A 57,671-nucleotide genomic window follows, 5' to 3' on the forward strand; every position below is an offset into this window, starting at 1 on the left:
CCCGGACGACATCGCCAACGCGATCGCCTTCTTCACCGGTGAGCAGGCCGGCTTCGTCTCCGGCCAGGTCCTGTACGTGGCCGGCGGCCCGCTCAACTGACGCGCATCGGAGATCTGAGCACCATGACACGTGAGATTCGCACCGACAGCGGCAAGGTCGCCCTCGTCACCGGCGCCAGCCGCGGCATCGGCTACGGCATCGCCGAGGCCCTCGTGGCCCGCGGCGACCGCGTCTGCATCACCGGCCGCAACGAGGACGCGCTCAAGGAGGCCGTCGAGAAGCTCGGCGCCGACCGGGTGATCGGCGTGGCCGGCAAGGCGCACGACGAGGCCCACCAGGCCGTCGCCGTCGAACGCACCATGGAGGCGTTCGGCCGCGTCGACTTCCTGGCGAACAACGCCGGTACGAACCCGGTCTTCGGCCCGATCGCCGAACTCGACCTGAACGTCGCGCGCAAGGTCTTCGAGACCAATGTGATCTCCGCGCTCGGCTTCGCCCAGCAGACCTGGAAGGCCTGGCAGAAGGAGAACGGCGGGGCGATCGTCAACATCGCCTCGGTCGCCGGTCTCGCCCCGTCGCCCTTCATCGGCGCCTACGGCATCAGCAAGGCCGCCATGGTCAACCTGACGATCCAGCTCGCCGCCGAGATGGCGCCGGGCGTGCGGGTGAACGCCATCGCCCCGGCGGTGGTCAAGACGAAGTTCGCCGCGGCGCTCTACGAGGGCCGCGAGGAGGAGGCCGCCGCGGGCTACCCGCTCAAGCGGCTGGGCGTCCCGGAGGACATCGGCGGCGCCGCCGCCTTCCTCCTCTCCGACCAGGCCGGGTGGATCACCGGCCAGACCCTCGTCGTGGACGGCGGGTTGTTCCTGCACGCGGGCGTCGCCTGAGCCTCGCGAGCGAGCCGGGTCCGGGCTTCGGCCCGGGCCCGGCTCAGCCGTTTCCGCTCGCGTCACCGGCGGTCGCGTCGAGCACCCGGGGAGGGCGTTGTCAGTGGCTCCCGGTACGTTCTGAGTCCAGTAACGGATCGCGTACCGGAGGTTCCTGACGTGCCCAGCATGCTGCCCGACTCCTGGCAGGACGTCCTCGGCGAGGAGTTGGACAAGCCGTACTTCAAGCAGCTCACCGACTTCGTGGAGGCCGAGCGGGCCACGCACAGGATCTTCCCGCCCCGGGACGAGGTCTTCGCGGCTCTGGAGGCCACGCCCTTCGACAAGGTGAAGGTGCTGATCCTCGGCCAGGACCCGTACCACGGCGAGGGGCAGGGGCACGGGCTGTGCTTCTCGGTGCGGCCGGGCGTCAGGACGCCGCCGTCGCTGCGGAACATCTTCAAGGAGATGCAGGAGGAACTCGGCCACCCGGTACCGGACAACGGCTACTTGATGCCGTGGGCCGAGCAGGGCGTCCTGCTGCTCAACGCGGTGCTGACAGTGCGCGAGGGCGAGGCGAACTCGCACAAGAGCAAGGGCTGGGAGAAGGTCACCGACGCGGTCATCAAGGCCGTCTCCGACCGGTCGGATCCGGCGGTCTTCGTGCTGTGGGGCAACTACGCCAAGAAGAAGCTCCCGCTGATCGACACGGAGCGGCACACGGTCATCCAGGGCGCGCATCCCTCACCGCTCTCCGCGAAGCTCTTCCTCGGCAGCCGGCCCTTCACGCAGATCGACGAGGCGGTCAAGGCACAGGGCCACGAGCCGATCGACTGGCGCGTCCCCGACCTCGGTGTCCGCGCCTGACCGGGTTTGCGGGACCCTGCGGCTAGCGTCATCAGGATCAGCGGGAATGGGGCGCAGGAGGCGGCAGTGACGGATCAGGAACAGGGTTGGGGCGTCGGCCAAGACGCGGTCATGACGCGGATCGGCCAGGTCATGATGCTGCTGCACGGCGGCGACCGTGAAGAGGCGAGGACCCGGTTCGGTGACCTGTGGGAGGAGATCGGCGAGGACGGCGATCCCCTCCACCGCTGCACGCTCGCGCACTTCATGGCCGACACCCAGGACGATCCCGAGGACGAACTGGAGTGGGACCTGCGGGCCCTGCGAGCGGCGGAGGGTCTCTCCGACGAACGCACGGGCCGCCCTCACCAATCCCTCGCCGTACGGGGCATCTATCCGTCGCTGCACCTGAACCTCGCCGCCGACTACCTGAAGGTGGGAGAGCAGGAGCTGGCCCGCAACCACCTCGTCCGGGCCAGAAGCGCCTCGGGGGCGCTGGGTGACGACGACTACGGCGACGGCCTGCGGGCCGCCATCGGCCGGATGGAGCTGAGGCTGCAAGGCTCCGGTCACCGATGGAGCTGAAGGTCGGCGCCTGCGGTCACCGGCCGTAGGACTCGTGACAGATACGGGAGGCGTCGCTGTCCTTGGCCCAGCCGCCGTAGGTCTCGCCCAGCGCGCAGACCCCCGCCCCGCCGGGCAGTGACGCGGCCGGGCGGGGGTGCGCAGCGGCCTTGCCGACGGGCCCGGGATCGCGCCGGGCCGCCGCCGGGTGGTGCGCCCGGTGGTGGCGCCGAACGGGCTCCGGCGGCGCCGTCGCGGCGGAGGTCTCCGGGTCGGAGGCCGGTTCCGCCGGTACGGTCGCGAGCGACTGATGGTCCGGCTGCCGGACGACCGTCCGGTCCTGCGGGAGCGGGAGCGGGAAGACCGGCAGGGCCGGCGCCGACGAGGGAGTGGGGGCGGGCTGCTGGGCCACCGTCGTACACCCGGTGACGGCCGAGGCCGCCGCAATGAGCACTACTGCTGCTAAATGACGCATTCGGGCAACTCTGCCGGTCGGCGGCACCGTTGGGTATTCCCCGCAGGAGTGACGCGGAGTGACACCGCCGGCCGACGGCTCCGGCAGGCCCCGTATGCTGCCAGAACACGTCAGACCTGTCGCCGCGGCGACGCGGGCCCCACGGGCGCGGCAGCGGCGACAGGCGCGGTAGGAGCGGTAGCAGCAGAACGGGAGAGGTTCATGGGATCCGGCAACGCCCCCCTGAAAATCGGGGTGATCGGCCTCGGCGACATCGCCCAGAAGGCGTACCTGCCGGTGCTCGCCGCCCAGCCGGGGCTCGAAGTGCACCTGCACACCCGGACCCCCGCCACCCTGGACCGGGTCGGTGACACCCACCGGCTGCCGCACCGGCACACCAGCCTGGACGCCCTGATCGGACAGGGGCTCGACGCCGCCTTCGTGCACGCGCCCACCGACCGGCACGTCGAGATCACCGAAGCGCTGATCGAAGCCGGCGTCCCGGCCTATGTCGACAAGCCGTTCGCTCCCGACCTCGCCGGCGCGCGGCACCTCGTGAACCTCGCCGAGCAGCGCCGCGTCAGCCTGATGGCCGGCTTCAACCGCCGTTACGCGCCGGGCTACGCCCAGTGCGCGGACCACCCGCGCGACCTGATCCTGATGCAGAAGAACCGGGTCGGGCTCGCCGAGGAACCCCGCTCCGTGGTGTTCGACGACTTCATCCACGTCGTCGACACGCTGCGCTATCTCGCGCCCGGCCCCATCCAGCACACCGACGTCCGCGCCAAGGTCGTCGACGGGCTGCTGCACCACATCGTCCTGCAGCTGTCCGGCGCCGGATTCAGCGCCATCGGCACGATGAACCGCATGAGCGGCTCCACCGAGGAGATCCTCGAAGTGAGCGGCGACGACACCAAGCGCCAGGTCGTCAACCTCGCCGAAGTCATCGACCACAAGGGCCAGCCGACCGTGCGCCGCCGCGGCGACTGGGTTCCGGTCGCCCGCCAGCGCGGCATCGAGCAGATCATCCTGGCCTTCCTGGACGCGGTGCGCAGCGGCAAGCTGCTCGACGCCCAGGACGCGCTGCGCACTCACGAACTGTGCGAGCAGATCGTCACCGCGGTGGCCGAGCAGTCCGCCTGACGCGCAACGTGACCTCGTACCCCAGGGCCAGCAGGACGAACACCAGCGCGAGGTGCGGCACCCAGTCGCCGAACCGGGCGTACGGGCTGCTGCCCTCCGACAGAGGCACCTGGTAGACCGCCGCCGTGCCGGCGCTGGTGCCCAGCCAGGAGCCCACCGGCCGCCCCTGGGCGTCGTAGACCGCGCTCACCCCGGTCAGGGTGGCGTGCACCATCGGACGCCAGGTCTCCGCGGCCCGCAGCGCGGCGAGCGAGGCGTGCTGCGGCGGCGCCCAACTGCCCTGGAACGACGAGGTGGACGACTGCGCCACCAGCAACTGGGCCCCGGCGTCCGCCAGATGCCGGCTCATGTCGGGGAAGGCGGACTCGAAGCACACCAGCGGCCCGAGGCGCAGCTGCCCGGCCGTCATGACCACCTGGTGGTCGCCGCGCCGGCGGTCCTCGCCGGCCGCCTTGCCGACGGATGTGGCCCAGCCCAGTACCGAGCGGAACGGGATGTACTCGCCGAACGGCACCAGACGCATCTTGTCGTAGCTCTCGCCGGTGACGCCGTCCGCTCCGACCAGCACCGACGTCTTGGAGATACCGCGCCCGTCGGCCCGGACCGCGTCCACGTTCACCAGGACGTCCGCGTCGACCTCGCGGGCGAGTGCGGCGAGCCGGTTGGCGAGGTCGGGACGGGACGACAGGTCGAAGCCGACGCTGCTCTCGCCCCACACCACCAGGTCCACCCGCTGCCCGGCCAGCGTGCGGGTCAGCTCCTCCTCGCGGTCGAACCGCGCCTGCGCCCCCTCGATCACCCCCGGCTGCACCACCGCGATCCGTACCGTCCCGTCCCGGTCCGGTACCGGCGCGACCAGCCACACGGCGGTCGCGCCGACCGCCGTGGCGGCCAGCGCGGCGACGGCCGGGGCGCGTGCGGCGGGCACCGCGATCAGCGCCGCCACCGCCGTGTTCACCGTCACGACCAGCACGGTGATCAGCCAGACGCCGCCGACCGACGCCAGCCGCAGCGCCGGAGCGACCTGCCACTGGCTGGCTCCCAACAGCCCCCACGGTCCGCCCAGGTACTGCCAGGAGCGCACCAGCTCGACCATCAGCCATCCGCACGGGGCCAGCACCAGGGCGGCGGCCAGCCGCCGCGGGCCGGGCTGCCCGCCCAGCGTCCGCCGCAGCAGCCACCCCCACGGCGCCCACAGGGCCCCGAGCAGCAGGGCCAGCACGACGAGGAAGACGTTGAGGCTGGGCAACAGCCAGTTGTGCACGGCCAGCATGAAGCCGGCGCCGCCGAGCCAGCCGTCGAGCGCGGCGCGGCGGCCGGTCGGCGCGGAGCGCGCGAGCAGGATCCACGGCACCAGGGCCACGTACGCCAGCCACCACAGCGAAGGCGCGGGGAAGGCCAGCGCGGGCAGCGCGCCCGCCGCGGCCGCGGCGACGCCGCGTACCCACGGCGAGGTGAGGCGGGATACCTGCCGGTCGGCTGTCACCGTCATACCCGCTCCCTAGTGAGTGCTTCGCCTCAGTGTCGGGGGTGCGGGTCCTCGTGCACAGAGGGCGACATGCCGATGACCCGGCGTGTCCCGGTGCCGTCCGGCCCACCGGGGATGGTTGCCCGGCGGCGGTCAGGGCATGCGGTTCCACGATACGAGAACCGGATGGCCGTGCTCGGTGCCGATCCGGCTGGTGGTCCCGGTGGCCAGCTGGAACAGGGCGCCGGCCGCCGGGGGGAGTCCCAGCCGACGGGCGGTCAGGACCCGCAGGAAGTGGGCGTGGGCCACCAGGACGATGTCGCCGTCGTCCCCGAAGTCGCGGAATGCCTCGTCCACCCGGGCGAGCACCCGGTCGGCGCGCGCGCCGACCTCCTCCGGCAGCTCGCCGGGGTGCCCGGGAGCGCCGGGGGGCACGCCGTCGGTCCACAGGTTCCACTCCGGCCGCGTCCGGTGGATCTCGTTCGTGCTGATGCCCTCGTAGCCGCCGTAGTCCCACTCGTGCATGTCGGGATCCTGCTCGGCGTTGCCGAGGCCCGCGAGCTCGGCGGTGTGCACCGCGCGCGTCAGCGGGCTGGTGAGGGCGAGCGAGATCCTGAACTTCGCCAGCAGGGGTGCCAGACCGCGCGCCTGCTCCTCGCCCCGGGCCGTGAGCGGCAGGTCGGTGTAGCTGGTGTGCTGCCCCGACGCGCTCCACTCGGTCTCGCCGTGCCGGACCAGGATCAGTTCACCCATGGCGGGTCCCTCTTCTCTTTCCGTGCTCAACCCACGCGACGCTACGCCCAGCCGACGCGCGCCCGCGCATCCCCCTCCGCTGTCGTGTCAGCTTCCGGTGGGGGTGAGCGCGGCCGCCGGCTCCGCTGCTTCGGCGCCCTCCGGCTGTCCGTACCAGGCGACCGCCACCGCGCCCGCCACGGCCAGGACGAAGCCGACGCCCGCCATCCAGCCGAACCCCTCACGGGAGGTGTCGCCGAGCCAGACCACGCCGAGGATGCCCGGGACCACGGTCTCGCCGACCACCAACGCGGCGGTGGCGCCGTTGATCGAGCCGATCTGCAGGGCCACCGTGTGCAGGTACATGCCGCCGATGCCGGCGACCAGGATCGCGTACAGGGCGGGGTCCGCCAGCAGCGTCGGGAGGTCGAACGGGTCCACGCCGTCCAGTACCCGCACGCCGACGCCGAGGGCGCCGAAGCCCAGCCCGGACAGCAGACCGGCCAGGATGGCGCCGCGTGCGCCGAGGCGGCGCACCAGCAGGCTGCCGGCCCCGATGATCGTCACGGCGGCCACCAGCAGCCACCAGTGGGTGGCGCGCGGGGTGTGGCCGCTGCCCTCGGGGCCCGCGGCCGTGGCCAGCAGCACCAGGGCCGAGCAGACGACGCCGATGGAGAGCCACTCGGGACGGCTCAGCCGGATGCCGAGCATCTTGATGCTCAGCACCGCGGTGATCACCAGGTTGGCGCTGATCACCGTCTGCGAGAGGAACAGCGGCAGCAGCCGCGCCGCCAGCGCCCCGAGCGCGAAGCCGATGAAGTCGAGCACCGTGCCGAGCATGAACTCCCATGTCACGGCGGCCTTGGCGGTGGAGGACAGGCTCGGTCCGCCGTGCTGGGTGGTGCCCGTGGTGGAGGCGGCCGCCGCCTCGCGCCGGGCGGACCTGCGTGATCCCACGGCCTGCAGGACCGACCCCGTGCCGTAGCAGGCCGATGCCGCGACGGCTGTCAGAAGGCCGATGTACACCAAGAGCTCCGTTCCCGTACCGCTTCGTACCACCGTGTCGTGCCGCGGAGATCATCTCCTCCGGTCTACTGGACGCGCTCCGGGGGGCGAAAGTTCCGTAAACCGGGCGCCAGGTGTCCAGTCGCCGCGCCGACACTCCGGCTCCGGGATCTTCCGCCGCCACAGCGCCGGTCACATCGTATGGTCATCAGAATTGGCTGGCAGTGGCCGGACAAGCGCGTTGTGGATCATGTGCGGGGGAACGGATGTCGCTGGGTCGCCGGGTGGTCTTCACAGCCGTGGCGGGCGGATTTCTGGCGGGCTGCGCCTCCTCGCCGGCCCCCGCCCAGCTGTCGCCGGACCCGCCGTCCACGCCGCCTCCGCCGGGCCCGGGTCCCGGTGCGGCCCGAACGCCGCCCCCCGTGACGCCCTCGCCCACGGCGGCGGGCCACCGGGCGACCCGGGCCGCGACCGTCGCCCGCTACGGCCGGCTGGCCCCCACCTGCTGGGGTTTCACCGCTCCCGGGGTGGTCACCAAGCTGCCGTCCTCCGCCGGACGGGCGATTGCGCTGACCTTCGACGCGTGCGGGGGACCGGGTGGCGGCGGCTACGACCGGGAGCTGATCGACCTGCTGCGGGTGCGCAAGATGCCCGCGACGCTCTTCCTCAACGCGCGCTGGATCGACGCCAACCGCGGCCACTTCGAACAGCTCGCGAGCGATCCGCTCTTCGAGATCGCCAATCACGGCACGCGCCACCGGCCGCTGTCGGTGTCCGGCCGGTCCGCGTACGGCATCGCCGGGACGCGCGACGCGGGGGAGGTCTTCGACGAGGTCGCCGGGAACCGGGACAAGCTCACCGCCCTGCTCGGACATCCGCCGCGGTTCTTCCGCTCCGGCACCGCGTACTGCGACGACGTCGCGGCGCGCATCGTCGCCGAACTGGGGGAGCGGTTCGCCGGTTTCGGCGTCAACGCCGACGCCGGGGCGACGTTCACCCCCGCCCAGGTGCACCGCGCCGCGCTCACGGCGACCGCCGGGTCGATCGTCATCGGCCATATGAACCACCCCGTGGGCGGCACGGCCGAGGGCCTGGCCCGCGCCCTTCCCGAGCTGCTCGCGGCCGGTCACCGGTTCGTCCGGCTCTCGGACGCCGTGCACTGAGGACGCGGTGCACTGAGGGCGGCGTGCGCGGCGCGAGAGGTAGGCTCCGGAGTGCGGTACTTGAACTTTCAAGGCAGATTGCTTGAAGTTTCAACTTGGCGGGCGTACGGTCGAAGGAGTCCCGCCGACCACGGGGCCGACCGATGTCCGACCGGGAGCGCCACCATGCCTGTACGCCGTCTCAACCACGCAGTGCTCTACATCCGCGATGTCGCGCGCGCCGTCGAGTTCTACACCGATGTCTTCGGCTTCAAGATCGATGTGGAGATCCCCGGGCGGGCCGCCTTCCTCAGCGCCCAGGACACCCTCAACGACCATGACCTCGGCCTCTTCGCGATCGGCGCCGACGCCCCGGGCCCCGAGCAGGGCCGGGTCGGCCTGTACCACCTGGCCTGGGAGGTCGGCACGCTCGGCGAGCTCGCCGAGACCGCCGCCAAGCTGACCGAACGCGGCTCGCTGGTCGGCGCGACCAACCACGGGGTGTCGAAGTCCCTGTACGCCAAGGACCCCGACGGCAACGAGTTCGAGATCATGTGGCGGGTGCCGCGTGAGGACTGGCCGGCCGGGGACGAGCCGAAGCTGCGGGCGCTGGATCTCCAGGAGTCGCTCGACCGCTGGGGTCCGGACCTGAAGACCGGCGCCGCCGCGGGCTCGGCCACCTGACCCGTCCCGTCCTGCGCCTCCTGGCGTAGGCGGGCACCTCTTTCGAACGTCGAAAACGGTGGTTTCAGGTCGAGCATGGTGGGCCGGGAAAGTTCAGGGCGCGACGTTCTCCCAGCTCACGGACGTGTCAACTTCCGCGCCACGCGCGAGTGTCCGCATGCTGGACGGTCTTCCCGATGGCTCCGGAGCCACGGCTGAGCTGCCCGTATCGAACAATGAGCCATCGTCCGATCACACACCGCGACCGGAAGTGATCGTTCGAAGTGCACCCGCGAAACGCCTCCGTAATACTCCTGTCCGTTATCCGCAACCAACGGAGAAGGAGTGTTCGGAATGCGATACACCCTAGGTGCGATCGGAGTGGGGGCCGCCCTGGCTCTCAGCTGCGTGGCGGGCACCAGTGGGACCGCCCGAGCCGAATCCGCCCAGCCGCAGAGTTTGTATGCGCCCTCGTCGATGGTGCTGACCATCGGCAAGGGGGAGGATGCAGCGACCGCCACGATTCAGCGGGCCGTACTGCTGCGCTGTCGCCCCACCGCGGGCGGCGACCACCCGGCCCCGCAGGCCGCGTGCACGGAACTCGCCCTCGCGGGTGGGAACTTCGACGCGCTGTTAGCTTCCGACCCCAACCGGATCTGCCCCAAGATCTGGGATCCGGTGGTGGTCACCGCGGACGGAGTGTGGCAGGGGCAGCGGGTCTCGTACACCCACACCTACGCGAACTCCTGTATCAAAGCGGGTGGTACCGGGTCGGTTTTCGCCTTCTGAGCCGGCGGTGAACGCCTGCACCGAGGTGTGTCCCGGCTGTTGTGATACCGGCCACTCGGGTCAAACCCGACAGGCTGTGTTCATCTTGCGCCGGTAACGTGCCCTTCAGCCCCACTGCTGTGGCGCGGATGTCGCGGAGCCCAGAGCGCCCGCGGCCCCGGCGGAAAGCCCGGATCCGGCGCACGCCCGGCCGTTCGGGTGGGCCGGGACAGTCCGTCCCCGGAGCCCGCCCGCGGCCCCCGGCAAGCAGTCCACGTACCTCGGAGGGTAAGACATGCGTCCGTTCCTGGCCGGCACTGATCGGATCGACGCGCGCTGTGCGCCGCCGTCCCTCACACCGGCCGGGAACGGGAGCGCTGCATGACGCTGGCCGAGGCACCCGAGCTGACGCTCGACCCACTGATCGACCCGGCGCAGCTCCTCGCGCCGCCGCGCGCGGTCTTCTCCGGGAAGGGTCCCGCTCCCGAGCGGACCCTGCTCGACATCCTGGCGGAGACCGCCCGCAGACACCCGAACGGCCCAGCCGTCGACGACGGTTCCACGGCGCTGAACTACCGCGCGCTGGTCGCGGAGACCGAGGCGATGCGGCTGCGGCTCGCGGCGGCGGGCATCGGCGCCGGCGACCGGGTCGGCATCCGGGTGCCGTCCGGCACCAACGACCTGTACATCTCGATCCTCGCGGTGCTTGCGGCAGGCGCCGCCTACGTGCCGGTGGACACCGAAGACCCCGACGAACGCGCCGAGTTGGTCTTCTCCGAAGCGGGAGTGAGCGCCGTCGTCGGCGCGCACCGCGAGATCCGCCCCTGCGGTACCCCGCACGGCGTCGTGGGCCGGCGGCCAGCACCCGACGACGACGCCTGGATCATCTTCACCTCGGGCTCGACGGGCAAACCCAAGGGCGTTGCCGTCACCCACCGCAGCGCCGCCGCGTTCGTGGACGCCGAGGCCGGGCTCTTCCTCACCGAGGAGCCCATCGGCCCCGGGGACCGGGTGCTGGCCGGGCTGTCGGTCGCCTTCGACGCCTCCTGCGAGGAGATGTGGCTGGCCTGGCGGTACGGCGCCTGCCTGGTCGCCGCGCCGCGGTCACTGGTCCGTACCGGGCTCGACCTGGGCCCGTGGCTGGTCGAGCAGCGCATCACCGTCGTGTCGACGGTCCCAACCCTGGCGGCGCTGTGGCCGTCGGAAGCGCTCGACGACGTCCGGCTGCTGATCTTCGGCGGCGAGGCCTGCCCGCCCGAACTCGCCGAGCGGATGGCCGTCGAGGGCCGCGAGGTGTGGAACACCTACGGTCCGACCGAGGCCACCGTCGTCGCCTGCGCCGCCCAGCTCACCGGCGAGGGCCCGGTCAGGATCGGGCTGCCGCTCGACGGCTGGGACCTGGCGGTCGTGGACGCGCGGGGCGACATCGTGCCCATGGGCGAGGTCGGCGAGCTCGTCATCGGCGGGGTCGGGCTGGCCCGCTACCTCGACGCGGACAAGGACGCCGAGAAGTACGCACCGCTGCCCTCGCTGGGCTGGTCGCGCGCCTACCGCAGCGGTGACCTGGTCCGCGCCGACGCCGAAGGGCTGCTCTTCGTCGGCAGGGCGGACGAGCAGATCAAACTGGGCGGCCGCCGGATCGAACTCGGCGAGGTCGACGCGGCGCTGCAGGCGCTGCCGAACGTCGCGGGCGCCGCGGCCGCCGTCCGCACCACCCGGGGCGGCAACCAGATCCTCGTCGGCTACGTGGTGAGCGCGGAGAAGGACGGCGGCGAGCAGAGCGGTGCAACCGCGCTCGACGAACCGCGCGACGAGGCCGAAGTGGCCGCCGGCAGTGGCGCGTTCGACCCCGTCGACGCGCTGCGCCGGCTGCGCGAGGCGTTGCCGGCCTCCCTCGTGCCGCTCATCGCGGTGGTCGACACCCTGCCCACCCGCACCTCGGGCAAGGTCGACCGGGCCGCGCTGCCGTGGCCGCTGCCCTCGGTCGACACCTCCGGGCAGGAGAGCCCGCTGGAAGGCACCGAGGCCTGGCTCGCCGAGCAGTGGGCGGAGATCCTGGGCACCTCCGTCGGCACCGCCGACGCCGAGTTCTTCGCCATCGGCGGCAGCAGCCTCGGCGCCGCCCGCCTGGTCGCCCTCATCCGCGCGCGCTTCCCGAACGTCTCCGTCAGCGACATCTACCAGAATCCGGCGCTGGGCGCGCTGGCCCACGTCCTGGACGCGTCGGACGCCCGCGAGAGCGCCGTGCGGACCGTACGGCCCACCCCGCGGCGCGCCGCCGCCGCGCAACTGGCGCTGATGCTCCCGCTGCTGACGATCGCCGGGCTGCGCTGGGCCGTGGGGGTCGCGGCACTGAACAACGTGCTCGGCCGGTACGGGGACTTCCCGTGGGCGCCCGCCGTGTCCTGGTGGTGGGTGGCGCTGGGCTGGCTGCTCTGCGTCAGCTCCGCCGGCCGGGTCGCCGTCGCGGCCGGCGGCGCACGGCTGCTGCTGCGCGGTGTCCGGCCCGGCACCTATCCGCGCGGTGGCAGCGTCCACCTGCGGCTGTGGACCGCGGAACGCCTCGCCGAACGTGTCGGTGCGAACCGGCTGACCGGCACCTGGATCACCCACTACGCCCGCGCGCTCGGCGCGCGGATCGGTGCGGACGCCGATCTGCACTCGCTGCCGCCCGTCACCGGAATGCTGCGGCTCGGCAAGGGCTGCGCCGTCGAGCCGGAAGTGGACCTGTCGGGCCACTGGCTCGACGGCGACCTGCTGCACATCGGCAAGATCCGGATCGGCGCGGGGGCAACGGTCGGCGCGCGCAGCACCCTGTTCCCCGGCGCCCGCGTCGGCAAGCGCGCCGAGATCGCGCCGGGCTCCGGCGTGACCGGCGCGGTGCCGGCCGGTCAGCGCTGGTCGGGCGTTCCGGCGGCCCGCTCCGGCAAGGCCGCCCACCGCTGGCCGGGCAGCCGCCCGCCGCGCACCCGGGGCTGGTCGCTGGTCTACGGGCTGACCTCCACCGCGCTGGGTCTGCTGCCCGCGCTGGCCGCCCTTCCCGGGCTGCTGACGCTGCTGCTGATCGTCCGCGGCGAGTCCGCGCCCGGTGCCGTGCTCGGCGCCGCTCTGATCGCCGTACCGGCGGCCACCGTGGTCTCCCTGGTCACCTACGCGCTGCTCGTCCTGGTCCTGGTCCGGGCGCTGGGCACCGGACTGCGCGAGGGGTACCACGCCGTGCACAGCGCCGTCGCCTGGCGGGCCTGGGCGACCGAGCGGCTGATGAACACCGCGCGCGTCGTGCTCTTCCCGCTGTACGCGAGCCTGTTCACCCCGGTGTGGCTGCGCGCCCTGGGCATGAAGGTCGGGCGACGCGTCGAGGCGTCGACCGTCCTGGCGCTGCCCGCGATGACCACGGTCGGCGACGGCGCGTTCCTCGCCGACGACACGATGGTCGCCACGTACGAGCTGGGCGGCGGGTGGATGCGCATCGCCGCCGCCCGGGTCGGCAAGCGGGCGTTCCTGGGCAACTCCGGGATGACCGCGCCCGGCCGCTCGGTACCGAAGAACGGTCTGGTCGGTGTGTTGTCCTCGACGCCGAAGGGCGCCAAGGCGGGCAGTTCCTGGCTGGGCATGCCGCCGATGAAGCTGCCCCGGGCCACCGAGGCCGGCGACCAGAGCCGCACCTACGATCCGCCCCGCTCCCTGATGGTGGCCCGCGCCGCCGTCGAACTGTGCCGGGTCGTGCCGGTCATGTGCACCGTCGCCCTCGCGGTCCTGGTCGTGGGCGCGTTCGAGGCCCTGGCCAGTACGGCGGGACTCGCCGTCGCGGCCCTGTGCGGCGGCCTGCTGATGGCGGCCGCCGGTCTGCTGGCGTGCGGCGTCGCCGCCGCGGCCAAATGGGCACTGGTCGGCAGGTTCCGGACGGTCGAGCATCCGCTGTGGAGCTCGTTCGTGTGGCGCAACGAGCTCGCGGACACCTTCGTCGAGGTGCTCGCCGTGCCGTGGCTGGTGGGCTCGGTCCCCGGCACCCCGCTGATGAACCTGTGGCTGCGGTCGCTCGGCGCGCGGATCGGACGCGGCGCCTGGTGCGAGACGTACTGGCTGCCGGAGGCCGACCTCGTGCGGGTCGGCGCCGGGGCCACCGTCAACCGGGGCTGCGTGGTGCAGACCCATCTCTTCCACGACCGGATCATGCGCATGGACACGGTGACGCTGGGGGATGGTTCAACCCTGGGGCCGCATGGCATCGTGCTCCCCGGCGCGACCGTCGGGCCGCGCACCACCATCGGTCCGGCCTCGCTCGTCATGCGGGGCGAGTCGGTGCCCGAGGGCACCCGCTGGCTCGGCAATCCGATCGCCGCCTGGCACACCGACCGGCACGCAGAGGGGACCCGCGGTCAGTGAACAAGGCACAGGGGGGCGGCCGTGCGGCCGCCCCCGCCAGGCCCGGGACGGCCGTCTCCACCGACTCGTACCTGCCCGAGCACGGCAACGGCGGCTACCGCACGCTGCGCTACGACCTGGACCTGGACTTCCGGCCCAGCGCCGACCGGCTGTCCGGCCGGGCACGGATCTCCGCGGTCACCGATCACGCCCTCTCCGAGTTCAGCCTCGACCTCGGAGCGTTCCGTATCGACCGGGTCCTGGTCGACGGCAAGCGGCCCGCCCGCTACACCCACCGCGCCGGGAAGCTGCGGGTCCGCCCGGCCCGTGAACTGCCCGCGGGGACGGCCTTCACCGTCGAGGTGCGCTACGTCGGCACCCCCCGGCCGGTCCGCAGCCGCTACTGGGGCGATCTGGGCTGGGAACCCCTGGAGTACGGCGCGCTGGTGGCCAGCCAACCGATCGGCGCGCCCTCCTGGTTCCCCTGCAACGACCACCCCTCCGACAAGGCCGTCTACCGCATCGCGGTGACCGCGCCGTCGGTGTGCACGGTGCTCGCCAACGGCACCCTGGAGTCGTGCACCATCGGCGGTTCCACCACGACCTGGGTCTACGAGCAGCGGGCGCCGATGGCCAGCTATCTCGCCAGCGTCCAGATCGGCCCCTACGAACTCGTCGAACACCTCGGCGGACCGGTCACGCAACCGGCGGCCGTCCCGCCCGCGCTGATCGCCGCGTTCACCCACGACTTCGGCCGCCAGCCGCTGATGATGGAGGTCTTCCAGGACCTCTTCGGCCCGTACCCCTTCGACGACTATGCGGTGGTCGTGGTCGACGAGGAGCTGGAGGTGCCGGTCGAGGCGCAGGCCCTGTCGGTCTTCGGCGCCAACCACATCGACGGGCGGCGCGGCTTCGAACGTCTGGTCGCCCACGAGCTGGCCCACCAGTGGTTCGGCAACAGCCTCACCCTCGCCGACTGGCGCCACATCTGGCTGAACGAGGGCTTCGCCTGCTACGCCGAATGGCTCTGGTCGGAGGCCGCGGGCGGCGCCCCCGCCACCGTCCTGGCCGCCCGGGCGCACACCCGGCTCGCCGGGCTGCCGCAGGATCTGCGCGTCGCCGACCCGGGCGTACGGCGGATGTTCGACGACCGCATCTACAAGCGCGGCGCGCTCACGCTGCACGCGCTGCGTACGGTCATGGGTGACACGGCCTTCTTCGCGCTGCTGCGCACCTGGACGTCGCAGCACCGGCACCGCACCGTCACCACCGAGCAGTTCACCGCCCTCGCGCAGCAGTACACCCCGCGTCCGCTGGAGGCGCTGTTCACCGCGTGGCTGCGCGAGCCCCATCTCCCGGAGCTGCCGCGGGCCGGCGACTGAGCGACTGAGCCACTGAGCCACCGGGCATCCGCGATTCGGCATCCGCCATCCGGCATTCCGACACACCCGGGACGGCCCTTAATACCGGGATGTGTCATACAAGCTACATAGGCTCGGCGTCGCAATATGGGCTAAATCGGTCAATTCCCATCACTGTCCAGGCCTTGCAGGCCAAGAAGTGAAGGGCCGTCACCGATTCGCCCTCTCACAGCTTCGGTGATCACCGATGAGGAGACGCCATGTCCGGCAGTCCCCGGTTCTCCGTACGGCGTGGCGCTCCCCGCCGCGGAAACCCTCCCCGAACCCGCCGAGGACGCCCGCGGACCCTCGTCGTCCTGCTCGCGGCGGCCCTGTCGGCGAGTGTGACGCCCGCGATGGCCGGTTCGGCCGCACAGGCCGCACCCGGCGACTCCGTCCCCTGCGGCATCACGACAGCGGCACTGAACCGGCCCGCCACCGCCTCGTCCACCGAGAAGGCCGGCACCCCGGCCGAGGCGGCGTTCGACGGCAACGCCGGCACCCGCTGGTCCAGCACCGCCTCCGACCCGCAGTGGCTGCAGGTCGACCTCGGCTCCAGCCGGCCGGTCTGCGGCGTCCAACTGGCCTGGGAGAACGCGTACGCGAGGGCGTACCAGGTCCAGATCTCCGACGACGCCAGCAACTGGACGACCGTCTACTCCACCACCGCCGGCGCCGGCGGTATCGAGACGCTGGCGCTGCACGGTACCGGCCGCTACGTGCGGCTGGCCGGCATCCAGCGGGCCACCGCATGGGGCTACTCGCTCTGGGAGTTCACCGTCCTCACCCCCGGCGGCACCGGCGGGCCGCCCGGCGGCGGCGACGGCAGCTGCCCCTGGGTGGGCTCCGGCGCGCCCGTGGCCGACCGCGTCACGCAGCTCCTGGCGCAGATGACGCAGGCCCAGCGGATCCAGATGGTGCACGGCACCGGCAACACCTCGCCGTACATCGGCAACCTCGCCGCGATCCCGTCGCTGTGCATTCCCTCGGTGGGCTTCCACGACGGCCCCGGCGGGGTGGGTGACGGCTTCGCCGGCGTGACCCAGCTGCCCGCGCCCGTGTCGTCCGCAGCCACCTGGGACACCGCTCTGCAGCGCCAGTACGGCGCAGTGGCCGGGAACGAGTTCGCGGGCAAGGGCGCCGACGTGGCTCTCGGGCCGACACTCAACATCGTGCGCGATCCGCGCTGGGGCCGGGCCTTCGAGACCTACAGCGAGGACCCGTACCTGTCCGGGGAGATGGCCGTCGCCAACATCCGGGGCATCCAGAGCCAGGGCGTCATGGCGCAGGCCAAGCATGTGGCGGTCTACAACCAGGAGACCAACCGCAACGGGCCGAAGGACAACGCGGTCGTCGACACCCGCGCCCTGCAGGAGATCTACCTGCCCGGGTTCCAGACCGCGGTCAGCAGGGGCGCGGCGGCCTCGGTGATGTGCGGCTACAGCACCGTCAACGGCGCCTACGACTGCCAGCACCCGTACCTGCTGAACACCGCGCTCTACCAGCAAGCGGACTTCGGCGGCTTCGTCACCAGCGACTGGGGCGCCGCGCACTCCACCGTGGAGTCCGCGAACAGCGGCATGACGATGGAGATGCCCGGCGGGTACTTCTACTCCAACTACCTCGCCCAGGCGCTCGCCAACGGCCAGGTCACCCAGGCCACCCTGGACACCATGGTGAGCCGGGTGCTCACCCAGATGTTCGCCTTCGGCCTCTTCGACCGGAAGCACACCGGGTCGACGGCGGCCGTGGTGACCTCCGCCGCCCACCAGGCGACCGCCCGTCAGATCGCCGAGCAGGGCAGCGTCCTGCTGAAGAACACCGGCGTGCTGCCCCTGTCGACGGCGACCACGCACTCGATCGCGCTGCTCGGTCCCGACGCCGGCGCCGGGGTGCGCAGCGTGGGCGGCGGCAGCGCCGTCGTCACCAGCTCCGGCACCGTCTCGCCGCTTGCCGGCATCCAGAACCGGATCGCGGGCACCGGCACCACCGTCCAGTACGCCGACGGTACGGACATCGCGGCCGCGGTCGCGCTGGCCCGTGCCTCCGACGTGGCGGTCGTCTGCGTCGGGTACGGGGAGAAGGAGGGCACCGACCTGGCCGGGATCGGTCTGTCGGCCCAGCAGAACCAGCTGGTGGCGGAGGTCGCCGCCGCCAACCCGAGAACTGTCGTGGTCCTCGACACCGGGTCCGCGGTCACCATGCCGTGGCTGGGCCAGGTGCAGGCCGTACTGGAGGAGTGGTACGCCGGGCAGGAGGTCGGCAACGCCGTCGCCCGGCTGCTGTTCGGCGACGCCAACCCGTCGGGCAAGCTGCCCGTCACCTTCCCGGCGAGCCTGGCCGACGTGCCCGCGCACACCGCCGCCCAGTGGCCGGGCATCGACGGCACGGTGCGGTACTCCGAGGGTCTGAAGGTCGGCTACCGGTGGTACGACGCCGGCGATGTCGCCCCGCTCTTCCCGTTCGGATTCGGCCTGTCGTACACGACGTTCGCCTTCTCCGGTCTCCAGGTCGGCACACCGGACGCGAGCGGCAACACCACCGTCTCCGCGACCGTCACCAACACCGGCAGCCGCGCCGGGGCGGAGATCGCCCAGCTCTACGTCGGCGCTCCCGCCGCGACAGGTGAACCGGTCCGGCAGCTCAAGGGGTTCCAGCGGGTCGAACTGCAGCCGGGGAAGAGCCGCCGGGTGCGGTTCACCGTCACCGCACACGATCTGGCGCACTGGTCGGACACCTCGGCCGGCTGGACGACCACAGCGGGCGAGTACCGGATCCTGGTCGGCGACTCGTCCCGCAACCTGCCGCTGACCGGAACCCTGACGGTCGGCACGCCGCTTTCGGCCAGGACCGTGACCAGCACGGTCACCAGTACCGGCAGCGTCACCGTGGTCAACCCGCACGGCATGAGCAGCCGGGCCGGCGTCGCGGCGGCGTTGCGGATCGGGGCCCGCACCACCGGCTCCACCGGGTCCGGCCCGGTGTTCACCGCGACCGGGCTGCCCGCGGGGCTGTCGATCAGCCCGGACGGAATGATCTCCGGTACCGCGACAACCCCGGGCACCAGCACGGTCTCCGTCACCGCGACCGGCCCCACCGGAGCGACCGACACGGCCGGCTTCGTGTGGACCGTCAGCCGGTCCTGACCCCACCGACGTGACCGGTCCGCGTCGTGCCGCCGTGCTGTCGCGGTGTCACGCGCGACCGGTCACGTTGACGCCGGTCCACGCGGCGGCGACCGCCGCGTACTGGGTACTGGTCGCCCCGTACAGATCACGCGCCGCGCTGAGCGTCGCGGTCCGCGCCGAGTGGTAGTTGGCGGTGGACGTCAGATACACGGTCAGCGCCCGGTACCAGATCGCCGCCGCACTGCTCTGCCCGATCCCGGTCAGCACCGAGCCGTTGACGGTCGGGCTGTTGTAGGCGATCCCGTTGATGACGCGGGGGCCGCTGCCCTCCGCGAGCAGGACGAAGAAGTGGTTGGCGATCCCCGAGGCCAGGTGTGGGTCGAGGTTCGGGACCGACGTCGACCAGTAGTCGGGCGAGACGCCGTCCCTGGAGGGCCGGTCCATGTAGCGCAGCGGGGTGCCGTTCCCGTTGAGGTCGGCCTTCTCGCCGATGAGGTAGTCGGGCACGTCGGCCGGGATGTTCGCGGAGAACTCCACCATGGTGGCGAAGATGTCGGAGGTGCCCTCGTTGAGAGCGCCCGACTCGCCGCTGTAGCCGAGCCCGGCGGTGGCGGAGGTGATGCCGTGGGTGATCTCGTGCGCGCCGATGTCGATGGTGGTCAACGGGTGGACGTTGTCCGATCCGTCGCCGTAGGAGACACAGCCGCAGGCGTCGCTCCAGAAGACGTTGGCGTAGTGGTTGCCGTAGTGGACGACGCTGCGGACACCCTTGCCGTCGTTCCTGACACCGAGTCGATTGAACGTGTACTTGAAGTAGTCCCACACGGAGACGGCGGCGAACTGGGCGTCGACACCCGCCGACTGGAGGTTGGTGGGCAGCCCGTTGCCCCAGACGTTGTCCGCGTCGGTGAGGAAGGCGTTGGTACGGCCGTCGACGGTCGCGGTGTTGCCGCGCGTCGGGTCCTGGAGCAGATACGCCGAGGTCGACTTCGTGGTGGTCAGCGGGACCTTGCCGTCATGGACGCCGTAGCCGGTGCCGGGGGCGGGGGAGTCGGCGGCGGCCGTCCCGGTGCCCAGGCCCATGACCGACGCCAGCAGCGCCGCGGCCGTGAGAACGGCCCCGGCGGTGAGTCTCCGTCGCATCTGACTGCCTTCCTGTCGCCGGCGCGGTGGCGCCTCGCTGATGGGGCGCCGGGTGGGCGCCGGGACGAAGCATGACGGCGCGGACGGCATTCTTGGCAGGGGCCCGTCAAGAAATGGCGTGCCTTCGCCGGTCAGGAGGCCGGATCCCTTTCCTCGAAGGCCGGTATCCGATGCCAGGCGCCCTGGACGGGGCCGGATGCTCCCCTCTACGGTTGCGTCCGTGGACCGGATGAGCGCCTTGGATGCGGGTTTCTACTTCATCGAGGACGAGAACGTGCCGATGCACGTGGGATCGGTCCTGGTGTTCGAGGGGCCGGTGCCGTCGTACGGCGATGTCATCAGACTGCTGGTGTCCAAGCTCCCCGACGTGCCCCGGTACCGGCAGCGGGTCAAGAGCCTGCCGATGCATCTGGGCCGTCCCGTCTGGGTCGACGACGAGCACTTCCAGATCCTCTACCACGTGCGCCACACCGCGGTTCCCGCACCGGGCGGCGACGACCAGCTGCGCAACCTGGCCGGCCGGCTCTTCGCCCAGCGCCTGGACCTCACCAAGCCGCTGTGGGAGATCTGGCTGGTGGAAGGGTTGGAGGGCGGCCGCTGGGCGCTCATCTCCAAGGTGCACCACTGCATGATCGACGGCATAGCCGGCACCGACATGATGCAGCTGGTCCTGGACTGGCGTAAGGACAGCACGCTGTCCGAGCCGCGGCCCTGGACGCCGGAACCGAGCCCGTCCACGCTCGACCTCGTCGCCGACGGAGTGCGCGACGCGGTGCTGACCCCGCTGGAACACCTGGCCGCCGTACCCGCGCTCGCCCGGCGGCTGCGCAGCGGTTCCGAACTGCTGGGCATCGGCCGCGCCCTGGCCGGCAGCCTGCCGAACACCGCCCGCCGGCTCACCACCCGCGCGGCCGGCTCCCTCAACGGGTCCCTCGGTCCGCACCGCCGCTGGGTCTGGGCGAAGGCGGACCTGACGGAGACCAAACAGATCCGCAAGGTGACCGGCGGAACGGTCAACGACGTCATCCTCGCCGCTGTCACCCGCGGATTCCGCGATCTGCTGGAGAGCCGGGGTGAGCTCGCCGAGGGCATGGTGGTCCGCACGATGGTGCCGGTCTCCGTACGCTCGCGGGACCAGCGCAACAAGCTGGACAACCGGGTGAGCGCCGTCCTGCTGAACCTGCCGGTCAGCGAGCCGGATCCGCAGGTCCGGCTGGCCGCGGTGCGCGAGCAGATGGACGACCTCAAGAGCAGCCGCCAGGCGGCCGGCGCGGACGCCATCACCGGCATGGCGAACTTCGCGGCGCCCACCCTGCTCGCGCTGGGCTCGCGCACCGCCATGCGGTTCCCGCAGCAGTTCCTGCAGACGGTCACCACCAACGTGCCGGGCCCGCGCGTGCCGCTGTACATGCTGGGCAGGCGGCTGGCCGAGATCTACCCGTACGTGCCGATCGCCAGCACCATGCGGATCAGCGTCGGGATCTTCTCCTACCTCGGTCAGATCACCTTCGGCATCAATGCCGACTTCGACGGCGTACCCGACGTCCAGGTGCTCGCTGACGGCATTCGCGCGGGCTTCGACGAGCTCCTCGAGCTGACCTGACACGCGCTCCGCCGGGGCCCCGGTGATCGATTGGCGAGGCCGTGCGGCCAGGCTTAGCCTCGAAGGAGTGACCGATTCGGTTCACTTCTGACCTGAGGCGCAAGCGATCCGCAGGCAATCCCATGACGGGCTCTCAGTCGACAACCTCGGAGCCTGCCGCATCCCCGGAGCGGGGCCGCGGCAGCACTGTCGCACTCCTCGTCATCGCCTCGTGCCAGCTGATGGTGGTACTCGACATCACCATCGTGAACATCGCTCTTCCGCACATCCAGACCTCCCTCGGCTTCTCGACCGAGAATCTGTCCTGGGTGGTAAACGCCTACACGCTGACCTTCGGCGGGCTGCTGCTGCTCGGCGGCCGGCTGGGTGACATTCTCGGCCGTCGCAGGGTCTTCATCTTCGGTCTCCTGCTCTTCGTGTTCGCCTCGCTGCTCGGCGGACTCTCCCAGGAATCCTGGCAGTTGCTCGCGGCTCGCTCGCTGCAGGGCGTCGGTGGCGCCATCGCGTCCCCCACCGCCCTCGCGCTGATCACCACGACCTTCCGCGAAGGACCCGAGCGGAACAGGGCGTTCGGTGTGTTCGCCGCCGTCTCGGCGGGCGGCAGCGCGATCGGGCTGCTCGCGGGCGGGGTGCTGGTGCAGTGGCTCGACTGGCGCTGGGTCTTCTTCGTGAACGTGCCCATCGGCCTGCTGATCGTGCTCGCGACGCCGCGTTACATCCGCGAGTCCGAGCGCCACCCCGGCCACTTCGACGTCGTCGGCGCGCTCACCTCCACGCTCGGCATGGTGCTGCTCGTCTACGGCTTCATCCGTGCCTCGAAGGACGGCTGGAGCGACAGCGTGACCATCGCGGCCTTCACGGCGGCCGTGGTGCTCCTCTTCACGTTCATCACCATCGAGCGCCGGTCGAAGCAGCCCATCACTCCGCTGTGGATGTTCCGTGACCGCAATCGCGCCGGCGTCTACGGCATGATGCTGAGCCTGGCCGCGGCGATATTCGGGATGTTCTTCTTCCTGACACTCTTCGTCCAGGACATCCTGAACTTCAGTCCGCTGCGTGCCGGTCTCGCGTTCCTGCCGGTGAGCGCCATCGTCGCGGTCGCCGCGGGGTTCGCCTCGCAACTGCTGCCCAGGTGGGGACCCAAGCCCTTCATGGTGACAGGTGCGCTGCTGGCCGTGGTGGGGCTCGGCTGGCTGACGCAGGTCGATGCCGACAGCTCGTACGCGGCGAACATTCTCGGCCCCATTCTGGTCTTCGGCACCGGCATGGGTCTGCAGTTCGTGTCACTGACGCTGATGGCGGTGTCGGGCGTCGAGCCGAAGGAGACGGGCGCGGCCTCCGGGATCCTCAACGCCACCCAGCAGGTGGGCGGGTCGCTCGGCCTGTCCGTCCTGGTCACCGTCTTCGGTACGGCCAGCCGCAACGAGGCCACCCACCAGGTCCCCCAGTTCCTGGCGCAGGCGACCCCGGCCCAGCAGTCGGAGTTCCGCAGAACCGGGCAGCTTCCGGCATCCTGGGGCGATCAGGTGCTGGCATCGGGCATTTCGACCGCGTTCGTCGCCTCAGCCGTCTTCGCCGTCGTCGGCGCGCTCATTGCGCTGCTGGTCATCCAGGTACGCCCCTCCGACCTGGCACGTCTCCAAGGTGACGGAGCTGCTCCGCTCGGGCCGGCCGTGGTGGGCGAGACGGCTTCGGAGGCATCGCCGCGAGCGTCGGACACGCGCGATGTTCCGCCGCCGCCCGGCTGAGCGCCGGGTCCGTGCACTCCGACCACTCGCTTCCCGGGGTCATCAGGGGTACACATAGGCCATGGCCCGGTTGACGATCCGACCCTCGGTCGCCTCGCTGGCCGGTCGACGCAAGTGGATGCGTGGGATACGCAGCGTCGCCGGCCAGGTCTTCGCGCTGCAAGTGGTTGTGGTGCTGCTGCTCGTCCTGGCGGCGGTACTGGCGCTCGTCCTGGAGTCGCAGCACGACAGCACCCAGGAGGCCCGCAACCGCTCGGTCGCCGTCGCCCAGACCTTCGCGAACTCGCCGGGAATCGTGGCGGCGCTGCGGGCCCCGAACCCGAGCGCGATCCTCCAGCCGAAGGCCGAGGCCGCCCGGATCAAATCCGGGGTGGACTTCATCGTCGTGCTGAACACCGACGGGATCCGGTACACGCACCCCAAGCCGGACCGCATCGGCAAGAAGTTCGTCGGCAACTACCAGCCGGCCCTGCAGGGCCAGGTGATCACCGAGAAGATCGTCGGAACCATCGGGCCACTCGTCCAGGCCGTGGTCCCCGTCCCCGACGCCAACGGCAAAGTGGTCGGCATGGTCTCCGCCGGGATCACGATCACCAAGGTCAGCGGGGTCGTCGACCGCCAGTTGCCGCTCATCCTCGGTGCCGCGACCGCCGCGCTCGCCCTGGCCACCGTCGGGGCGGCACTCACCAGCAGACGGCTGCTGCGCCAGACACACGGTCTGGGGCCGGCCGAGATGACCCGGATGTACGAGCACCACGACGCGGTGCTGCACGCGGTGCGGGAGGGCGTGGTCATCGTCGGCGGGGACGGCGGGCTGCTGCTCGCCAACGACGAGGCGCGCCGGCTCCTCGAACTGCCGTCGGATGCCGAGGGGCGCCCGGTGACAGACCTCGGACTCGACCGCAGGGCAGCGGAGCTGCTGGCCTCGGGGCAGGCCGTGAACGACGAGGTGCTGCCGGCCGGCGACCGGCTACTGGTGGTGAACATCCGGCCGACCGACCGTGACGGCGGGCCGCCCGGCATGGTCGCCACCCTCCGGGACTCCACGGAGCTGCACGCGCTATCGGGGAAGGCGGAGGCGGGCCGCAGGCGCCTGGCGCTGCTCTACGACGCCAGTGTGGCCATCGGTACCAACCTGGACGTGGCGCAGACCGCGCAGGAACTCGCCCGGGTGGCCGTCCCCCGGTTCGCCGACTTCGTCACCGTCGACCTCGCGGTGCCCGTCCTGAGCGGGGAGGAGCCCTCGGAGCAGGCCGGCTCCAAGATGCAGCGGGTCGCCGTCAGCGGCATCAGGGACGATGTGCCGCTGTATCCGGTGGGCCAGGCGATCACGGTGCTCCCCGCCACCCCGCAGGCCTGGAGCCTCGACACCGGACAGGGCCTGTACGACCCCGACCTCGCCTCGTCCACCGACTGGAAGGTGCAGGATCCCGAGCGCGCCGCCAGGGTGCTCGAGTACGGCATCCACTCGGTCGTCAGAGTGCCGCTGCTCGCCCGGGGCGTTCTGCTGGGCATCGCCAAGTTCTGGCGTTCGGAGCGGCCGGAACGCTTCGACGAGGACGACCTCTCCTTCGCCGAGGAACTGGTCACCCGCGCGGCGGTCTGCATCGACAACGCCCGCCGCTACACGCGCGAGCACGCCATGGCCGTCACCCTCCAGCACAGCCTGCTGCCGCACGGTCTGCCCGACCAGGACGCCGTCGAGGCCGCCTACCGCTATCTGCCCGCCCAGGCCGGCGTGGGCGGGGACTGGTTCGACGTCATCCCCCTGCCGGGCGCCCGGGTCGCGCTGGTGGTGGGCGATGTCGTCGGCCACGGCCTGCACGCCGCCGCCACCATGGGCCGGCTGCGGACAGCGGTCCACAACTTCTCCACGCTGGATCTGCCGCCGGACGAAGTCCTCGGGCACCTCGACGAGCTGGTCAGCCGGATCGACCAGGATCAGACGGCCGCCGGCCACAGCGACGACGTCACGGGAGCGACCTGCCTCTACGCGATCTACGACCCGGTCTCGCGGCTGTGCACCATGGCAAGGGCGGGCCATCCGCCGCCCGCCCTGGTCCACCCCGACGGGACGGTGGAATTCCCCGACCTGCCCGCCGGTCCGCCTCTCGGCGTCGGTGGTCTGCCGTTCTCGACGACGGAACTGCTCCTGCCGGAGGGCAGCCGGCTGGTGCTCTACACGGACGGGCTCGTCGAGGACCGCGAGCGGGACATCGACGACGGCCTGGAGCGGCTGCGCAGCGCCCTCAAGGACAGCGACCGGACCCCGGAGGAGACCTGCGAGGCGGTCCTCGACGCCCTGCTCCCCGCCCATCCGACGGACGACATCGCCCTTCTCGTCGCCCGTACCCGCGTCCTGCCGCCCGACCGGATGGCGGAGTGGGACGTACCGTCCGATCCCGCGGCCGTGTCCGAGGTCCGCGCCGCCGTCAGCCGGAAGCTGGCGAGCTGGGGGCTGGACGAGACGGCCTTCGTGACCGAGCTGATCCTCAGCGAGCTCGTCACCAACGCCATCCGCTACGGCGCGGAGCCGATCAAGGTCCGGCTGCTGCGCGACCGCACGCTTATCTGCGAGGTCTCCGACACCAGCGACACCTCACCGCACCTGCGCTACGCCGCCACGATGGACGAAGGGGGTCGCGGGCTCTTCCTCGTCGCCCAGTTCGCCGAGCGCTGGGGCACCCGCTACACCGCCGCGGGCAAGGTGATCTGGAGCGAGCAGCCGCTCTAGACCGTGCTGTCCCGCCGGGTTACCCGTCGGACTTCACGGCCCCGGTCGGCCGGACGTCGTCCAGCCAGTCCAGCATCCGCCCGGCGACGACGTCCGGTATCTCCAGCTGCGGCACATGGCCGACGCCGGGGAACGTCTCGAAGCGCCAAACGGGATTGCGTGCGGCCGCCGCCCGGGCCGACCGCACCGGCACCAGCCGGTCCCGTTCACCGCTCATGAGGAAGACCGGCATCCGCAGCGCCCGCATCGCGGACCAGTACGCGCTCCGCCGGGCGTTCACCAGCACCAGCGAGCGCGCGGCGGCCAGGAAGGCCGCGTCGAGCCCCGGCACCCCGGCACGCCGCTCCGCCAGCTCGACCGAGGCGCGGACCAGCTCCTCGGGTACCGCCGACGGGTCGGCGCACACGAGCCTCAGCAGTCGTTGCACCTGCTGCCGGGCCGTGCTTCCGGTCCGTGACCGCGCGAGCAGCCGTTCCCCCACCCCCGGCACGGCGTAGAGCAGGAACGCCGACAGGACCAGCGGGTCCGGCCGGGCCCCGAACGGCAGCGGCAGCGCCGGGTCCACGAGGACGAGTCCGGTGGCCGTCTCCGGATGGGCCGCCGCCTGCAGGATCGAGATCATCCCGCCCATGGAGTTGCCCACCAGCACCGCCGGTTCCCCGACGACCTCCCGCAGGAAGCGGTCGAGCAGCGCGACGTTGTCCTGCACGGTCGTGCCCCGGCCCGCCGGATCCGTCAGCCCGAACCCGGCCAGGTCCACCGCGGTCACCCGCAGCCGGCCGGTCAGCAGGGGCGCGAGCAGGCACCAGTTGAGGTGCGATCCGCCGAGCCCGTGCACGAGGACCACTCGCGGTGCGTCCTGCGGGCCCCCGAAGTCGACCCAGTGGACGCGCCCGCCGAGGTCCGCGAAGCGGCTGGTGCCACCCCAGTCGGTCACAGTCGTCATGGCAGCCAGTATTGGCCGCCGGTGCTACCCGGCGGTAGGCCCCCGGCCGCTCGACGAGGATTCGAGCGACCGTCGTTGGTGCCCCCTCCACACTTTCCAGGAGGTAACCCCTGATTCGTTCTTCGCCACTTGTGGACGTCAGGGGCCCGGTGTGAACATCGACCGCTACGGAGCCGGCGGGACCGCCGTGAACGCCGGGCCCGTCGCGCTCGTAGAACAGCGCACAGTGTCCCGCCTCGTAGCCGCTCCTGAATGGACTCGATATGAAGCCTTCCTTCCGTGCCCAGCTGATACAGCGGAACCCGGGCGAGCCCGAATTCCACCAGGCGACACAGGAGGTGCTGGAGACCCTCGCGCCGCTGCTCACGGCGCGTCCCGAGTTCGCCGAGGCGAAGTTGGTCGAGCGCATCTTCGAGCCGGAGCGCCAGCTGATGTTCCGGGTGCCGTGGCAGGACGACTCGGGCGAGATCCACGTCAACCGGGGATTCCGGGTGGAGTTCAACAGCGCGCTGGGACCGTTCAAGGGCGGCCTGCGCTTCCACCCGTCGGTGAACCTCGGCATCGTGAAGTTCCTCGGCTTCGAGCAGATCTTCAAGAACGCCCTCACCGGACTGAACATCGGCGGCGGCAAGGGCGGCAGCGACTTCGACCCGCACGGCCGGTCGGACTCCGAAGTGATGCGGTTCTGCCAGTCGTTCATGACCGAACTCCACCGCCACCTGGGCGAGCACACGGACGTCCCGGCGGGCGACATCGGCGTCGGGGGCCGGGAGATCGGCTACCTCTTCGGCCAGTACAAGCGCATCACCAATCGCTGGGAAGCGGGCGTCCTGACCGGCAAGGGCCTGGAGTGGGGCGGCTCCCAGGCGCGTACCCAGGCCACCGGTTACGGGAACGTCCTGTTCACCGCCGAGATGCTGAAGAAGCGCGGTGAGGACTTCGACGGCCAGCAGGTCACGGTCTCCGGATCGGGCAATGTCGCCATCTACACCATCGAGAAGGCCCAGGCCCTCGGCGCCAACGTGCTGACCTGCTCCGACTCCGGCGGCTACGTCGTGGACGAGAAGGGCATCGACCTCGAACTGCTCCAGCAGATCAAGGAGGTCGAGCGGGGCCGGATCAGCGAGTACGCGCAGCGGCGCGGCGCCTCGGCCCGCTACGTGGCCGGTGGCCGGGTGTGGGACGTGCCCGCCGACGTCGCCCTGCCGTCGGCGACCCAGAACGAACTCGACGCGGACGCTGCCGGGGTTCTCGTCCGCAACGGTGTGAAGGCCGTATCGGAGGGCGCGAACATGCCCACCACTCCGGACGCGGTCAAGCTGCTGCGCGCCGCCGGTGTCGCCTTCGGGCCGGGCAAGGCCGCCAACGCGGGCGGCGTCGCCACCAGCGCGCTGGAGATGCGGCAGAACTCCAGCCGCGAGTCGTGGTCCTTCGAGCGCACGGCGGAGGAGCTCGCGACCATCATGCGCGGCATCCACAACACCTGCTACGACACCGCCGAGCGCTTCGGTGCACCCGGCGACTACGTCACCGGAGCCAACATCGCCGGCTTCGAGCGGGTGGCCTCCGCGATGCTTGCCCAGGGCGTCGTCTGACCGGGCTCCCGCAGGCCCGGGGCAAGGTCCCAGCTCCTATCAATCGCACAGATGTACGAGTCTGTATAGGCTGGTCCCATGGCCGTACATCTGCAGAACTCGCTCTTCGACCAGGAGGACGAGATCGCACCCCGCCCGCTCGACGGGCTGCGCCGCACCGACATCGGGCTCGGCGCCTGGATCGACGTGCTTCCGCAGTGGCTCGTCGGGGCGGACGCGCTCTTCGAAGCGCTGGCGCGGGACGTCGAGTGGCGCGCCGAGCAGCGCGTCATGTACGAGCGGACGGTGGACGTACCGCGACTGCTGTCGTTCTTCGGCGACCGCGACGCCTTGCCGCACCCGGCGCTCGACGCGGCCCGCTCCGCGCTGAGCACGCACTACGCCGCCGACCTCGGCGAGCCGTTCACCACGGCCGGGCTCTGCTTCTACCGCGACGGACGCGATGGTGTCGCCTGGCACGGCGACACCATCGGCCGCGGCGGCACCGAGGACACCATGGTCGCGATCCTCTCCCTGGGGGCGCCGCGGAACCTGGTGCTGCGCCCGCGCGCCGGCGGCCCGGCCGCCGTGCGCATGCCGCTCGGGCACGGCGACCTCCTCGTCATGGGCGGCAGCTGCCAGCGCTCCTGGGAGCACGCGATCCCGAAGACGGCGCGGCCGGTGGGACCGCGGATCAGCGTGCAGTTCCGCCCGCGCGGGGTGCGCTGAACCGGTAGCGGGCGGGCTCGGAGGCGCTTCGCTCCGGGAGACGGGGCGGGAAAGGGGGTACGGATGGGCCACGCGCAGCCTTCACCGCCCCAGCCCTGGAGTTCCCCACCCATGCTGCTTCACGAACTGGCCGTCACCTCCCAGGCCGTCGGCGCCGAGCCGGCCCGCAACGCGAAGATCGCCCTGCTGGCCGGGTACCTCCGGAGCCTGGGGCCGGACGAGCTGCCCGCCGCCGTGGCCCTGCTGTCCGGCGAGTCCCGGCGCATGCGGATCGGGGTCGGCCCCGCGGGCCTGCGCGACCTGCCGCCGCCCGCCGCCGAGCCGGAGCTCGGCGTGCTGGAGGCCCAGGACGTTCTGGCGGCGCTCGCCGCCGTGCACGGACCCGGCTCGCAGGGCGAGCGGCGCCGGCTGCTGGAGGAACTCTTCGCCCGGGCCACCGCGCAGGAGCAGACGTTTCTCAGTGCCGTGCTGGTGGGCGAGTTGCGGCAGGGAGCGCTGGACGCGGTGGTGGCGGACGCCGTCGCCAAGGCGGCCGGCGTGCCGGCGGCGGACGTACGCCGCGCGCTGATGTTCCGCGGCTCCGCCCGTGTCGTCGCGGCGGCCGCCCTGTCGGGCGGGAAGGAAGCGCTGCGCGCGTTCGGACTGGAGGTCGGGCGCCCGGTGCGGCCGATGCTCGCCGCCGCGGCCCCGGACGTCGCCGCGGCCCTGGAACGGGTGAGCCCCGCCGCGCTGGAATGGAAACTGGACGGCATCCGGGTCCAGGTGCACCGGGACGGGGACGACGTCTCGGTGTTCACCCGGAGCCTGGACGACATCACCTCCCGCGTACCGGAGGTGGTGGAGGCCGCACGGTCGCTGCCCGTGCGGACGGCCGTGCTCGACGGTGAGGCCATCACCCTCGGCCCGGACGGACGGCCCCGCCCGTTCCAGGTGACCGCCGCCCGCACCGCCTCGCAGCAGGATCCCGAGCAGCTGCGCGCGCAGGTGCCGCTGAGCGTCTTCTTCTTCGACCTGCTGCACCGTGACGGCACCGATCTGCTCGACCTGCCCGCGGAACGCCGCTGGGCGGAGCTCGATGCGGTGGTGCCGGCGGAACTGCGCGTGCCGCGCACCGTCACCGCGGACGCCGACGCCGCCGCGCGCTTCTTCCACGAGGCGCTCACCCGAGGCCACGAAGGCGTGGTGGCGAAGGACCCGTCCGCACCGTACGCGGCAGGCCGCCGCGGCGCCGGGTGGATCAAGGTCAAGCCACGGCACACCCTGGACCTCGTGGTGACGGCCGCCGAATGGGGCCACGGCAGGCGCCACGGGTGGCTGAGCAATCTGCATCTCGCGGCGCGCGGCGAGGAGTCCGACCCCGCGTCCTGGGTGATGCTCGGCAAGACCTTCAAGGGACTGACCGACGAACTGCTCGCCTGGCAGACCGACGAACTGCTGGAGCGGGAGGAGACCCGCGACAGGTATGTCGTCCACGTCCGGCCGGAACTCGTCGTCGAGGTCGCCTTCGACGGCCTCCAGCGCAGCCCCCGCTACCCGGCGGGGCTCGCCCTGCGCTTCTCGCGCGTCCTGCGCTACCGCGACGACAAGACCGCCGCCGAGGCGGACACCGTCTCCACCGTGCGGGCGCTGGCCGCCGAGGAAGGACTGTGAGCCCTCAGCGGCGCCGCCCGCCCACCTGGTCGTCCGGGCGCAGCGACTGCCGCACCCGGACGACGGAGCGTGCCTACCAGCCCACCGCGACCAGCAGGTACTGCGGGTTCGCGTGGGAGACGAACGAGGACTGGCCGGCGTAGTCGTCGTACGGGAATCCGTACGCCAGCTTGCTGATGCCGTGGTCGTGCCAGAACTTCGCGTAGTAGTTCGCCGGGCCCGCCTGGTAGTACAGGCTGGGGTCCGACCACTGCGACTGTGGCAGCGTGGCGACATGCCGGTTGAGCGCCGAGCACATCCCCGGGCTCTCGGACAGGGTGCCCGCGCATCCGAAGATGTCGGACGCGGGAGCGTTGACGCCGACCGAGTTGGCGTAGGCGGTGAAGTAGTTGGCGTTGACCCCGCCGGCCCGGAAGGTCGGGTCGCTGCCCGGCGCGATGATCCGGTACGGGGCCTGGGACTGCGCCAGCACCTTGAACTGCGCCGGCACCTCGTTGATGAACTTCTGGAAGGTGACCGACCGGTCCTCGGCGAAGGTCGCCTGGTCCTCGCCCACCGACACGTCGTACCCGTCGCGGGTGTGCAGCCGCATCGCGAGCTTCAGACCGAACGCGTCGACCCGCGTGGTGTTGCCGTTGAAGACGTTCGCGCCGACGGTGAACTCGATGAAGTCGAAGTACTGCCCGCTCGGGGTGCCGACGTAGAAGTACATCCGCCCGGCGGAGTTGACGGGCATGTCGAAGTACGGCTGGTCGGCGATCGAGTGGACCTGCCCGTTGTAGCTCCAGTAGACCTGGCTGTCCGGGTACTTGCCGTTCGTCCGGTTGAGGATCTTGAGCATGGCGACGTTCTGCGCGGGCGGGATGGTGCTGGTGTCGCCCCAGAACGAATCGGGGTCCGGCGGCGTGGTCGGGGGAGTCGTGGGCGGCGTGCTGGAGGCACCGGAACGCACCTGGAACTCCCACAGGGAGTAGCCGTAGGCGGTGGCGCGGGTGGTGCCGTTCATGCGGACGTAGCGGCCGGTGCCGGTGACGTCGAGGGTCTGGGTGCCGCCGGTTCCGGTGGTGGTGGAGTAGATCGTGGTCCAGTTGCCGGTGCCGCTGTCGGAGACCTGGATCTGGAAGCCGCTCGCGTACGCCGCCTCCCACTGCAGGACGACCTGGCAGATCTGCTGCGACGCGCCGAGGTCGACCTGGACCCACTGCGGGTCGCTGAAGGCGCTGGACCAGCGGGTCCCGGTGTTGCCGTCGAACGCGGCGCTGGCCGGACTCGCCGCGTTCTCCGTGGATGACGCGGTCGCCGGACGGTTCATTGCGGCGTTGGCGGTGCCGCAGCCGCCGGGGGTGAGGACGCCGTAGACCTGGAACTCCCACAGGGAGTAGCCGTAGGCGGTGGCGCGGGCGGTGCCGTTCATGCGGACGTAGCGGCCGGTGCCGGTGACGTCGAGGGTCTGGGCGCCGCCGGTTCCGGTGGTGGTGGAGTAGATCGTGGTCCAGTTGCCGGTGCCGCTGTCGGAGACCTGGATCTGGAAGCCGCTGGCGTACGCCGCCTCCCACGTCAGCCCGATCTGGCTGACCGAGGCGGTGGCCCCGAGGTCGACCTGAATCCACTGCGGATCGCCGAAGGCGCTGGACCAGCGGGTTCCGGTGTTGCCGTCGACGGCGGCGCCGGCGGGGGTGCCGGCGTTCTCGACGGACGACGCCGTGGCCGGCTTCCCCTGCGAGAGCAGCGCGCCCGCCGCACGGGCCGGCGGCTGCGTCACGGCGAACACCAGGCCCGCCAGCAGCGCGGTCAGCAGAGCGATGAGGAAATACGGTCGGCGCCGGTCGCGGCTCAACCGATGGCGCACCAGCAAGGAACGATCGCCTGACATGGCATCTCCTGAACGGGTGGGGGTCCGTGATGGAGCCGGAAACGCCGAGAGAGCGCTCTCCCGGTGGGGTGATGTTTACAACCGCGTTTCCTCGGCGTCAAGAAGTAGCTCCATAATCGCCCCAACCCACCTGCTGAGAACGAGGGTTGAACACGCGTCGACCGTGTGGAACCCGGGTCGGCCCGGGTTCCACCCGCTCGACGGATCTCCGCGCGGGGTCGGCCTAGGTGTGCGGCCGCCGGCCCTTCTCCTGCTTCGGGAACGTCTGGTCGGCGCCCGGGAGTACCGGCTTGGGAAGGGTGGCCACTTCCTTCTTGGCCTCCTCCAGCTGCTTCGCCGTGTCGTGCGGCAGCCGCGGCGGGCGCGCGGTGGCGTGGGAGAAGCGGAACGCCGAGGTCAGGTCGCCGAAGGTGCGGCGCCGCCACTGCGTGACGTTCGGTGCCTCGACGCCCGTGAACCGCTCAAGGAACTGCAGGGCCGAGGTGTGGTCGAAGGCCTCGCTCGCCACCCAGCCGCCCACGGTCCAGGGCGAGACGATGATGGCCGGGACCCGGAAGCCCCCGCCGATGGGCAGCCCCTGGACGAACTCGTCGGTGGTGCCGGCCTTCGGGGTGGGCGGGGGCACATGGTCGAACAGGCCGTCGTTCTCGTCGTAGTTGAGGATGAACGCGGTCTTCGCCCAGACCTTCGGGTTGGACGCGATCGCCTCGATCTTCTGCGCCACGAAGTCGGCGCCGGCCGCCGGAAGGTAGTCCGGGTGCTCGGACTGGAAGCTCGTCGGCATGATCCAGGAGACCGTCGGCAGCCGGTCGTTGCGGGCGTCGTCCTCGAAGGTGCCCTCGGGCTGCCGGCGCATGCCGCGCTCGTAGAGGTCCTCGCCCGGCTTGGAGTTCTTGAACGTCTGGAACTGCTCCAGCATGTTGCAGCCGTAGTCGTCGTCCTGCTGGTACACCTTCCAGCTGATCCCCGCGGACTGCAGGCGCTCGGCGTACGTCGGCCACCGGTACGGCGTGGGCGCTTTGTTGGTGAGCACCGGGCCGCCCATCGTGCCGCCGGGATCGATGGTGCCGGTCATCCAGTACAGGCGGTTCGGCCAGGTCGGGCCGAAGACCGAGCAGAAGTAGTTGTCGCAGATCGTGAAGGTCTCCGCGAGGGCGAACTGGAAGGGGATGTCCTTCCGCGTGTAGTAGCCCATCACGTACGGGCCGTTGACACCGTCGGCCTTGCGGTGCGCGGGCAGCCACTGGTCCATCCTGCCGCCGTTCCACGCCGCGTGCTGCACGGCCCAGGCGTGGCTGGTGGACGGGATGGCCTGGGCGCTGGACTTGTGGGTGTCCAGATGGAACGGCAGCAGATAGCCGTCCGGATTGACGGTGTCGGGCTGGTAGAACACCGAACGCCCGTTCTCCAGCTTCAGCGCGTGCGGATCGTTGAAGCCGCGGACGCCGGAGAGGGTGCCGAAGTAGTGATCGAAGGAGCGGTTCTCCTGCATCAGCATGACGACGTGCTCGATGTCGTTCAGCGATCCGTGCCGCGGCGGACCTGCCGCGACCGCCTTCTGCACGCTGGGCGGCAGCAGGGAGAGCGCCGCCGCGCCTCCCATCGCCCCCGCCGCCGATCCGAGGAGTCTGCGTCGCGTCAACTCGGCCATGAACATCCCTTCTCGACCTGTCGGTGCGGGCCCTGGACGTGGACCCGCCAACACCCTTCCGGGCGCCGGGAGGGAGGCGAAGGGGGCAATCGGTGAACACGTGAACAACGGGCAACGAGCGCCGGGTCACAGCACGACCGGCCGCGGCGGTGACCGGGAGCCGGGCCGGGCCGGTCACCTCTCGCCGCGACACCTGACAGATGGTCATGGCGGCGGCACACCCCGGGGCCGGGCCGGCGGGGGATGATGGCCGGGTGGAGATCCGTATCGAGGCCTCAGACCTGCCCGGCCGTACCTTCGCCCGGGGCCCGGACCTCCCCGCCGCCGTCAACGTTCACATCGGCGTGCAGCGCAAGGACCGGCCGGGGGAGTGGGTGGGCCTCCACCCGGGTGACGCCGTGTCGGCGGCCTGGACCCTGGACGCCGTCGCCGTTGCGACGGCCACCGGGACGGAACTCGAAGGCCCGTACATCCAGAACCGGTTGGGCGGGCAGTTCGTCTTCCTGGCCTGGGTCACGGTGGACGACGACGCGGGTGTGGCCGACATGCTGCGGCGGGCGAAGCTGATGTTCTCCGACATCCCGCCGGAGGTGTTGGCCGAGGCCTTGCGCGGCGGCCGTCTGATCGCGCGGCTGCGGCTGGCGACCGCCGAGTGGCGGCCGCTGTGCGGGCGGGTGCGACCGCCACTGGTGACCTGGTCGGCGGAGCGCGGCGGCCCGGGTGCGTTGTCAGTGCCGGATGGCAGACTCCACCCATGACGGACGCAGTGAAGGGCCCTGCAAGTTATTTTCCCTCGATCGAGCAGAAGTACGGCCGGCCGATCGCCGAGTGGAAGGACCTCATCCGGTCCTCGCCGCTGACCAGGCACATGGAACTGGTCGGCTGGCTCAAGGCCGAGCACGGCATGGGTCACGGCCATGCGAACGCGCTGGTCGCGCACACCCTCGCCGAGGACGGCGGCAAGTAGCCCGCCGCCGCGGCGGGCGGGCGGCGGGCGGGCGGTCTCCACACCCCGCGTACCCGTTCTGGCACGCATCGCAGACGCCACACCAGTGGTGGGACCGGACCGGCAAATCCGCCGGCCCGCCTGATCCGTTCGGTCGGCGGAGCCGCGGCCGGGCGACCGCTCAGGCTTCCAACGACATCCGGCCGACCAGGGCGACCGCGCGCCCGTCGAGCAGGACGACGGCGGCCTCGTGACGCCGTTCGGGAGTGTCGAGCGCGTCGAGCGCGCTGGAGAGCGGCTGGCCGACACCGACGACGGGCAGCGCCGGTTCGAGATGGTCGCGCAGCGGATCCTCCGGGCGCGCACCCTTGTCGAGTGCCGCTTGGAGCCCGGCAACCTCGGCGGAGCCGATGATCTCGGAGGCGCTGATGCCGAACGGCCGTGCCGCGCGGGCGATCACAACGGGCGCGACCTCGGCGTTCCCCGTGCGCAGCACGGTCAGGGCTTCGCCCAGCGAGGCGGTGGAGGCAACGGTGACCAGGTCCTCGCCGTGGCCCGGGACTCCGCCCAGGACCGTACGCACCGTCGGCTCCGTGTCGTCGCCGTGGCGCGGCTCCTCCAGGAAGCCCCGCTGCCGGAGCCAGTCGTCACTGAGCGCCGAGGAGAGATAGGACCGGCCCGAGTCGGGCAGCAGGACGACGACCAGGTCGTCGGGGCCCAACCGCCGTGCCACCCGCAGCGCCGCGGCCACCGCCGTCCCCGAGGAGGGGCCCACCAGCAGTCCTTCCTCGCGGGCCATCCGCCGCGCGGTCAGCAACGACTCGCGGTCCGGCACCCGTTCGAACACGTCGACCACGTTCCGGTGGTAGGACTCGGGCCACACGTCCTCCTGGGTCTCCGGGTGGACGAAGTGGCCGATGCTCTCCACGAAGTAGGCGCTGCCGTCACCGCCGGAGTACACCGACGCCTCCGGGTCCGCGCCGACGACGGTGATCCGTCCTCCGGAGGCCTTCCGGAGGAATTCGCCGGTGCCGCTGATGGTGCCGCCGGTGCCGACGCCCGCCACGAAGTGCGTGACCCGGCCGCCGGTCTGCTCCCAGATCTCCGGCCCGGTGGTCAGCACATGGGCGTCCGGGTTGGCCGGGTTGTCGTACTGATTCGCCAGCCAGGCTCCGGGGATCTCCTCGGCGAGCCTGCGCACCACATGGAAGAGGTGGTCGGGATGGTCCTTGGACAGCGCGGTCGGGGCGAGCACGACCTCGGCGCCGTAGGCCCGCAGGATGTCGCTCTTCTCCCTGGCGGCCCGCTCGGACACCCCGATCACCACCCGGTAGCCGTGCTGCCGCCCGACGATGGCCAGCCCGATGCCGGTGTTCCCCGACGTCGCCTCGATGATCGTCCCACCCGGCCGGAGGGCTCCGGTACGCTCCGCCTCCCGCACCATCGCAAGCGCGGCGCGGTCCTTGACGCTGCCGCCGATGTTGAGGAACTCCGCCTTCGCGTAGACCGGCGTCACGATTCCCTCGCCCAGGTGCCCCAGCCGGAACAGGGGTGTGCCGCCGATCGCGTCCGTGACCGATTCGTAGACGGTCATCACTGGAACCTCGTCCTTCGTGCGGTGGTTTCGACGCGACGGAACCACCGGACGTGAAGGACCAGCGGCAACCCCGCGGGCCGGCGTCCAGGTCATGGACCCGCAGGTGGACGATACCGCGATCGCCCCCCGGGCCGGCCGGGGGGCGATCAGCCGATCAGCAGAGAACGAGGCTGGTGCGGCGGGGCCGGTGGTCAGCCCTGGCGGGAGGAGTCCAGGTGGGCGAAGACGACCACGTTGTCCTTGTAGTCCTTCTTCTTGTGGTCGTACGAGCCGCCGCAGGTGATGATGCGCAACTGGGCGTTCGGGGTGTCGGCGTAGACCCGCTGGTCGGGGAAGTTGTCCTTGGAGAAGGTCTCGACGGAGTCGACCTTGAATTTCACGATGATGCCGTCGGCGCGGGTGATCTCCGCGGTGCTGCCCGGCTTGACCATGCTGAGCAGGAAGAACACCGCGGGGCCCGTCGTGGTGTCGACATGGCCGGCGACGATCGCGTTGCCGCGTTCGCCGGGTGTGGGGCCCTCCGCGTACCAGCCGGCCATGTTGTTGTTGTCCGACGGCGGGGGCTCCAGCTTGCCCGACTTGCCGATGTGCAGCGGGGTGAAGGGGGCGCTCACGCCGATCGCGGGAATCGTCAGCAGGGTGGGCCGCGACGCGGGAAGCGAGGGGGCGGCGCCGGCGCTGGCGGGCGGCGGGGCCGCCGCGCGGACGGTGGCCGGCGCCACGACGGCGGTGGGGGGCGGCGGCGCGGTCTCGGAGGAGGCGTCGACGGAGTTGTAGATGAGGAAGGCACCGAGCAGGGCCGCGCCGGTGGCCCAGCCCAGGACTCGCGACCGGCCGTCGCCGTCCGGTGCGTTCTCCGCCGCGCCGGCGCTTCGCTGTGTGGGCTGCTGGGCCATTCGGTGATGCCTCTCCATCGGCTCTGAAGTCTGAAGTTCTGAAGCTTTGAAACTCTGCGGTTCTCCGGCGTCCGTGCGTGGCACCGGACGGGGCCCGGAACCCGGCGCTGCCACCGTCATCGTGGGACGACGGTGGCAACGACAGGACGGCGCGTGGATCAGGTCCGCGTCGGATCAGGCCGCGAGGCCGGAGGGGGCGCTGCGGCGGCGCAGGACGAAGGCGCCGGCGCCGAGGCCGCCGAGCAGCAGGACCGAGCCGGCGGCCAGGCCGCCGCCCGACAGGGCCATGCCGCCACCGCCGGTGTGCATGCCACCGTGCGGCTTCTTGGACTCCTGGCCCTTCCACCCGTCCTCGGACTTGGCGCCCTTCTTGGACTCCTGGCTCTTCCACCCGTCCTCGGACTTGGCGCCCTGCTCGGACGGGGACCAGCTGTCGCTGGAAGAAGAAGAGGTGCTCGGGTCGTATGCGTTGTGGGCACCCGTGGCGGCGTGGGCGGCGGGAGCGGCGAGGGCGAGGACTGCCGAGAGGGTTGCTCCGGCCAGCAGGGTGCGAGCAGTGCGCATGGGAGGGTTCCTTCCGCCGCGACGTGCGCTGGCTGACAGGGCATCAGCCATAGGAAGCGCAGTAGCGACGTCATCACCGTCAGTCATATGCCGACGTTGTGCCACCGGAGAGGGCGCAATGGGTGACGGCCTGCGCCCTTCGGGTGGCGCCGGCCAGGGGGAGCGGCGCGGCATCGAGCTGACGGTTCCTCACCCCGACGAGCCATCACCGCCCAGCCCGGCGGAGCGGAACGCGAACATGACGTAGCGGGCCGCGCGACGCTCCGCGCGGCCCGCTCCATGTCAGCTGTCATCCGTTGCCGGGAACCCTGCCCAGCACCTTCTGCAGCACGTCCTCCAGTGTCCGCCCGGCGTCCGCGTCCGCGGTTCGCGACCGCCACGCGATGAATCCGTCCGGGCGGATCAGGACGGCCCCGTCGCTCTCCGCCCCGTGCAACTGCGCCCAGTCGGCGCCGTCCTCGGGAGTCAGTTCGTGGTGCGCGTCCGAGCCCACCCGGTAGCAGGCCAGCGGGATGCCGGTGCGCTCGGCGATGCGCAGACCGGCCTCGTGCCAGGCGTCACCGTCGGGGCCGCTGAGCAGTACCGGCGTCCGCTCGTACAGGTCGAGGGTGGAGAGCCGTACGTCTCCCTCACGCAACCACATGTGCGGGGCCCGGCCGCCCGGCTGGGCCAGCGGACGGAACTCCTCCGGGACGGCCGGCTGGTCCTGCGGCGCGCCCACGACGGCGCCGTCGAGGTAGCGGTAGCCCAGCACCACCGCGAGCATTCCGGGCTTCCGGCCGGCGCCGGGGCTCACGTCGTAGCCCGGGTGACGGTGTTCGGCGGAGCGGGTCGAGGCGCGGGCGCCGGTGGCCAGCGCCACCGGCCGCCGCTCGGCGTCGTACGTCTCCAGCAGCCCCGGGCCCGCCCAGCCCCGCAGGACCGCGGCGAGCTTCCAGGCGAGGTTGTGCGCGTCCTGGATGCCGGTGTTCGAACCGAACGCCCCGGTGGGGGACATCTCGTGCGCCGAGTCGCCGGCCAGGAAGATCCGGCCGACGCCGTAGCGCTCGGCCACCCGTTCCGCGGCATGCCACGGAGCCTTCCCGGTGACCTCCACCTCCAGATCGGGCACACCGACCGCGGTGCGGATCAGCGCCTCGCACCGCTGGTCGGTGAAGTCCTCCAACGTCTCGCCGCTGTCGGGCCGCCAGGGCGCGTGGAACACCCAGTTCTGGTCGTTGTCGACGGGCAGCAGCGCTCCGGGGCTCTCGGGGTTGGTCAGGTAGCAGACGATGAAGCGGCGATCGCCGACCGCGTCAGCCAGCCGCTTGGCACGGAAGGTGATGCTCACGTTGTGGAACAGGTCGCCGGCCCCGGTCATCCCGATGCCGAGCCGCTCGCGCACCGGGCTGCGCGGCCCGTCCGCGGCGACGAGGTACTGCGCCCGGATCGTCCGCTCCTCACCCGTCTCGCGGGATCGGACCACTGCCGTCACCCCTTCGGCGTCCTGCTCGGCGGAGATCAGTTCGTTGCCGAAGCGGATGTCGCCGCCGAGGTCGAGGGCGCTGCGCAGCAGTACCGGTTCCAGGTCGTTCTGGCTGCACAGGCACCAGCCGGACGGGCTGAACCTGGCCAGCGCCCCACCGGGGTCGATCTGCTTGAAGAGCCATTCCTGTTCCGAGCCGGTCAGCGTGTCGGCCTGCAGGATGCCGTGGTTCTCGGCCAGGACGGAGGCGGCCTCGCGGATCAGCGGTTCGACCCCCGCCGTCCGGAACAGTTCCATCGTGCGGACGTTGTTGCCGCGGCCGCGGGGGTGGTGCGAGGTCTGTGCGTGCCGTTCCACGAGCACGTGCTCGATGCCGAGCCGGCCGAGGAACAGTGAGGCGGACAGCCCCACCAGGGAGCCACCAACGATCAGGACGGGCACGCGATCGTCGATTTTCGACGTCATGAGGTCTCCAGACAGGGGTTGTGCGGGGCGGGTCCGCCGCGGGTTCACGGCGGCCGTTCACGGCTGCGTTCCTCCTTTCCCTGTCCGAAGGCGGTTGACCGGGACTTCACTCGGCCGCCTCACGTACCGTGCGCGATTCATGCCGTTATGTGAGCATCGGGCGTAGCCGAGCACGCCTTGTGCATATGCAGAGGGCAAGGCATGCGGCAGTCGGCAGGGGTGTCGGAGTCCCCGACCCGTCATCGAAGCCGCATCCGGCGGGCGGAACAGCCCGCACCCTGAACGAGAGGACGAACACGGTGACGACTCTGGACGACCGGCGTACGGCGGATCCCACCCTCGAGGCGACCCGGCTGCGCGTCGTACTCCTGCTGGATGTCCTCGAAGGCCGAGAGGAACGTTTCCTCGAGGCGTACGAGGAGATCCGGCACCAGGTGGCCGGGGTACCGGGCCACGTCAGCGACCAGCTCTGCCAGTCGCTCGGAAATTCGTCCCAATGGCTCATCACCAGCGAATGGGAGGGCAGCGAGCCCTTCCTGGCCTGGGTGGAGAGCGCGGCCCACCGCAAGATGGTCGAACCGCTGCACGGATGCGTCCGGGACACCACGTCCCTGCGCTTCGTGATCGCCCGGGAGACCCCCGATCCGCTGGCCGCCGACGTCCGCCCGGAACGGCGCGCGGCCCGACCGGCCGCTGCCAAGGGGACCGGTGCGTCACGCGCCGCCGTACTCGACCCGCTGCCCGCACCGCCGCTGTGCTCGGGCGGAGTGGTCCGCCACGCGATCACCTTCACCGTCAAGCCCGGCAGCGAGCCGGCCGTCGCCAAGATCCTGGCCGGCTACCGCTCCCCGCAGGCCCGTGTGGACGACACCACGCAGCTGCGCCGCACCTCGCTGTTCATGCATGGCAACCGGGTCGTCCGGGCCGTCGAGGTGACGGGCGACCTGGGCAACGCGCTGCGGCACGTCGCCGCCCAGCCCGAGGTCCGGGCCGTCGAGGAAGCGATCAACCCGTATCTGGAGGAGGCCCGGGACCTCACCGACGGGTCGTCCGCCCGCGCCTTCTTCGCCCGCGCGGCGCTCCCCGCCGTCGAACACGTCACGGGCGGCGCCGAACCCGGGCCGGACGACGGCATCACCCGCCGTGGGTACTTCTACCCCGTCAAGCCCGGCCGCGGCGAGGCGGCGGCACGCCTGATCGCCGAGCTGGACGCGGCGGCCGCGGCCGACCCCGGGCAGCGCCTCGTGGGCAGCACGGTCTTCCTCCGCGACGACGTCCTCGTCCGCGTCGTCGACCTGAAGGAGTCGGGCCGCCGCTCGCCGGCCGCCGGGCTCGCGGGTGACGTGGCCAAGAAGCTGCACCGGCTGCTCGACCTCGCGAAGCACCACGACCCCTCCGCCGCCGACGAACTCTCGTACGGCGCCGAGGCGATGGACCTGATCACCGACCGCCGGGCGCAGGCCGCCTGAACCCCCAGCACGTCCGGCTCCGAATCCGGGCGGCACCGACCAAGGAGCGGCCATGACACCGCAGCAGGCACGCATCGTGCACCTCGACGAAACAAGCCCCAACACCCGGCGCGGCGGAGATCTGCGCGCCGTTCTCACCCCGACGTCCGTGGGCGCCACGAGCGGCTTCATGGGGCTGGCGATCATCCAGCCCGGTGAGCAGATCGCGGAGCACTACCACCCGTACTCCGAGGAGTTCGTCTACGTCGTCAGCGGATCGCTCGAAGTGGACCTGGACGGCGTCAGCCACCCGCTGCGACCCGACCAGGGGCTGCTGATCCCCATCGACGTCCGGCACCGCTTCCGCAACGTGGGCAGCGCGGAGGCGCGGATGGTCTTCCACCTGGGGCCGCTCGCGCCCCGACCGGAAATGGGCCATGTCGACACCGAAGAGTCCCAGCACGTCCAAGCCGGAACGATGGCGCCCCCCGACCCCGCGGGGGCGAGGACGTGACCCGGCGGGTGGCGGTCACCGGACTGGGCGTGGTCGCCCCCGGCGGCGTGGGGGTGCCCGCTTTCTGGGACCTGCTCACCGCCGGGCGTACCGCGACCCGGGGCATCACGCTGTTCGACCCCGAGGGCTTCCGCTCCAGGATCGCCGCGGAGGTCGACTTCGATGCCGCTGCCTGCGGTCTCGACCGGGACCGTGTGCGGCGGGCCGACCGGTACGTCCAGTTCGCGCTGGTCGCCGCCCGCGAAGCGGTCCGGGACTCGGGACTCGACATGAACACCCAGGACCCGTGGCGGGTCGGTGCCTCCCTCGGATCAGCCGTGGGCGGCACCACCCGGCTCGAACACGACTACGTGTCGGTCAGCGACTCGGGCGGCCGCTGGGACGTCCGGCCCGAGGGTGCCGGACCGCACCTGCACCGGGCGTTCTCGCCCAGCGCGCTGGCGTCCGAAGTGGCCGAGGACCTCGGTGCGCAGGGGCCCGTCCAGACGGTCTCGACGGGCTGCACGTCAGGGTTGGACGCGGTGGGCCACGCCTTCCACGCCATCCAGGACGGCAAGGCCGACGTGATCGTCGCCGGGGCCGCGGACTCGCCGATCTCCCCGATCACGGTGGCCTGCTTCGACGCCATCAAGGCGACCTCGACGCGCAACGACGACCCCGCCCACGCCTCGCGTCCCTTCGACGCCGAGCGTGACGGATTCGTGCTGGGCGAGGGCGCCGCCGTACTGCTCCTGGAGGAGTGGGAGCACGCGAAGAGCCGCGGCGCCCGGATCTACTGCGAGCTGCGCGGCTTCGCCACCTTCGGCAACGCGTACCACATGACCGGTCTCACCACCGAGGGCCTGGAGATGTCCCACGCCATCGACCAGGCGCTGGACCAGGCCCGTGTCGACCGGACCGAGATCGACTACGTCAACGCGCACGGCTCGGGCACCCTGCAGAACGACCGGCACGAGACCGCGGCCGTGAAGCGGTCCCTGGGCGAGCACGCGCACAAGGTACCGATGAGCTCGATCAAGTCCATGGTCGGACATTCGCTCGGCGCCATCGGGGCGATCGAACTCGCCGCCTGCGCCCTGGCACTGACCCATGGGGTGGTCCCGCCGACCGCGAACTACGACACCCCCGACCCCGACTGCGATCTCGACTACGTGCCGAGGACCGCGCGCACCGCCCCGCTGCGGTCCGTGCTGTCGGTCGGCAGCGGCTTCGGCGGCTTCCAGTCCGCCGTGGTGCTCGGGCACGCCGAGAGGAGCCCGTCATGAAGCGAACGTCACCGGATCGGGGCACCACCGGTCGGCAGACCGTGGTGACCGGCCTCGGCGTCATCGCGCCGAACGGCGTCGGGACCGACGCCTTCTGGAAGGCCGTCCAGCAGGGGCTGTCCGTGCTCGGCCCGGTCACCCGCGACGGCTGCACCGAACTGCCCCTGCGGGTCGCCGGCGAGGTCACCGGATTCGATCCGGGCCTCCTGGTGGAGGGCCGCTATCTGGTCCAGACCGACCGCTTCACGCACTTCGCGATGGCCGCGGCCGATCTGGCCCTGGGCGACGCCCAGCTGGCGTCCGATCCGCAGTCGCCCTTCGCCATAGGCGTGGTCACCGCGGCCGGCTCCGGCGGCGGCGAGTTCGGCCAGGGAGAACTGCAGCAACTGTGGGGCCAGGGCCCCCACTTCGTCGGGCCGTACCAGTCCATCGCCTGGTTCTACGCCGCGAGCACCGGCCAGATCTCCATCCGGGGCGGCTTCCAGGGCCCGTGCGGAGTGCTCGCCAACGACGAGGCCGGCGGCCTCGACGCGCTCGGGCTCGCCTGCCGCACCATCAGGCGGGGAACCGACGCGGTGGTCGTCGGCGCCACCGAGGCGCCGCTGGCCCCCTACTCGGTCGTCTGCCAGCTCGGGTACCCCGAGCTCAGCCTCGCCAAGGACCCGCACCGGGCCTATCTGCCCTTCACCGACGAAGCGTGCGGGTTCTCGCCCGCAGAAGGCGGCGCGATGTTCGTGGTGGAGGAGGAGTCCGCCGCGCGCCGCCGCGGCGTCCCGATCCGGGCCGTGGTCGCGGGACACGCCGCGACGTTCACCGGCACCGCGGGCTGGGACCACTCCCGGCCGGGCCTGGCACGGGCCATCCAGGGCGCCCTGGACGAGGCGGGTTGCTCCGCCGAGGAGATCGACGTGGTCTTCGCCGACGCCCTCGGCGTGCACGCGGCCGACCAGGCCGAGGCACTGGCGATCGCCGACGCCCTCGGCCCGCACGCCGCGAACGTCCCCGTCACCGCCCCCAAGACCGGCTTCGGCCGGGCCTACTCCGCGGCTTCGGCACTCGACGTCGCCACCGCGGTACTCGCCCTGGAGCACGGCGTGGTGCCCCCCACTCCCAACATCACGGAGGTCCGCCACGACCTCGACCTCGTCACCGGCGAGGCCCGCGCCGCCGAACTGCGCACGGCTCTCGTCCTGAGCCGCGGACTGATGGGCTGCAACTCGGCCCTGGTGCTGCGCCGCGTCCCCGACGACCGGCGCTGACGTGAACGGCGCGCACCGGCCGCCGTTCCGCCGTCCCACGACCGCTGTTCCCTGGAGCTGTTCCCCCGAGCGAAGGAGAAACCAGTGATGAACGGACCTGTCACGTTCGATGAACTCGCCTCCCTGATGAAGGGTCGCGCCGGCCTGTCCGTCGACCCGGGCGAGATGGAGAAGCGGCCCGAGGCGACCTTCGAGGAGTTCAACCTCGACTCCCTCGGCCTGCTCGGCATCGTCTCCGAGCTGGAGAACCGCTACGGCCGGCAGATCGGCGACGAAGCGGACTCGTGCAAAACCCCGCACACCTTCCTGCAGAACGTCAACGCCCAACTCACCCTCGGAGCCTGACATGACCGGACACACCGACAACCAGATCGTGATCGCCGCGCCCCTGGACCTCACCTGGGACCTCACCAACGACCTCGAACGCTGGCCGCAGCTGTTCAGCGAGTACGCGTCCGTGGACGTCCTCGAGCGGCAGGGCGACACCGTCACCTTCCGGCTGACGATGCACCCCGACGAGAACGGCACGGTCTGGAGCTGGGTCTCGGAGCGGGAGGCCGACCGGAAGGCGCTCACCGTGCGGGCCCGCCGGGTGGAGACCGGTCCCTTCGAGCACATGAACATCCGCTGGGAGTACCGGGAGGTGCCGGACGGCACCTCCATGCGCTGGCTCCAGGACTTCGCGATGAAGCCCACCGCGCCGGTCGACGACGCGGGCATGACCGACCACATCAACCGCAACTCGGTGATCCAGATGGAACGCATCCGCGAGCAGGTCGAGCAGCATCACGCCCGGGTCTCCTGACCGCTCCGACCCGAAGGGACGACCCCGATGCACCGCACTCTCATCGTCGCCCGTATGAGGCCCGACGCCGCCCCCGACATCGCCGAGACCTTCGCGGCCTCCGACCGCGGGGAACTGCCGCGCCTCATCGGTGTGACCGGGCGCAGCCTGTTCCAGTTCGGCGACCTCTACCTGCACCTGATCGAGGCGGACCGGCCACCGGGCCCCGAAGTGGCCCGGTTCAAGGGCCATCCGGAGTTCCGGGACGTCAGCGACCGGCTCGCCGCGCACGTCCAGGCGTACGACCCGGCGACCTGGCGCGAGCCGAAGGACGCGATGGCCCGCGAGTTCTACCGCTGGGAGCGCAGCGACGCCGGTTAGGGCGGACCAGCCCCGGGGCCGGCCCCGGCCCCAGGCACGCCGCCCGGACGTTCGAGCCCTGCACGGCAGGCTGGAAGGACACCATCTCCCATGGTCGAGGTCGAGATTCCCCGAAACGCCGAGTCCCCGGCGTGGGTGCGGTGCGACAGCTGCGTCACGCTGATCTATGCCAAACGCTTCAGCCGGGCGCTCAAGGTGTGCCCCGACTGCGGTTCCCACACCCGGCTCACCGCGCGGCAACGGCTGGAGCACCTGCTCGACGCCGGAACGGCGGTGCCGCTGGACCCGGTCGAGTGCGTCCGCGACCCGCTGGGCTTCTCCGACACCCGCCCGTACGTCGACCGGTTGGTGGACGCGCGGGCGGCGACCGGACTGCGGACGGCGGTGCTCAGCGCCCGCGGCACCATCGAAGGCCGGCCGGTGGTGGTCGCCGCGATGGACTTCGGTTTCCTCGGCGGCAGCCTCGGCTGCGGGGAGGGGGCGCTGATCACGGCGGCGGCGCAGACCAGTCTGCGGTTGCGCATCCCCCTGCTCCTCGTCACCGCTTCTGGCGGCGCGCGGATGCAGGAGGGCGTGCTGTCGCTGATGCAGATGGCGAAGACCACCAACGCCCTGGCCGAGTTGGACGAGGCCGGGATCCTGGTGATCTCGCTCATCACCGACCCGACCTACGGCGGGGTGGCCGCCTCTTTCGCGACCCTCGCGGACGTGATCATCGCCGAGCCCGGTGCGCGCCTGGGCTTCGCCGGGCCGCGGGTGATCGAACACACCACCGGCGAGCGGCTCCCGGAGGGCTTCCAGACCGCGGAGTTCCTGCTGAGCCACGGGCTGGTCGACGATGTCGTGCCGCGGGCCGCACTGCGGGCGACACTCGGCCAGCTCCTCGCGCTGCAGCCCTCCGCGATCCCGGACCCGGAGGCGGATTCCGCGGCGGACCCGGCTGAGTCGGTGCCCGCCGCCACAGCCGGCGACAGCGGAGCCATCCTGCGCCGGCCGGAGGAGCTGGCCGGCGCCGGCTCCTGGGCGACGGTGCAACTCGCCCGCCACCCCGACCGCCCCACGACGCTGGACTACGCCGCCCACCTGCTGGACGGCTTCCACGAGTTGCACGGCGACCGCATCGCGGAGGACTGCGCGGCGGTCGTCGGCGGTCCCGGGAGGCTGAACGGCCGCTCCGTCATGCTGATCGGCCATCAAAAGGGCGGCACCGGACTGGTGGAGCGCAAGCGCCGCAAGTTCGGAATGCCGAACCCCGGCGGATACCGCAAGGCGGCCCGGCTGATGCGGATGGCCGCGAAGCTCGGCCTGCCCGTCGTCACGCTGATCGACACCCCCGGCGCCAACCCGGGCCCCGACGCGGAACGGACCGGCCAGGCCGGCGCCATCGCGGCCAACCTGCGGCTGATGGCCCGGCTGCCGGTGCCGATCGTGGCGGTCGTCACCGGTGAGGGCGGCAGCGGCGGCGCGCTGGCACTGGCCGTCGCCGACCGGGTGCTCATCAGCGCCAACGGCATCTACTCGGTGATCAGCCCGGAGGGATGCGCGGCCATCCTGTGGAAGGACGCCGCGGCGGCGCCGACCGCCGCCGAGGCCCTGCGCGTCGACGCCCGGCAGCTGCTCCAACTCGGCATCGTCGACGGTGTCGTGCCGGAACCGCCCGGCGGCGCCCACACCGACCATCCGCAGTCCGCCGCCCTGCTGGGCGCCGCCCTGAACGCGGCCCTGAACGAACTCGAACCCTGGGAGCCGGAGCGGCTGCTGCGCGAACGCAGCAGCCGATTCCACCGCTTCGGTATCGCGCACGACCTGAGCGCGGAAAGAGGTGTGCTGTGAAGCCGGACCACGAGCAGCAGAACCACAACGGGAACGCCCCGGCGAAGGACCGACTGTCGGGCGCATCGCCGCTGCAGCACGCCGAGGTGCCGCGCGCCGAGGTGCCGTACTCCGCGATGCCGGCCGGCGCGGTGCTCGACGCCGTGTGCCGCAGCGTCGTGCAGCTGAGCGGGACCACCGCCCATCCGCCGTCCCGGATCCGGATGCAGGACGGCCAGATCACCGTCGAGGTCGAGTGGCCGGAACCGGCCTCCCTGAGCAGTCCCGCGCCGGTCGCCGGCGTCCTGGCCGCCCCGGAACCCGACGCCGCACCCGACGGGGACAGCGAGACGCTGGACTACGTACGGGCGCCCATGGTCGGCACGTTCTACCACGCGAGTTCGCCGGACGCGCCGCCGTACGTGTGCGTCGGTGACGTGGTCAGACCGGGTCAGCCGGTCGGCGTCCTGGAGGCCATGAAGCTGATGAGCACCATCACCGCGGAAGTGGGGGGCCGGGTGACCGAGGTGCTCACACCGAACGGGCAACCGGTCGAGTTCGACCAGCAGCTGATCGCGCTGGAACCGGTCGGCGCCGACCCGGGTCCTGACACGCCCGACCCGGCTTCAGGCGCGGACGTGGGCGCGGGCCGCGCGCCGGCGGTCGTCTCCGGGTCGTCGAGGTGACTCCCGTGTTCTCCACCGTCCTGATCGCCAACCGCGGGGAGATCGCCCTGCGGGTGGCGCGCACCTGCCGCGAGATGGGCATCCGTACGGTCGCGGTGTACTCCACCGCGGACCGCGACTCCGCGGTCGTCCGGTTCGCCGACGAGGCGGTGCACATCGGCGCGCCGCCCGCCAAGGGCAGCTATCTCAGCGTTCCCGCCGTCATCGAGGCGGCGCTGCAGACCGGCGCGCAGGCCATCCACCCCGGATACGGCTTCCTCTCGGAGGACCCCGACTTCGCGGAGATCTGCGAAGCGCACGACATCGTCTTCATCGGGCCGCCCCCGCACGTCATGCAGCAGCTCGGCGACAAGGCGGCGGCCCGCACCCTGATGGCGCAGGCCGGGCTGCCGGTGCTGCCCGGCAGTACCGGGGCGCTGACCTCGCCCGCCGAGGCCAAGGAGCTCGCTCGGCAGGTCGGCTACCCGGTGATCCTCAAGGCCGTCGCGGGCGGTGGCGGCCGCGGTATGGCCGTGGTCCGCTCCGCCGACGACCTCCGCCTCGCCTACAACGAGACACGCGCCCACGCCCGGGCGGTGTTCGGCGACGACCGGCTCTATCTCGAACGGTTCGTCGACGACGCCCGCCACATCGAGGTCCAGGTGCTGTGCGACCGGCACGGCAACGCCGTCCACCTGGGCGAGCGCGACTGCTCGGTGCAGCGCCGGCACCAGAAGCTCATCGAGGAGGCGCCGGCCACCGGGCTGCCGCGGGAGCTGCGCGAGGCGATGCTGGCGGCCGCGGTCCAGGGGGCCACGGCCGTGGGGTTCGTCGGGGCGGGCACGTTCGAGTTCGTCGTGACACCGGACGACCGGTTCTACCTGATGGAGATCAACTGTCGTCTCCAGGTGGAGCACCCGGTCACCGAACTGGTCACCGGGATCGACATCGTCCGCGAACAGATCGCGGTGGCAGCCGGGCTGCCGCTGCCGTTCCGGCAGAGCGACATCACGCTGCGCGGTGTGGCCGTCGAGTGCCGCGTCAACGCCGAGAACCCCGACAACGAGTTCTCGCCCACGCCGGGTCTGCTCTCCGAGTTCGTGCCGCCCGGCGGCCCGTTCGTACGGGTCGACACGCACGCCTACCCGGGCTGGCTGGTCGGACCGGACTACGACTCCCTGCTGGCGAAGGCAGCCGTATGGGCTCCGGACCGGGAGCAGGCGCTGGCCAGGATGGACCGCGCGCTCAGCGAGTTCCGGGTGAGCGGGCACGGCGTGCACACCACGCTCGGCTTCCTGCGCAGGACGCTGGCGCACCCGCTGTTCCAGACGGCGCTGCACACCACCGGGCTCGTCGGCACGATGTGCGCCGAGCAGTCCGACCAGGACGGCGACGCGAGCAGGGAACCCGCGTCGGTCGGCTGACCGGACCGCACCGCGACCGTACAACGCACCGCGCGCCACGCTCCTTCGGGAGAGTGGCGCGCGGTGTGTTGTGACCGGCTCTAGCCGGGGACGACGGCCTCGAAGGCGTGCAGGTAGGGGTTGACCGGGCGGATCTCGCCGACCGTGAGCCCGGCCTCCTCCATCAGGGCGACCATGCTCACCTTGGAGTGCTTCGCGCCCCCGACGTTCAGGAGCAGCAGCAGGTCCATGGCGGTGGTGAACCGCATCGACGGGCTGTCGTCGACCAGGTTCTCGACGACGATCACCCGGGCACCGGGGCGCGCGGCTTTGACGATGTTGCCCAGGGTGGCGCGGGTGCTGTCGTCGTCCCACTCCAGGATGTTCTTGATGATGTACAGGTCCGCCTGGACGGGGATGTCCTTGCGGCAGTCGCCCGGGATGAGCCGGACCCGCCCGGCCAGCGGCCCGCCGTCCCGCAGGCGCGGATCCGCGTTCGCGATCACCTTGGGGAGGTCGAGCAGCGTCCCGCTGAGCTTCGGGTGCTTCTCCAGCAGGCAGGCGAGCGCCAGCCCCTGGCCGCCGCCGATGTCCGCGACGCTCGACACCCCGGAGAGGTCGACGTACTCGGCGAGGTCCTCGGCGGACTGCCTGCTGGACGACGTCATCGCCCGGTCGAACACGACGGCCGACTCGCCCGCGTCGTCGTGCAGGTACTCGAAGAAGCCCTTGCCGTACAGCTCGGGGAAGACGTCCTTGCCGGACCGGACCGCGTCGTCGAGCAGCGGCCACGCGTCCCAGGTCCACGGCTCCGTGCACCACAGCGAGATGTACCGGAGGCTGTTGGGGGAGTCCTCGCGCAGCAGCCGTGACATCTCGGTGTGCGTGAAGCGGCCGTCCTCCGTCTCGGCGAAGAGTCCGTAGCACGACAGCGCGCGCAGCAGCCGGCGCAGCGGCTTGGCCTCGGCGTTGACCTCCTGGGCCAGTTCCTCGACCGTCGTCGGGGTGTCGCCCAGCGCGTCCGCGATCCTCAGCCGCGCCGCGGCGCGTACGGCCGCGGCGCAGGCGGCGCCGAACACGAGTTCGCGCAGGCGCATGCCGGCGTGCGGGGTGATGCCGGGTGGGGATGCGGTGGAAGATGTGGTCGTCATGTGGCTGCCTCTCCTGGGGCTCGGAAGGGTGTCGGACGCCGCGCGGTGGACCGCCCGTTCAGCAGCGGCCCGTCGGCGCCGAGACCTTGCAGTGGTTGCGCTCGAACGTGTTGCCGAGCCCGGTGTCGCGGTCGGACAGGTCGGCCGGACCGTTGCGGAGCGCCGTGTTGTCCCGGATGGTGTTGCCGGAGTTGGGCCCGCCCGTGAAGCTCGGGAACAGCACGACGCCACCGGACAGCGGCGAGGTACCGACGTTGTCGGTGATCTTGTTCAGCTCCACGGTCGTGTTCTCCACGCCGGTCAGGACGATTCCGGAGCCCTGGATGACCGGCAGCCGGCTGTTCGCCGGGCAGAACTTGTTGTTCGCCACCACCTTGTTGCGGCGGATGGTCAGCGCTCCGGCCCTCGGCGTTCCCTCGTCGCCCACGGCGAACACGCCGCCGCAGTTCCCGGTCATCGTGTTGTTCACGACCGTCACATTGCGGACGCGTCGTGCCACGACACCGACCCGGTTCCCGGAGAGGTAGTTGCCACCGATCTCGGCACCCTTGGTGTCGAGGGCGCCGCCCTCGCCACTGGTCAGGTTCGCGATGAAGATGCCGGCCTGCCCGTTGTCCCGCGCCCGGTTTCCGGACAGCCGGGACCTGGTGGACTTCTCCACGCTGATCCCGTACTGGCCGTTGTCCTTGACGAGTACGAACTGGACCCTCAGCCGGTCGGTGTCGGACGCGTTGATCGCGTGCTTCTTGAACCCGGAGACGGCGAGCGACTCGATGGTCACACCGGTGACCGGGTGGCCCGCCGTTCCGGTGACGCAGATCCCGAAACCGCCCGTGGCGCAGGCATTGCCGCCGGGTACGGCCGAAGGGGTGATCACCGTCCGGTCGCCGGAGCCGAGGATCGTGAGATTCGAGACCGTGACCTGAACGCTCTCCTTGTAGGTGCCCGGCAGGACGAGGACCGTGTCCCCGGGCTTCGCCCGGTTGACCGCCGCTTGGATCGACTGCCCCTTGCTGACCAGCAGCACGCTCTCCGCCTGCACGGGCGGCGCCGCCGCCAGTGCTACGGCGGCGACGCCGATCGTCGTTCCCACCAGTTGATACAACCGTCGCGCAACCATGACGCCAACCCGCTCTCCAGGATGGTCCACCCGTAACAGCGCCGGTCTCGGCGATGGATCCGAGGGACGTTCGACAGCGGTCCCGCATCCTTCGCCCGTACAAGGGCGTGCGCCCGCCGGTTCGAAGCTATGGGTGATCATCAACTCCCGCCACTCATAGTCGACCGACCGAGCACGTCGAGTGAGCGCCATCAAGTAATAACAAGCCCTGTGGATTGCCGGTCGCGGCGGTCACCAGGGCGCGCGGGCCCTCTGCCGCCTCCACTTCGTCCAGCAGCTCGTTGACCGCGGCGATCCAGTCCGGGTGGAAGCGGTTCTCGGTGTCCCCGAGATCGAGGACGAAGACATCGTCGAGGCGTTCGAGGGTGGGCATGGCTGCTCCTTCGGCAAGGGGTTGAGAGGTGGCTGCCGTGTCCGTGCCCGGGTGCGCCGTGCGCCGTGCGCCACCGACACGTGAACCTACTGGTCGGTAACCAGACTGCTTCGCATCGTACATGGAACCTTCGGCGATCAATCGCGCCCGGACAAATGTCGGGTGTATGTCCCGGCCGTTAAGTAGATCTTGTTCAACTTCTTGACGCGAACACGTCGTGCGCCAAGAATCCAACACGATCCTGTTGGTTGAGAGCGCTCTCACGTCGTTGGTTCGAAGGCCTCCCGAGGGATGACGACCTGCCATCGACTGTGAGATGTAGGCGCGACCTGCCCGGACCAGTACTTCCCTTTCGCTTCGTGAACAGAAGAAGGGATACGAGTTTCGATGCGCAGAACCCCACTTCCGCGCCTTGCCCGGCCCCGAAAGCCCTGGAGCCGCAGCGTCACGGCGTTCCTGTCCGCCGTTGTCCTGGTACTCGCCGGCCTGTTCGGTCTCACCTCCATCGCGGGGACCGCGGTGGCCGGCCCGTCCGACTACACCCAGAGCGTCACCGCGACCAGCGCCAGTCAGGCGCGGATCACCTTCACCCCGACGACGCCCGCGCTGTACGTGGATGTGCACTACCTGGTCAACGGCGCGGGCCAGCAGAACTTCCGGGTGGCGAACGCCGGGGGCAGTTGGACCCGCACCGTCGACCAGCTCTCCACGGGCTCGGTCATCACCTACTGGTTCACCTATGAGAAGAGCGGGCCGCAGTACGACACCCCCCAGTTCACGTACACCCAGGGCAGCGGTACGACCGGTGGCGGCACCGGTGGGACGACCGGCGGAGGCGGCGGTGGGCAGCCGGTGCCCGGGACCATCCCGCTGAGGGTCACCAACAACTCCGGCCGTGGTGGCAGCGTCTACCTCTACGACCTGGGCACCGAGCTGTCGAGCGGCCGGCAGGGCTGGGCGGACGCCAACGGCGGGTTCCACGCCTGGCCGGCGGGCGGCAATCCGCCGACCCCCGCCCCCGACGCGTCGATCCCCGGTCCTGCCGCGGGGCAGTCGGTGACGATCCAGATTCCGAAGTTCTCCGGCCGTGTCTACTTCTCCTACGGCCAGAAACTGGTGTTCAAGCTGACCACCGGCGGGCTGGTGCAGCCCGCGGTGCAGAATCCGAGCGATCCGAACCGCAACATCCTGTTCAACTGGTCGGAGTACACCCTCAACGACAGCGGGCTGTGGATCAACAGCACGCAGGTGGACATGTTCTCCGCGCCGTACGCGGTCGCGGTGCAGTCCACCACGGGAGCCGGCCAGACCACCGGGCATCTGAAGTCCGGCGGATACAACGGAGTCCTCAACGCGCTGCGGGGCCGGCCCGGCGGCTGGGGCGGTCTGATCCAGACGGCTCCGGACGGTTCGGTCCTGCGGGCGCTGGCGCCGGGGCACGGCATCGAGTCCGGTGCGCTGTCCAACGGCATCCTCGACGACTACGTCAACCGGGTGTGGCAGAAGTACTCCACATCGACGCTGACGGTGACGCCGTTCGCGGACCAGCCGAACACGAAGTACTTCGGCCGTGTCTCGGGGAACGTCATGAACTTCACCAACACGTCGGGGGCGGTCGTCACCAGCTTCCAGAAGCCCGACGCCGACAGCATCTTCGGCTGCTACAAGCTCCTGGACGCACCCAACGACCTGGTGCGCGGGCCGATCTCCCGCACCCTGTGCGCGGGCTTCAACCGTTCGACGCTGCTGGTCAACGCCAACCAGCCGGACACGAGCTCCGCGAACTTCTACCACGACGCGGTGACCAACCACTACGCGCGCTTCATCCATGCGCAGATGGCGGACGGGAACGCGTACGCATTCGCCTTCGACGACGTCGGGCACCACGAGTCGCTGGTCCACGACGGCAGTCCGCAGCAGGCATCACTCCTGCTCGACCCCTTCAGCTGACGGGGCGCCGGGGGGGCGGCCCCGTCCGTTCGGTGCGGTGTCGCCTCTCGGCAACCGGTCCGTACTTCCCCGTAGTGCTCGTAGATCTGTAGAAAGGTCAGGACCGTCCATGAGGAAGAACGTCCCGCCCGAAGCCGCGTCGCGCAGAGCGCGCCGCATCCGGCGTGTTCCGCTCACGGTCTTCAGTGCTCTGCTCCTGCTGGTTTCCGGTGCGCTGGGCCTGTCTCTCACCGGCGGTTCGGCGGCTGCGGCGCCCGCGCCTCCGGCCGGCTGGACCACGGTGTTCAGCGACGATTTCAGCGGCGCGTCGGGCAGCGGTCTCAACAGGGCCAACTGGCTGTACGACATCGGTACCAACTACAACTATCCGGGGGCGGCGCCGAACTGGGGGACCGGTGAGCTGGAGACGGCGACCGATTCGACGGCCAATGTCTACCAGGACGGTGCGGGGCATCTGGTCATCAAGCCGATCAAGGACGCCGGCGGGCACTGGACGTCCGGGCGCATCGAGACCCAGCGCACCGATTTCGCTGCCCCGCCCGGCGGCCGGCTGCAGATCAGTGCGTCCATCCAGCAGCCCAACCCGCAGCACGGTCTGGGGTATTGGCCGGCGTTCTGGGCGATGGGTGCCGCTGCCCGTCCGGTGGGTGCGACCAACTGGCCGAACATCGGCGAGTTGGACATCATGGAGGATGTCAATGCGCTGAGTCAGCACTCGACCACGTTCCACTGCGGTGTCTGGGCCGGCGAGTGCCATGACCCGGACGGCATCAGCAGTGGTCTGCAGGCGTGCGGGGGCTGTCAGACGGGGTTCCACACGTACTCGGTGATCATTGACCGTACCAATACCGCGGCCGAGCAGTTGAGGTTCTATCTCGACGGCGGTCTGACATACCAGGTCAATCAGAACCAGGTGTCCACCGGTACGTGGCAGGCCGCTGTCGACCACGGGTTCTTCGCCATATTCGATGTGGCGATCGGTGGTTCGTACCCCAACAAGGTCTGTGGTTGCACCTCGCCTTCGGCCGACATCAGCTCGGGCGCCGGGATGAGCATCGACTGGTTCGGTGTCTACCAGACCAGCGGCACCACCACGAGCGGTGGGACGACGACCGGTGGTACCACCACGGGTGGAACGACGACGGGGGGCACCACCACCGGTGGGAGCACGACCGGGGGCACCACGGGCGGTGGTACGTCCTCGCCCGACTACTCGGCGAGTGCGACCCGGATCAGTGCCACTCAGGCGCGGATCTCCTTCACTCCCACCACGGCCGCGCAGTACGTGGATGTGCACTATCTGGTCAACGGGGCAGGTCAGCAGAACTTCCGGATGGCCAACAGCGGAGGTACCTGGACCCAGACCATCAGTCAGCTGTCCGCGGGCACGGTCATCACCTACTGGTTCACCTACGAGAAGAACGGTCCCCAGTACGACACTCCGCACTTCACCTACACGCAGAGTTAGCCGAGCACCAGAACTCAGGACCGCACGGCCCCGGCCGGTGGAGGCGACGATCGCTGCGATCGCTGTTCCCACCGGTCGGGGCCGTTGTGTTCCGTGCCGGGGGGACAGCGCTGTCCGCGGGCTCGGCGGCGTCCGACGCGCGGGACCGGTCACACGCGGGTACGGAACGGTACCAGGGATTCCGGGTAGTGATCTGATGTTTATCCGATGGTGATGATCCCTCAACAGCAGTGCCACAAACGGCACTAGCGTCCGGTGGCACCCGGGAAGGCGGTGCCCGCCGCATGTCGGTGCGGGACCTTCCGCGTTGGCGCCCCACCCGGCAAGCGGCAAAGGAGGCACTGTGCGGACATTGGTCCGGCGATCCGCCCTCAGCGCGTCCGTCGGTTTCCGGTACACGACAGGAACCGTTCTCGTCATCGGCGCCCTCGCGGTGACGCTCGTGGCGTTGCTGATCCCCATGCAGAAGTTCGGCGGCCAGAGCGCCCCGGTGGCTGCCGGCGTCACGGACGACGGCGGCGGAACCGTGAACACGCAGTACGGACCGTTGACCCCACTCGACCGGGATTTCATCCGGAAGGTCCGGCTCGCCGGACTGTGGGAGGGCCCCGCGGGGCACCAGGCGCAGCAGCGCGGTACGCAGGAATCGGTCAGGACCGCGGGTCGGCACCTCATCGACGGACATGCCGAGTTGGATGCGCGGGTCCTGCAGGTGGGTCAGGCGCTCCATGTCGACCTGCCCAACCAGCCCAACTCGGACCAGCAGGGCTGGCTCTCGCAGATGAACGCCGCCCAAGGGGCCGACTACGACCAGGTGTTCGTCAATCTTCTGCGTCGGGCGCACGGGAAGGTTTTCGCGCTCGTGGCGCAGGTGCGGGGGCAGACCCGCAATTCCATGGTCCGTTCCCTTGCCACACGGGCCAACACCGTGGTCCTCGACCACATCTCGGTTCTCGAGGAGACCGGGCTCGTCGATTTCGGCGCGCTCGCCGACGGGGCCTCGCCCTCCGGGAAGCCAGCGGTCACCGTCACGGCTTCCGCTTCGACTCCGCTACAACGAAGTGAAGTGAAGTGATCTCATGAGTCAGAAAGACCATAAACGTTCCCGCGTGCCGAACAAGGCCGTCGTGGTGGTTACCGCGATGGTGTTGGGTGCGGGCGGGGTCGCGTTCGTCGCCGCGAATGCCTCTGCGGGCAACTCGAAGAGGGACTCCGCACAGACGCAGGACGTCGGGGCGGCCACGATTGCCTGTCCCGATGTGGGGGACAAGCTGACGGCCGTTCCCGATGAGGCGAAGCCGGCTGTCGATCAGAATCTGGCGCAACTGGACGCGCAGGTGGCGGACTCGTACAAGAAGCTCGCGGCCGGGCAGTGGGACAAGAACACGTCGCTGAACGATCTGCAGCAGAAGCGCAGCGGCACGATCGCCCGTATCGACGAGGCGATTTCCAAGGTGGCGCAACCGCCGGCCGGCCTGGACGAGTTGAGTGCCTGTGTGATGAAGGCCACGGATGTGAAGCCCGGTGACACCGGGGGCGGGCAGGACGAGGCCGGTGCTGTGCAGAACCAGCAGGACGGTCAGGTGCAGGACGGTCAGAACCAGGCGGTGCAGGACCAGGCGGTGCAGGATCAGAGCAAGAAGCAGGGCAAGGGTCCGTCGAAGGCGGACTTTGTCGACATCACCAAGGTCCGGCCGAATGTGCAGAAGCCGCGTCTGCGGGCCGGCGCGTCCACCGGTTCGTTCACTTCGAGGTGCGGCCGCAACGAGAACAAGCACTTCAATCCGGACAATGTCATCGTCGCGCCCGGTGTGAGCAACGGCGCTCACCACATGCACGATTACGTGGGCAACAAGACCACGGATGCGTTCTCCACCAACGACTCTCTCGCCGCGGCCGGTACGACGTGCAGCAACGGGGACCAGTCGGCCTACTACTGGCCTGTGCTG

At 71.0% G+C, this 57,671-nt stretch carries 45 protein-coding genes and 4 pseudogenes (2 of these 49 cut by a window edge); 34 read left to right on the top strand and 15 right to left on the bottom strand.

The window, feature by feature from the left end:
• The 4 genes from fabG to AC07DC_RS37630 all read left to right on the top strand — a co-directional run.
• Window positions 1-100, top strand: partial view of a 3-oxoacyl-ACP reductase FabG gene (gene fabG, locus AC07DC_RS37615; RefSeq protein ID WP_478919218.1) — the end only. The gene continues 662 nt to the left of window position 1, outside the view; 100 of the gene's 762 nt are visible here — the last part of the coding sequence; the start codon falls outside the window, past its left edge; the stop codon is at window positions 98-100.
• A gap of 23 nt (window positions 101-123) precedes the next feature.
• Complete coding sequence (locus AC07DC_RS37620) at window positions 124-888, top strand: SDR family oxidoreductase (protein ID WP_478919220.1); 765 nt, start codon at window positions 124-126, stop codon at window positions 886-888.
• Between the two features lie 168 nt (window positions 889-1,056).
• On the top strand, window positions 1,057-1,734 hold the full coding sequence (gene ung, locus AC07DC_RS37625) for a uracil-DNA glycosylase (RefSeq protein WP_478919290.1): 678 nt from the start codon (window positions 1,057-1,059) through the stop codon (window positions 1,732-1,734).
• A 111-nt stretch (window positions 1,735-1,845) separates the two neighbouring features.
• Window positions 1,846-2,298, top strand: a complete 453-nt coding sequence (locus AC07DC_RS37630) for a hypothetical protein (RefSeq protein ID WP_478919291.1) — start codon at window positions 1,846-1,848, stop codon at window positions 2,296-2,298.
• A 16-nt stretch (window positions 2,299-2,314) separates the two neighbouring features.
• Here AC07DC_RS37630 and AC07DC_RS37635 read toward each other — a convergent pair whose 3' ends face one another.
• The gene (locus tag AC07DC_RS37635) at window positions 2,315-2,752 is read right to left on the bottom strand and encodes a hypothetical protein (protein ID WP_478919221.1); all 438 of its coding nucleotides are present in this window, start codon (window positions 2,750-2,752) and stop codon (window positions 2,315-2,317) included.
• 222 nt (window positions 2,753-2,974) lie between these two features.
• Between AC07DC_RS37635 and AC07DC_RS37640 the strand changes: the two genes are divergently transcribed.
• Window positions 2,975-3,874 carry a Gfo/Idh/MocA family protein gene (locus AC07DC_RS37640; protein ID WP_478919292.1) on the top strand — a complete coding sequence of 300 codons (900 nt, stop codon included), beginning with the start codon at window positions 2,975-2,977 and terminating at the stop codon, window positions 3,872-3,874.
• Here AC07DC_RS37640 and lnt read toward each other — a convergent pair.
• The 3 genes from lnt to AC07DC_RS37655 form a co-directional block, all read right to left on the bottom strand.
• Window positions 3,846-5,366, bottom strand: coding sequence for an apolipoprotein N-acyltransferase (gene lnt / locus AC07DC_RS37645; protein WP_478919222.1), 1,521 nt, complete (start codon window positions 5,364-5,366; stop codon window positions 3,846-3,848). The genes AC07DC_RS37640 and lnt overlap by 29 nt on opposite strands.
• 129 nt (window positions 5,367-5,495) lie before the next feature.
• Window positions 5,496-6,095, bottom strand: coding sequence for a histidine phosphatase family protein (locus AC07DC_RS37650; protein ID WP_478919224.1), 600 nt, complete (start codon window positions 6,093-6,095; stop codon window positions 5,496-5,498).
• Window positions 6,096-6,182: 87 nt separating this feature from the next.
• Entirely contained in the window at window positions 6,183-7,100 is a 918-nt protein-coding gene (locus AC07DC_RS37655; protein WP_478919225.1) for a hypothetical protein, read from the bottom strand.
• A gap of 401 nt (window positions 7,101-7,501) precedes the next feature.
• Here AC07DC_RS37655 and AC07DC_RS37660 point away from each other — a divergent pair, with 401 nt between their 5' ends.
• From AC07DC_RS37660 to AC07DC_RS37685, 6 genes are all read left to right on the top strand, one after another.
• Window positions 7,502-8,242 (top strand): polysaccharide deacetylase family protein, encoded by a 741-nt coding sequence (locus AC07DC_RS37660; RefSeq protein WP_478919226.1) that lies wholly within the window; start codon window positions 7,502-7,504, stop codon window positions 8,240-8,242.
• Window positions 8,243-8,407: 165 nt separating this feature from the next.
• Window positions 8,408-8,905: a VOC family protein gene (locus AC07DC_RS37665; RefSeq protein WP_478919227.1), complete on the top strand. Its 498-nt coding sequence runs from the start codon at window positions 8,408-8,410 to the stop codon at window positions 8,903-8,905.
• Between the two features lie 333 nt (window positions 8,906-9,238).
• Window positions 9,239-9,673, top strand: coding sequence for a subtilase-type protease inhibitor (locus AC07DC_RS37670; RefSeq protein WP_478919228.1), 435 nt, complete (start codon window positions 9,239-9,241; stop codon window positions 9,671-9,673).
• Window positions 9,674-10,033: 360 nt separating this feature from the next.
• Window positions 10,034-14,038 carry a Pls/PosA family non-ribosomal peptide synthetase gene (locus tag AC07DC_RS37675; protein WP_478919229.1) on the top strand — a complete coding sequence of 1,335 codons (4,005 nt, stop codon included), beginning with the start codon at window positions 10,034-10,036 and terminating at the stop codon, window positions 14,036-14,038.
• Window positions 14,035-15,399 carry a M1 family metallopeptidase gene (locus tag AC07DC_RS37680; protein ID WP_478919230.1) on the top strand — a complete coding sequence of 455 codons (1,365 nt, stop codon included), beginning with the start codon at window positions 14,035-14,037 and terminating at the stop codon, window positions 15,397-15,399. The genes AC07DC_RS37675 and AC07DC_RS37680 overlap by 4 nt, the downstream gene beginning before the upstream one ends.
• 239 nt (window positions 15,400-15,638) lie before the next feature.
• Entirely contained in the window at window positions 15,639-18,563 is a 2,925-nt protein-coding gene (locus AC07DC_RS37685; protein ID WP_478919231.1) for a glycoside hydrolase family 3 C-terminal domain-containing protein, read from the top strand.
• Window positions 18,564-18,611: 48 nt separating this feature from the next.
• Here AC07DC_RS37685 and AC07DC_RS37690 read toward each other — a convergent pair whose 3' ends face one another.
• A complete protein-coding gene (locus tag AC07DC_RS37690; protein ID WP_478919232.1) occupies window positions 18,612-19,688 on the bottom strand; it encodes a M4 family metallopeptidase in 1,077 nt (358 codons plus the stop codon).
• A 229-nt stretch (window positions 19,689-19,917) separates the two neighbouring features.
• Between AC07DC_RS37690 and AC07DC_RS37695 the strand changes: the two genes are divergently transcribed.
• The 3 genes from AC07DC_RS37695 to AC07DC_RS37705 all read left to right on the top strand — a co-directional run bounded on the left by AC07DC_RS37695 (window position 19,918) and on the right by AC07DC_RS37705 (window position 25,773).
• On the top strand, window positions 19,918-21,291 hold the full coding sequence (locus AC07DC_RS37695; protein WP_478919293.1) for a WS/DGAT/MGAT family O-acyltransferase: 1,374 nt from the start codon (window positions 19,918-19,920) through the stop codon (window positions 21,289-21,291).
• 122 nt (window positions 21,292-21,413) lie between these two features.
• The gene (locus tag AC07DC_RS37700; RefSeq protein ID WP_478919233.1) at window positions 21,414-23,039 is read left to right on the top strand and encodes an MFS transporter; all 1,626 of its coding nucleotides are present in this window, start codon (window positions 21,414-21,416) and stop codon (window positions 23,037-23,039) included.
• A gap of 118 nt (window positions 23,040-23,157) precedes the next feature.
• Entirely contained in the window at window positions 23,158-25,773 is a 2,616-nt protein-coding gene (locus AC07DC_RS37705; protein WP_478919294.1) for a SpoIIE family protein phosphatase, read from the top strand.
• Window positions 25,774-25,792: 19 nt separating this feature from the next.
• Here AC07DC_RS37705 and AC07DC_RS37710 read toward each other — a convergent pair whose 3' ends face one another.
• Entirely contained in the window at window positions 25,793-26,719 is a 927-nt protein-coding gene (locus AC07DC_RS37710; protein WP_478919234.1) for an alpha/beta fold hydrolase, read from the bottom strand.
• A 263-nt stretch (window positions 26,720-26,982) separates the two neighbouring features.
• Here AC07DC_RS37710 and gdhA point away from each other — a divergent pair, with 263 nt between their 5' ends.
• The 3 genes from gdhA to AC07DC_RS37725 all read left to right on the top strand — a co-directional run bounded on the left by gdhA (window position 26,983) and on the right by AC07DC_RS37725 (window position 30,672).
• Entirely contained in the window at window positions 26,983-28,314 is a 1,332-nt protein-coding gene (gene gdhA, locus AC07DC_RS37715) for an NADP-specific glutamate dehydrogenase (RefSeq protein ID WP_478919236.1), read from the top strand.
• A 78-nt stretch (window positions 28,315-28,392) separates the two neighbouring features.
• Entirely contained in the window at window positions 28,393-29,022 is a 630-nt protein-coding gene (locus AC07DC_RS37720; RefSeq protein ID WP_478919237.1) for an alpha-ketoglutarate-dependent dioxygenase AlkB, read from the top strand.
• 111 nt (window positions 29,023-29,133) lie between these two features.
• Entirely contained in the window at window positions 29,134-30,672 is a 1,539-nt protein-coding gene (locus AC07DC_RS37725; RefSeq protein WP_478919238.1) for an ATP-dependent DNA ligase, read from the top strand.
• Window positions 30,673-30,745: 73 nt separating this feature from the next.
• Here AC07DC_RS37725 and AC07DC_RS37730 read toward each other — a convergent pair whose 3' ends face one another.
• Together AC07DC_RS37730 and AC07DC_RS37735 are read right to left on the bottom strand one after the other, a co-directional pair.
• Entirely contained in the window at window positions 30,746-32,545 is a 1,800-nt protein-coding gene (locus AC07DC_RS37730) for a galactose-binding domain-containing protein (RefSeq protein WP_478919240.1), read from the bottom strand.
• 223 nt (window positions 32,546-32,768) lie between these two features.
• Window positions 32,769-34,196 carry an alkaline phosphatase family protein gene (locus tag AC07DC_RS37735; RefSeq protein WP_478919241.1) on the bottom strand — a complete coding sequence of 476 codons (1,428 nt, stop codon included), beginning with the start codon at window positions 34,194-34,196 and terminating at the stop codon, window positions 32,769-32,771.
• Between the two features lie 254 nt (window positions 34,197-34,450).
• On the opposite strand from AC07DC_RS37735, the gene AC07DC_RS37740 reads away from it, so the two are divergent.
• Window positions 34,451-34,954 carry a DUF5990 family protein gene (locus AC07DC_RS37740; RefSeq protein WP_478919243.1) on the top strand — a complete coding sequence of 168 codons (504 nt, stop codon included), beginning with the start codon at window positions 34,451-34,453 and terminating at the stop codon, window positions 34,952-34,954.
• Window positions 34,951-35,163, top strand: a complete 213-nt coding sequence (locus AC07DC_RS37745) for a DUF4287 domain-containing protein (protein WP_478919244.1) — start codon at window positions 34,951-34,953, stop codon at window positions 35,161-35,163. Before AC07DC_RS37740 ends, AC07DC_RS37745 begins: the two co-directional genes overlap by 4 nt.
• A gap of 673 nt (window positions 35,164-35,836) precedes the next feature.
• Here AC07DC_RS37745 and AC07DC_RS37750 read toward each other — a convergent pair.
• The 4 genes and pseudogenes from AC07DC_RS37750 to AC07DC_RS37765 all read right to left on the bottom strand — a co-directional run.
• Window positions 35,837-36,832, bottom strand: a pseudogene (locus AC07DC_RS37750) (PLP-dependent cysteine synthase family protein); the annotation flags it as partial.
• A 98-nt stretch (window positions 36,833-36,930) separates the two neighbouring features.
• Window positions 36,931-37,635 carry a class F sortase gene (locus tag AC07DC_RS37755; RefSeq protein ID WP_478919245.1) on the bottom strand — a complete coding sequence of 235 codons (705 nt, stop codon included), beginning with the start codon at window positions 37,633-37,635 and terminating at the stop codon, window positions 36,931-36,933.
• A 174-nt stretch (window positions 37,636-37,809) separates the two neighbouring features.
• Window positions 37,810-38,199 (bottom strand): hypothetical protein, encoded by a 390-nt coding sequence (locus AC07DC_RS37760; RefSeq protein ID WP_478919246.1) that lies wholly within the window; start codon window positions 38,197-38,199, stop codon window positions 37,810-37,812.
• A gap of 289 nt (window positions 38,200-38,488) precedes the next feature.
• Window positions 38,489-40,129, bottom strand: a complete 1,641-nt coding sequence (locus AC07DC_RS37765; RefSeq protein WP_478919248.1) for an FAD-dependent oxidoreductase — start codon at window positions 40,127-40,129, stop codon at window positions 38,489-38,491.
• 299 nt (window positions 40,130-40,428) lie between these two features.
• Here AC07DC_RS37765 and AC07DC_RS37770 point away from each other — a divergent pair, with 299 nt between their 5' ends.
• From AC07DC_RS37770 to AC07DC_RS37815, 10 genes are all read left to right on the top strand, one after another.
• Window positions 40,429-41,598 (top strand): SchA/CurD-like domain-containing protein, encoded by a 1,170-nt coding sequence (locus AC07DC_RS37770; protein ID WP_478919249.1) that lies wholly within the window; start codon window positions 40,429-40,431, stop codon window positions 41,596-41,598.
• Between the two features lie 52 nt (window positions 41,599-41,650).
• Window positions 41,651-42,091: a cupin domain-containing protein gene (locus AC07DC_RS37775; protein WP_478919251.1), complete on the top strand. Its 441-nt coding sequence runs from the start codon at window positions 41,651-41,653 to the stop codon at window positions 42,089-42,091.
• Window positions 42,088-43,356 carry a beta-ketoacyl-[acyl-carrier-protein] synthase family protein gene (locus AC07DC_RS37780; RefSeq protein WP_478919252.1) on the top strand — a complete coding sequence of 423 codons (1,269 nt, stop codon included), beginning with the start codon at window positions 42,088-42,090 and terminating at the stop codon, window positions 43,354-43,356. Before AC07DC_RS37775 ends, AC07DC_RS37780 begins: the two co-directional genes overlap by 4 nt.
• Complete coding sequence (locus AC07DC_RS37785; RefSeq protein WP_478919254.1) at window positions 43,353-44,615, top strand: beta-ketoacyl synthase N-terminal-like domain-containing protein; 1,263 nt, start codon at window positions 43,353-43,355, stop codon at window positions 44,613-44,615. Before AC07DC_RS37780 ends, AC07DC_RS37785 begins: the two co-directional genes overlap by 4 nt.
• 87 nt (window positions 44,616-44,702) lie before the next feature.
• On the top strand, window positions 44,703-44,960 hold the full coding sequence (locus AC07DC_RS37790; RefSeq protein WP_478919255.1) for a phosphopantetheine-binding protein: 258 nt from the start codon (window positions 44,703-44,705) through the stop codon (window positions 44,958-44,960).
• A 1-nt stretch (window position 44,961) separates the two neighbouring features.
• On the top strand, window positions 44,962-45,420 hold the full coding sequence (locus AC07DC_RS37795; protein WP_478919257.1) for an SRPBCC family protein: 459 nt from the start codon (window positions 44,962-44,964) through the stop codon (window positions 45,418-45,420).
• Window positions 45,421-45,447: 27 nt separating this feature from the next.
• Window positions 45,448-45,780 carry a TcmI family type II polyketide cyclase gene (locus AC07DC_RS37800; protein WP_478919259.1) on the top strand — a complete coding sequence of 111 codons (333 nt, stop codon included), beginning with the start codon at window positions 45,448-45,450 and terminating at the stop codon, window positions 45,778-45,780.
• Between the two features lie 90 nt (window positions 45,781-45,870).
• The gene (gene accD, locus AC07DC_RS37805) at window positions 45,871-47,613 is read left to right on the top strand and encodes an acetyl-CoA carboxylase, carboxyltransferase subunit beta (protein WP_478919260.1); all 1,743 of its coding nucleotides are present in this window, start codon (window positions 45,871-45,873) and stop codon (window positions 47,611-47,613) included.
• On the top strand, window positions 47,610-48,278 hold the full coding sequence (locus AC07DC_RS37810) for an acetyl-CoA carboxylase biotin carboxyl carrier protein (RefSeq protein ID WP_478919261.1): 669 nt from the start codon (window positions 47,610-47,612) through the stop codon (window positions 48,276-48,278). The genes accD and AC07DC_RS37810 overlap by 4 nt, the downstream gene beginning before the upstream one ends.
• Window positions 48,279-48,283: 5 nt before the next feature.
• A complete protein-coding gene (locus tag AC07DC_RS37815; protein WP_478919262.1) occupies window positions 48,284-49,681 on the top strand; it encodes an acetyl-CoA carboxylase biotin carboxylase subunit in 1,398 nt (465 codons plus the stop codon).
• An 80-nt stretch (window positions 49,682-49,761) separates the two neighbouring features.
• On the opposite strand, the gene AC07DC_RS37820 is transcribed toward AC07DC_RS37815, so the two are convergent.
• The 3 genes and pseudogenes from AC07DC_RS37820 to AC07DC_RS37830 form a co-directional block, all read right to left on the bottom strand.
• Window positions 49,762-50,811, bottom strand: coding sequence for a methyltransferase (locus AC07DC_RS37820; RefSeq protein ID WP_478919263.1), 1,050 nt, complete (start codon window positions 50,809-50,811; stop codon window positions 49,762-49,764).
• Between the two features lie 58 nt (window positions 50,812-50,869).
• Window positions 50,870-51,904 carry a right-handed parallel beta-helix repeat-containing protein gene (locus tag AC07DC_RS37825; protein ID WP_478919264.1) on the bottom strand — a complete coding sequence of 345 codons (1,035 nt, stop codon included), beginning with the start codon at window positions 51,902-51,904 and terminating at the stop codon, window positions 50,870-50,872.
• Window positions 51,905-52,148: 244 nt separating this feature from the next.
• A pseudogene (locus AC07DC_RS37830) lies at window positions 52,149-52,304 on the bottom strand (enoyl-CoA hydratase/isomerase family protein); the annotation flags it as partial.
• A 387-nt stretch (window positions 52,305-52,691) separates the two neighbouring features.
• On the opposite strand from AC07DC_RS37830, the pseudogene AC07DC_RS37835 reads away from it, so the two are divergent.
• The 5 genes and pseudogenes from AC07DC_RS37835 to AC07DC_RS37855 form a co-directional block, all read left to right on the top strand.
• Window positions 52,692-53,060: pseudogene (locus AC07DC_RS37835) on the top strand (hypothetical protein); the annotation flags it as partial.
• Between the two features lie 96 nt (window positions 53,061-53,156).
• Window positions 53,157-54,254 (top strand): annotated as a pseudogene (locus tag AC07DC_RS37840) (glycoside hydrolase family 64 protein); the annotation flags it as partial.
• A 109-nt stretch (window positions 54,255-54,363) separates the two neighbouring features.
• Complete coding sequence (locus AC07DC_RS37845) at window positions 54,364-55,722, top strand: glycoside hydrolase family 16 protein (RefSeq protein WP_478919265.1); 1,359 nt, start codon at window positions 54,364-54,366, stop codon at window positions 55,720-55,722.
• A gap of 433 nt (window positions 55,723-56,155) precedes the next feature.
• Window positions 56,156-56,797, top strand: coding sequence for a DUF4142 domain-containing protein (locus tag AC07DC_RS37850; RefSeq protein ID WP_478919267.1), 642 nt, complete (start codon window positions 56,156-56,158; stop codon window positions 56,795-56,797).
• A gap of 67 nt (window positions 56,798-56,864) precedes the next feature.
• Window positions 56,865-57,671, top strand: partial view of a DUF1996 domain-containing protein gene (locus tag AC07DC_RS37855; RefSeq protein ID WP_478919295.1) — the 5' portion only. 579 nt of this gene lie beyond the right edge of the window; only the first 807 of its 1,386 coding nucleotides appear in the window; its start codon is at window positions 56,865-56,867; its stop codon lies off the right edge, out of view.

Source organism: Streptomyces sp. NPDC045021, from assembly GCF_056432645.1.

What these genes read in the sequence shown, in the direction of transcription:
- lnt (WP_478919222.1), bottom strand. Translation starts at nt 5,366, where the DNA reads ATGACGGTGACAGCCGACCGGCAGGTATCCCGCCTCACCTCGCCGTGG.
- ung (WP_478919290.1), top strand. Translation starts at nt 1,057, where the DNA reads ATGCTGCCCGACTCCTGGCAGGACGTCCTCGGCGAGGAGTTGGACAAG.
- AC07DC_RS37800 (WP_478919259.1), top strand. Translation starts at nt 45,448, where the DNA reads ATGCACCGCACTCTCATCGTCGCCCGTATGAGGCCCGACGCCGCCCCC.
- AC07DC_RS37675 (WP_478919229.1), top strand. Translation starts at nt 10,034, where the DNA reads ATGACGCTGGCCGAGGCACCCGAGCTGACGCTCGACCCACTGATCGAC.
- AC07DC_RS37735 (WP_478919241.1), bottom strand. Translation starts at nt 34,196, where the DNA reads ATGGCCGAGTTGACGCGACGCAGACTCCTCGGATCGGCGGCGGGGGCG.
- AC07DC_RS37620 (WP_478919220.1), top strand. Translation starts at nt 124, where the DNA reads ATGACACGTGAGATTCGCACCGACAGCGGCAAGGTCGCCCTCGTCACC.
- AC07DC_RS37820 (WP_478919263.1), bottom strand. Translation starts at nt 50,811, where the DNA reads ATGACGACCACATCTTCCACCGCATCCCCACCCGGCATCACCCCGCAC.
- AC07DC_RS37650 (WP_478919224.1), bottom strand. Translation starts at nt 6,095, where the DNA reads ATGGGTGAACTGATCCTGGTCCGGCACGGCGAGACCGAGTGGAGCGCG.
- AC07DC_RS37705 (WP_478919294.1), top strand. Translation starts at nt 23,158, where the DNA reads ATGCGTGGGATACGCAGCGTCGCCGGCCAGGTCTTCGCGCTGCAAGTG.
- AC07DC_RS37785 (WP_478919254.1), top strand. Translation starts at nt 43,353, where the DNA reads ATGAAGCGAACGTCACCGGATCGGGGCACCACCGGTCGGCAGACCGTG.
- AC07DC_RS37775 (WP_478919251.1), top strand. Translation starts at nt 41,651, where the DNA reads ATGACACCGCAGCAGGCACGCATCGTGCACCTCGACGAAACAAGCCCC.
- AC07DC_RS37695 (WP_478919293.1), top strand. Translation starts at nt 19,918, where the DNA reads ATGAGCGCCTTGGATGCGGGTTTCTACTTCATCGAGGACGAGAACGTG.
- accD (WP_478919260.1), top strand. Translation starts at nt 45,871, where the DNA reads ATGGTCGAGGTCGAGATTCCCCGAAACGCCGAGTCCCCGGCGTGGGTG.
- AC07DC_RS37690 (WP_478919232.1), bottom strand. Translation starts at nt 19,688, where the DNA reads ATGCGACGGAGACTCACCGCCGGGGCCGTTCTCACGGCCGCGGCGCTG.
- AC07DC_RS37630 (WP_478919291.1), top strand. Translation starts at nt 1,846, where the DNA reads ATGACGCGGATCGGCCAGGTCATGATGCTGCTGCACGGCGGCGACCGT.
- AC07DC_RS37730 (WP_478919240.1), bottom strand. Translation starts at nt 32,545, where the DNA reads ATGTCAGGCGATCGTTCCTTGCTGGTGCGCCATCGGTTGAGCCGCGAC.
- AC07DC_RS37755 (WP_478919245.1), bottom strand. Translation starts at nt 37,635, where the DNA reads ATGGCCCAGCAGCCCACACAGCGAAGCGCCGGCGCGGCGGAGAACGCA.
- AC07DC_RS37720 (WP_478919237.1), top strand. Translation starts at nt 28,393, where the DNA reads ATGGCCGTACATCTGCAGAACTCGCTCTTCGACCAGGAGGACGAGATC.
- AC07DC_RS37685 (WP_478919231.1), top strand. Translation starts at nt 15,639, where the DNA reads ATGTCCGGCAGTCCCCGGTTCTCCGTACGGCGTGGCGCTCCCCGCCGC.
- AC07DC_RS37795 (WP_478919257.1), top strand. Translation starts at nt 44,962, where the DNA reads ATGACCGGACACACCGACAACCAGATCGTGATCGCCGCGCCCCTGGAC.
- AC07DC_RS37845 (WP_478919265.1), top strand. Translation starts at nt 54,364, where the DNA reads ATGAGGAAGAACGTCCCGCCCGAAGCCGCGTCGCGCAGAGCGCGCCGC.
- AC07DC_RS37760 (WP_478919246.1), bottom strand. Translation starts at nt 38,199, where the DNA reads ATGCGCACTGCTCGCACCCTGCTGGCCGGAGCAACCCTCTCGGCAGTC.
- AC07DC_RS37725 (WP_478919238.1), top strand. Translation starts at nt 29,134, where the DNA reads ATGCTGCTTCACGAACTGGCCGTCACCTCCCAGGCCGTCGGCGCCGAG.
- AC07DC_RS37700 (WP_478919233.1), top strand. Translation starts at nt 21,414, where the DNA reads ATGACGGGCTCTCAGTCGACAACCTCGGAGCCTGCCGCATCCCCGGAG.
- AC07DC_RS37790 (WP_478919255.1), top strand. Translation starts at nt 44,703, where the DNA reads ATGAACGGACCTGTCACGTTCGATGAACTCGCCTCCCTGATGAAGGGT.
- AC07DC_RS37670 (WP_478919228.1), top strand. Translation starts at nt 9,239, where the DNA reads ATGCGATACACCCTAGGTGCGATCGGAGTGGGGGCCGCCCTGGCTCTC.
- AC07DC_RS37665 (WP_478919227.1), top strand. Translation starts at nt 8,408, where the DNA reads ATGCCTGTACGCCGTCTCAACCACGCAGTGCTCTACATCCGCGATGTC.
- gdhA (WP_478919236.1), top strand. Translation starts at nt 26,983, where the DNA reads ATGAAGCCTTCCTTCCGTGCCCAGCTGATACAGCGGAACCCGGGCGAG.
- AC07DC_RS37745 (WP_478919244.1), top strand. Translation starts at nt 34,951, where the DNA reads ATGACGGACGCAGTGAAGGGCCCTGCAAGTTATTTTCCCTCGATCGAG.
- AC07DC_RS37765 (WP_478919248.1), bottom strand. Translation starts at nt 40,129, where the DNA reads ATGACGTCGAAAATCGACGATCGCGTGCCCGTCCTGATCGTTGGTGGC.
- AC07DC_RS37710 (WP_478919234.1), bottom strand. Translation starts at nt 26,719, where the DNA reads ATGACGACTGTGACCGACTGGGGTGGCACCAGCCGCTTCGCGGACCTC.
- AC07DC_RS37635 (WP_478919221.1), bottom strand. Translation starts at nt 2,752, where the DNA reads ATGCGTCATTTAGCAGCAGTAGTGCTCATTGCGGCGGCCTCGGCCGTC.